We start from the raw sequence: 52,082 nt of genomic DNA, 5'->3' as shown, positions 1-52,082 counted from the left end.
GATGGTACTGCAGGGGGGACCCTGTGGGAGAGTAGGACACCGCCGAACAAATCTTGAGAAAGGCCCACGCCATCCGGCGTGGGCCTTTCTGCGTTTAAGCTCGACTGCATGCGCTATGACCTGGTCATCTTCGACAACGACGGGGTGCTCGTCGACAGTGAGCCCATTTCCAATCGGCTACTGGCCGCCCACCTGACCGAGTTGGGGCACCCCACCTCGTACGAGGACTCCATCCGGGACTACATGGGATCGGCCATGCACCGGATCCATGAACTGGTGCTGGAGCGGACCGGGCAGCGGCTGCCGGACGACTTCGACGACGTCTTCCACGCGCGGGTGTTCGCCGCGTTCGAGCGGGAGTTGGAGCCTGTGGCCGGCGTCGAGGGCGTACTGGAGAAGCTGGCCGCGGACGGGGTGCCGTACTGCGTGGCCTCCTCCGGGAGTCATGCGCGGATCCGCGTCGGGCATCGGACGACCGGGCTCGACCGGTGGTTCGCGCAGGGCCGCATCTTCAGCTCCGAGGACGTGGGACGGGGGAAGCCGGCGCCCGATCTGTTCCTGTACGCGGCGGAGCGGATGGGCGTGGCTCCGGAACGGTGCCTGGTCATAGAGGACTCTCCGCTGGGCGTGCAGGCGGCCGTGGCGGCCGGGATGGACGTCTTCGGGTTCACCGCGATGACGCCCGCGGCGAGGCTGGCCGGGGCCGATCAACTTTTCTCGTCCATGGGAGAATTGGCTGACCTGCTGGTCTGACCTGAGCCATCGGGCCGGACCTGACAATTGTCATGCGGACGTCCGGACGATCGTTTCTACTGGCGGACCCCTGCGGGGGCGAAGCTAAGAGCATGACGAAGAACACGGGGGCCCAGGGCCGGACCGAGCAGCACAAGCAGAACCCGAGCGTGCTGGACAACTTCATTCCGCTGGTCGTGGACGTGGCGGTGCCGCTCGGCTCGTACTACCTGTTCAAGGACGCCTTCGGGATGAGCACCTTCGCCGCGCTCGCCTGGAGCAGCGTGGTGCCGGCGGCGCGGACCGTGTGGAGCCTGGTGAAGGAGCGGAAGGCGAACGGACTCGCCGGGCTGATCCTGGCCGTCAACGTCGTCTCCCTGCTGCTGACCTTCGTCTCCGGTGACCCGCGGCTGATGCTCGCCAAGGACGGAGCGGTCAGCAGCACCGTCGCGTTCGGGATCCTGCTCTCGGTGCGGCTGGGCAGGCCGATGATGACCGCGGGTCTGAAGCCCTTCCTCGTCAAGGGGGACGCGGCCAAGGAGGCCGCCTGGGCCCGGCTGACGTCCGGGGTGGCGGCCCGGTCCGCGGAGTTCCTGCGCAAGGAGCGGGCCTACTCCGTCGTCTGGGGCCTGGCGCTGCTCGCCGAGTGTGTCGCGCGGGTCGTGGGTGCCTACACCGTTCCCGTGGACACCATGGTCTGGCTGGGCACCGTCTTCCTGGTCGGCGCGATCGGGATCGGCGTGGTCGTCGGCGGTGGACTGGCCATCGAGCCGATGGAGAAGATGCTGAAGGCCGAGACGGAGTCCGGAGCCGAGGCCGGCGAGGCCGCGGCCACCGCGCCCGCCGCCGCCTGAGCCGCTCGACCCACCAGGTAAAGCTGAAGGAAATTCATCTTTGGCTGGATCTACCCACAGGTAGTCCGGGGCCCTACGCTCGCCGCCATGACTGATGTGCTGCGGCGCGGTAGGGCCTCGCTGGCGTTCAGCTTCTTCGCCCAAGGCGCGACCTTCGCCCTGCTGGTGACGCGCATCCCGGCCGTCCAGGACCGGTACGGCATCTCGGACGCGTTGCTGCCGGCCTTCCTGGCCGCGGTGCCGGTCCTCGCCGGTGTCGGCAGCGTGACCACCGAGCAACTGGTGAAGCGGATACGGCCCAGCCGGCTGCTGCGCTGGTCCCAGCCGCTGGTGCTGCTGGCGCTGCTGGGTGCCGGGGCGGGTGGGCGGATCGTGGACCTGGCGGTGGCGCTGGGCGCGTTCGGGCTGGCGGTGGGGGCGTTGGACGCCTCCATGAACATGCTCGGGGTGAGCCTGCAGCGGTCGTACGGGCGCAGCATCATGCTCAGCTTCCATGCCGCGTACAGCCTGGGCGGGATCCTCGGCGCCTCGCTGGCGTGGGTCGGGGCGCACTGGCATCTCGCGCTGTGGGTGTCGTACCTGCCGGTGGTGGCCGTGCTGCTGCCGGCGACGCTCCTGGGGAGCCGGTGGTACGTCGACGGGGACGCGACGCCTTCGGCGGAACACGGCGCCCAGGGCGGGGGTGTCGTCTTCAAGCTGCTGCTGCCGTTGTGCCTGGTGATGACCTTCGCCTACATCGGGGACTCGACCGTCTCCAACTGGAGCGCGAAGTATCTGAAGGACGTGCTGGGGAGTTCGGAGCAGCTGGCGACCGTGCCGTACAACGTGTACATGGTGACCACCCTCCTGGGGCGGGCCATCGGGGACTTCGGGGTGCGGCGGTTCGGGGCGGTGGCGGTCGTACGGCTCGGGACGCTGGTGGCGGCCGGCGGGTTCGCGGTGGTGGCGTCGGCGCCAGGGGCGTGGGCCGGGATGCTCGGGTTCACGCTGCTGGGTCTGGGACTGTGCGTGCTGGTGCCGCAGACGTTCGCGGCGGCCGGGCGGCTCGCTTTTGAGAATCACGGCTCAGGGTCTTCGGATGCGGCCATCGCGCGGCTGAATATTTTCAATTACGTGGGCTTTCTGGTCGGTTCGCCGTTGGTGGGGGCGCTGGGCGAGGCGTGGAGCTATCGCGGCGCCATGCTCGTGCCGATGGTGTTGGTGCTGGTGACGCTGGTGTACGCCAGGTCGTTCGCCGCTCAACCGGACCGATACGGTGGCGGGCATGAGCGGCCGCGCACAGCTGATGTGGGACGAGGCAGTAACGGGCTATGACTTCGGATCGGACCATCCGATGGATCCGGCCCGGCTGGCACTGACCCGGAAACTGGTGGGTGCCTTCGGGCTGGACCGGGAGATGGAGGTCGTCGCGGCCAAGCCCGCCGGGGAGTCGACGTTGCGGTTGGTGCACCGGCAGGACTACATCGACGCCGTGAAGGCCGCGTCGGCCGATCCGGCGGGGGCCGACGCGTCGTACGGGCTCGGAACTCTTGATGATCCTGCGTTCGCGGGGATGCACGAGGTGTCGGCGTTGATCGCCGGGCAGTCGGTCGGGGCGGCGGAGGCGGTGTGGCGGGGGGACGCGGAGCACGCCGTGAACTTCGCGGGCGGGCTGCACCATGCGATGCCCGGGGGTGCGTCGGGGTTCTGCGTGTACAACGACGCGTCGCTGGCCATCGCGCGTTTGCTGGAGCTGGGGGCCGAGCGGGTCGCGTACGTGGACGTCGACGTGCATCACGGGGACGGGGTGCAGGCGGCGTTCTGGGAGGATCCGCGGGTTCTGACGATCTCGTTGCACGAGCATCCTCGTACGTTGTTCCCGGGGACCGGATGGCCGCAGGAGACCGGGGCCGGGGCGGGGGAGGGGGCCGCGGTGAACGTGGCGCTGCCGGCGGGGACCGGGGACGCGGGATGGGTGCGGGCGTTCCACGCGGTGGTGCCGGAGCTGCTCGCGGAGTTCCGTCCGCAGGTGCTGGTGTCGCAGCACGGGGCCGATACGCACTTCGAGGACCCGCTGGCGCATCTCGCCGTGTCGCTGGACGCGCAGCGGGCCGTGCAGGTGGCGTGCCATGAGCTGGCGCACGAGTACGCCGGGGGGAAGTGGGTCGCTCTGGGGGGCGGCGGGTATGCGGTGGTGGATGTCGTGCCGCGGTCGTGGACGCACCTGGTCGCGATCGCTGCGGGGAGGCCGGTGGCGCCGGAGACGGTGATTCCCGAGGAGTGGCGGCGGGAGGTGTTCGCCCGGACCCGGCAGTTGGGGCCGCAGCGGATGACCGATGGGCGGTGGCCGGTGAGTTGGGCGTCGTGGGAGTCGGGTTACGACCCTGCGGATCGGGTTGATCAGGCGGTACGGGCCACTCGTCGGGCGGTGTTTCCCCTGCGGGGGCTTCTTCCCTGAACCGGCCGGGGGCTCCGTCTCCTGGCCCGTCGTTACGCCAACCGTGCGCACTTCCCCCGTTCCGGTCCCGGTTGCGCTGCCCATGCGTCACCATCGCAACCGTGTTGACCAGCGGAGCTCTGCGTGCGCATCTGCTGGCTGTTCGGCTTGCCGGGGAGGTCGGGACGTCCCGGGAGGACAGTCTGCGGAGTTATCGGCTGTTCGCCGCCCGGGACCCGCGGGTGCTGATCGGGATCGATCCCGAAGGGGCCTGGGGGCAGCGGGACGTGCTGGAGCTCATGGCGGAGAGGTGCGGGGTTTCGGCCGATCCCCGGCACACTTCCGGCCGGGATGTGATCGATCCCGAGCGGACGCTGGCCGCGCTGGACGCTTTCGCGGGGCGGATCGGGGAGGCTGCCCGGCGGGGTGCGCCCGTGCTGTTCGGGACCGGGCATCCGCACCGGCTGCTCGGGTTCTACGCCGGCCTGGCGGACGCGCTCTCGGCGGCGGGGTGTGACGTGCTCACCCCTGCGCAGGGTCGCTGTGTCGACATATTGACCCGGTTCGGCCTACGTACGTGTGCGGTCGACTACGCGCGAGGTGTCGGGTTGGTGCGGGAAACCGTCGGTGGGCGCCCCGGTTGTGAGCCGGGCGTGCACTGTCATTCGCCGCTGCCGGTTCGGGTCGTGCTGGAGGCCGCGGCGGAAGGTGGTGGGCCGTTGCCCGAGTTGGTCGTCGGGGATCACGGATGGGTCTGCGGTGCAGGTCAGCTGGGGTTCGAGGCCATCGGTCTGGCCGACACCGACGATCCGGCACTGTTCGTGGGGGAGGCGGAGGGGCGCGTGTCCGTCGTCGTTCCGGTTGATGACGCGGTGCCGTCTGATCACTACCGGCCGCTCACCCGCTACGTACTCAAACGAGCGTGTCTGTCACAGTAGGCCTGCGATGGGTGCACCTCTTCCCCACTTGCATCACCCGCCCCTACATTGGGGAGTGAGCACGCAACGACGAAGAGTCACCGGAAGGGGAAGCCGGTGGCCGTCGAGTGCGGAAGGTTCAGGTGTGTCATGGCTGCAGCTGGCGAGAGGCCTCTGAACGAGGTTCAGTTCCTTACCGTGGCGGAGGTCGCCTCGGTGATGCGAGTGTCGAAGATGACCGTGTACCGCCTGGTGCACAGCGGTCATCTGCCCGCGATCCGGGTGGGGAGGTCCTTCCGCGTCCCGGAACAAGCGGTACACGAGTACCTCCGTGACAGCTATGTGGGGGTGGAGACTGCCTGACGGCTACCCCGGGCAACCCGGGGACACCCCCTCGATTACGACCTGGGCGCTCGGTTGGGTAGGCTAGCCCCTCGTAGGTCGTGTGGGCCCATGGCGCCCAAACAACCGAGTGATGAGAAGTGAGCGAGGGTAGTCGTGGGCTCTGTTATCAAGAAGCGGCGCAAGCGGATGGCCAAGAAGAAGCACCGCAAGCTGCTCAAGCGCACGCGCGTTCAGCGTCGCAACAAGAAGTAAGCGACGCGCGAGAGCGTGTCAGCGTGTACCTGTGGCCTCCCGCCAGCACTGGTGGGGGGCCACAGGCATATCCGGGGAACCCGGAAGTTCCGATGAGTGAATTTCCGTCACTTCCTGCATCGGGCGGTCATCACAGCGCAACATCGACCCGCTAGGTTGGCCGTACGCATCACGTACGAAGGAAGGCGCTGATCTTGGGGAAGGTCGTGCTCGTCACCGGAGTGGCCCGGCAACTGGGCGGCCGCTTCGTACGGCGGATCCAGCGGGATCCCGATGTCGACCGGGTGATCGCCGTGGACGCGGTGCCGCCGGCGCACCATCTGGGCGGGGCGGACTTCATCCAGGCCGACATCCGGCAGCCGACGATCGCCCGGGTGCTCGCCGAGACGGGCGCCGACACGGTCGTCCACATGGATGTGACGGGCACGGCGCTGGGCAGCGGCAGCCGGGCCACCGTCAAGGAGACCAACGTCATCGGCACCATGCAGCTGCTCGGTGCCTGCCAGAAGTCGCCGACGGTGAAGCGGCTGGTGGTGAAGTCCAGCACGAACGTGTACGGATCGGCGCCGCGTGATCCGGCCGTGTTCACCGAGACGACTCCGCCGAAGTCGCTGCCCAGCGGTGGCTTCGCGAAGGACACGGTCGAGGTCGAGGGGTACGTGCGCGGGTTCGCCCGGCGGCGGCCGGACGTCGCCGTGTGCGTGCTGCGGTTCGCCAACATCCTCGGGCCGGCCGCGGACACCCCGCTCGCCTCCTACTTCGCACTGCCCGTCCTGCCGACCGTGTTCGGCTACGACCCGCGACTGCAGTTCGTGCACGAGGACGACGTCGTCGAGGTGCTCAGGATCGCGTCGCACGACCCGCGCCGGGGCACCCTCAACAGCGGCACCTTCAACATCGCCGGGGACGGCGTGCTGCTGCTGTCGCAGTGCTCCCGGCGGCTCGGGCGGCCGACCGTGCCACTGCTGCTGCCGGCGGTCACCTGGGCGGGTTCGCTGGTGCGTACGCTGGGGATGACGGACTTCTCGCCGGAGCAGATCCGGCTGCTCACGCACGGGCGGGTGGTGGACACGGTCCAGATGCGCGACACCCTGGGCTTCACCCCCAGGTACACGACGGCGGAGACGTTCGCGGACTTCGCACGCGGCCAGGGCCCCGGGCTGGTGCCGCCGGAGGCCCTCGCGGGGGCCGTCGACCGGATCGCCGGGCTGGCCGCGCGGGCCGGCGGCCGGCCTACCACGCACAGCGCCAACTGAGGAGAGCGGCAACGATGGCGGACGCCAAGGTCATTCCGTTCGACGACGACCGGTCCCGTGGGAGCGCGGCGCAGCGCCCGGCGCGGCGCCGGGGCACGGGCAGCCGGCGCGGCGCCCTCGGTGAGATGGGTGAGGTCCAGTCTCTGCCGGGCCGGGCAGGGGCCCGGGAAGATGGGCGTGTGAGCCGTGAGCAGGAGCCGGTGGAGCGATCGGGTGCCGACGGGCCCGGCGGCGGCCTGGAGCGGCGTGTGGCGGCCGGACTGGCCTTTCTGCGGCGCCGGCTGACCGGGGACTACGACGTCGACGACTTCGGTTACGACGAGGAGCTGACCGACCAGGTCCTGATGTCGCTGCTGCGGCCGGTGTACGAGAAGTACTTCCGGGTCGAGGTGAAGGGCATCGAGAACGTCCCGGCGAAGGGCGGGGCGCTGATCGTCGCCAACCACTCCGGGACGCTGCCGCTGGACGGGCTGATGATGCAGGTCGCCGTGCACGACCACCATCCGGCCGACCGTCACCTGCGGCTGCTGGCGGCGGACTTGGTGTTCGTGCTGCCGGTGGTCAACGAGCTGGCCCGCAAGCTGGGGCACACCCTGGCGTGCGCGGAGGACGCCGAGCGGCTGCTGGCGCAGGGCGAGCTGGTCGGGGTGATGCCGGAGGGCTTCAAGGGCATCGGGAAACCTTTCAGCGAGCGGTACAAGCTCCAGCGCTTCGGCCGCGGCGGTTTCGTGTCGACCGCGCTGCGGCAGGGCGCACCGATCATTCCCTGCTCGATCGTCGGGGCGGAGGAGATCTACCCGATGATCGGCAACGCGAAGACGCTGGCGCGGCTGCTGGGCTTCCCGTACTTCCCGCTGACCCCGACCTTCCCCTGGCTCGGCCCGCTGGGCGCGATCCCGTTGCCGACGAAGTGGACCATCCAGTTCGGTGAGCCGATCCCGACGGACGGGTATCCGCCGGAGGCGGCCGAGGACCCGATGCTGATGTTCAACCTGACCGACCAGGTGCGGGAGCAGATCCAGCACACGCTGTACAAGCTCTTGGTGCAGCGGCGGTCGGTGTTCTTCTGACGCCGGTGTTCTGCTGACACCGGCCCGGTACGACGACGGGGGCGCCCTGCTCGGACAGGGCGCCCCCGCCGTCGTAGCCGTAACCGGGGCTAGTGCGTTTCCTCGCCCTCGATGCCCAGGCCGGGCAGGAGGCCCGGGAGGAGCGGGGGAAGGGTGACGTCCGGTGCGCTCGTCGGGGGCTTGCTGGTGGACGGCGCGCTGCTGCCGGGGCCGAGCTTCGGCGGCTCCAGCAGGCCGCCCGTGTTTCCGCCGATGAGGCCCTCGCCGCCGTTGCCGGTCGCCGAGCCGCTCGGGTCCTTGGTGCTCCCGCGCTTGCCGGAGGACGGGGTGTGGCCGGAGGAGCTCGGCGCGGTCGGCCGGTGGCCGCCGGAGGAACCGGTGGGTGCCGAGCCGGAGCCCTGCCGCTTCTCGCTGCTGCTCGGGGAGGGCGACTGCGGGAGCAGGGACTGCAGCGGGGCGACCTCTTGGTCTATGGCGTCGAACACCGACGACACCTGCTCTTTGACGTCCCCGAGCTGCACGGGCAGCCTGTCCCTGAGCGCGCTCCAGGCCTCGCGGTGCGACCGGGAGAACGCGGACAGGGCCTGGATCGGGCCGAGGGAGCCGGGGTCGGCCTCATAGGCCTCGTGGAGCAGGCGGTGGCCCTCGGTGACGTCATGCTGCATGCCGGAGAGGGTGCGTCGGATCTCGCCGATGGACTCGTGGTCGAGCTGGCCGCCGCGACCGCGCTCCATCAGCCGACGGGCCTCGCTGAGCCGCGTGGAGGCCTGGTCGAGGTAGGTCTGGCCGCGCTGGTCGTCGCCGTCGGTCAGGTAGTTGAGCTTGAAGTCCTCCATGCCGCGTTTCAGGCCGTACAGCGAGTCGCCGGGCAGGGCGTCGGAGCTCGCGGCGGCGACCCCGCCGAAGGCCCCGGCGGCCACGCCGACGCTGAGCCCGCCCGCGGCGAGCCCCTTGGTCAGCCGCGAACGCGGGCGGAGTTTGCCCAGGGGGCTCGCCCGGTGCGCGCCTTTCTGTCTGGGTACCGACGCGTCCGCCGCCCCGGCGCCCTCCTGGAGCATGGCCTCCATCGCGGCCACCAGCTGGGCGCGCTGCACGACCTTGACCTCGGGGTCGAGCTGCGGCCTGGGCAGCGCGCCGAGGTCCGCAGCGAGGGCCAGCAGCTCGCCCCGCTCGGATTGTTCCTCCGCGGTCGGCGGGCATCCCGCCGGGCTTACGGACTGCTCGGCCGCCGTGTCCCGGTCGGACTGCTCCTCCAGGGCCTGGGCGAAGGCGCTCGCCCGCCGGTGGGCCGATACGTTCGCGATCACTGGCGGCACCTCCTCTCGTCATGACGGTCGACTCCCCAGGGGGTCCTGAGGGTTGCACGCCGCGACCACTTCCACACGATCGAGTGATCAGGGTCGGCCAAGACGTGACCGCAGGGAGCCTGTATCCCGCACAACGACTGGCGCGGCACTTGGGTTACGGACGGCGGATGACCGGATCGGAAAGGCAACCGGCCTTCACGGAGCGTGAGTTGAGTGTCGCGGTGGGTGTCGGGTGCGGGCTGCGGCTCAGCGCGCGTCGTCCGGCAGAAGCCGGGCCAGGGTGCGTACGGCGCGGTACTGGAGGGTCTTGATGGCGCCCTCGTTCTTGCCCATGACGCGGGCGGTCTCGGCGACCGAGAGCCCCTGGAGGAAGCGGAGCGTGACGCACTCCTGCTGCTGTGGGTTGAGCCGGCGTACGGCGTCCAGCAGCGCGGCGTTCGACAGGGACTCCAGGACGGAGTCCTCCGGGGAGCGTTCGACCTCGTTGGCGTCGAGCATCTCGCCGGTGGTGACCTCCAGCCGGAAGCGGCTCGACTTGAAGTGGTCGGCGACGAGGTTACGGGCGATCGTCACCAGCCAGGCGCCGAAGTCCCGGCCCTGCCAGGTGAAGGTGCCGATCCTCCTGAGCGCTCGCAGAAAGGTCTCGCTGGTGAGGTCCTCGGCGGTGGCCCGGCCGCCGACGCGGTAGTAGATGTACCGGTACACCGTGTCGCTGTACTGGTCGTACAGCCGGCCGAAGGCCTCGGCCTCACCCGCCTGGGCGCGCTCGACCAGGTCCATCATCCGGGCGCTGTCGCTGTCGGCGGCCGGGCGGCGGGCGGTGGTGGCGGAGCCGGCGGAGCGCCCTCGTCTGCCGACCGCGGCGCCGCCGTCGGCCAGTGCGTAGCACGGGCCGACGGGCGCGGCGGCGGCGAAGGCGGGGACGGCGTACGCGGTGGGGACGAGGCCGCGCAGCGTCTCTTTGATCGTTGCGCGCAGCGTAGCCAGGCCCGAGGCGTCAACCCCGACGTGTGGGTACACGGGACTCCCAGAGGCAGAGCTTCCATCACGTGCAGTGCGGGACCGTTCACCCGTCGTAGCGACGGAGGGGTACCGGTTTGCGTCTGAGGAGAATAACGCTTCGTGCAGGCACTGCTACACCGAGTTGCTCAAATCATCGATTGCGTCGCTTCTCTTACCGATTGACGCCGCATCAAGTGCCGTAGATTGACCGCTTGTTGATCGAAAAGCGCCCGGTTTCGGCAAGGTACGGGGCGTGTTGAAATGGCCGCGGCATAATCCGTGCGGCGTGGGGCGTGCCGGAGACAGGGGGGCACTGCAGCTCCCCGGGGGCGCGGGGAACTGCGCGAGCAACCACGAGGACCCGCAGCGGCGGCGACACGCAGTCCTGCGGCGATGTTCCGCGTCGACCCCGGGCTATCGGCGCCGGCGGCTCAGGGCGATCGCCGCCGCAGTGCCACCGGCAACCGCGCCGACGCCGGCCGCCGCCGGGATGCCCACCTTCGCGGCCTTCCGCCCCGTGCGGTAGTCCCGCAGGCGCCAGTCCTTGTCGCGGGCGTGTCTGCGCAGCTTGGCGTCGGGGTTGATGGCGTAGGGGTGGCCGACCAGGGACAGCATCGGGATGTCGTTGTGGCTGTCGCTGTAGGCCGCGCAGCGGGAGAGGTCCAGGCCCTCCGCCGCGGCCAGGGCGCGGACCGCCTCCGCCTTCGCGGGGCCGTGGAGGGGCTCGCCGACCAGCTTGCCGGTGTAGACGCCGCCCACCGACTCGGCCACCGTGCCGAGGGCGCCCGTGAGGCCCAGGCGGCGGGCGATCACCTGGGCGATCTCCACCGGCGCCGCCGTGACGAGCCACACCTTCTGGCCGGCGTCCAGGTGGGCCTGGGCCAGGGCGCGGGTGCCGGGCCAGATGCGGTCGGCCATGTACTCGTCGTAGATCTCCTCGCCGATCGATGCGAGCTCGGCGACGCGGTGGCCCTTGACGATCGACAGCGCCGAGTCCCGGGCGTCCTGCATGTGCTCGGGGTCCTCCACGCCGGCCAGCCGGAACCACGCCTGCTGCCAGGCGAACCTGGCCAGGTCACGGGTCTCGAAGAACTTCCGCTTGTACAGACCCCGGCCGAAGTGGAACAGCGCGGCGCCCTGCATCACGGTGTTGTCGAGGTCGAAGAAGGCAGCCGCCTTGTCGTCGCCGATCACCGGGAACTCCGGTTCCTCCTCGGCGACCTGCGGGGCTTCCTGCGCTTCCTGGGAGGACTTGCGGGCAGCCTCCGCCGAGGCCTCGCCTGCCAACACGCTGCGCGCCGTGGCGGAGCGCCTACGAGGAGTGAGCCATCCGAGAGCGGCCATGTCGTGAGCATAGCCAGTTTGTTCGGTGCTTCCGTCAGGCGAGAGGTTGGAAGCGCGTGAACTCTCCGCGACCGGTCCGTTAAACGCCACGGGGCCGCTGGGCGGGCGCGCGCCCAGCGGCCCCCCGCGCGCGGGGGAGGCGGTCGGCGGGCGGCGCGGGAGAATGGCCGGTATGAGTCCCCTTTTCCGGCGCAAGGCCGATCCCCGCGAGCGGCTCGTCACGCTGATCCGCAAGCCCGGCTGTCATCTGTGCGACGACGCCGAGCTCGTCGTCGACAAGGTCTGCGGCGAACTCGGCGTGTCCTGGGAGCAGAAGGACATCACCGAGGACCCCGCGCTGCACGACCGGTACTGGGAGCAGATCCCGGTCGTGCTGATCGACGGTGAACAGCACACCTTCTGGCGCGTGAACGAGGAGCGACTGCGCCGGGCACTGACCGACTAGTACAAACTGGTCCGGAAAGTCGCTTAGGATCAACGGCGGTTTGATCTCGGGGGCGGGATTCGTGAGGAGAGTGTGCGGTTTTGCCCCCAGTAACGAAGGAACGTCGGTGCGTATGTGCCGGTTCCCGGCGAGGGCGCACCGGTTGCGTGACCCCGGTCACTTCTGCCGGGCAAATCGGACACCATCTTTGTGCACGCGTTCACAAAGACATAGCCTGCTGTCGACGGGGCGGTCTGGGGACGTATGACCGCCCGCAGCCCCGCTCTACCCGCAGGAGCACCGTGGCAACTGGCCGATCACACCGACCGGCGACCCGTAGCCGAGGGATCCCCGAGGCCACCGTCGCCAGGCTTCCGCTGTACCTCCGAGCCCTGACCGCGCTGTCGGAGCGCTCGGTACCCACGGTCTCCTCCGAGGAGCTGGCCGCGGCGGCGGGGGTCAACTCCGCCAAGCTGCGCAAGGACTTCTCGTACCTGGGCTCCTACGGAACGCGCGGTGTCGGCTACGACGTGGAGTATCTCGTCTACCAGATCTCCCGTGAACTCGGCCTGACCCAGGACTGGCCGGTTGTCATCGTCGGTATCGGTAACCTCGGCGCCGCCCTGGCCAACTACGGCGGGTTCGCCTCCCGTGGTTTCCGGGTCGCGGCCCTCATCGACGCCGATCCCGCAATGGCCGGAAAGCCTGTCGCCGGCATCCCGGTCCAGCACACGGACGACCTCGAGAAGATCATCAAGGACAACGGGGTCTCCATCGGCGTCATCGCCACCCCCGCCGGTGCCGCCCAGCAGGTCTGCGACCGGCTCGTGGCCGCCGGGGTCACCTCCATCCTGAACTTCGCGCCGACCGTGCTGTCCGTCCCGGACGGCGTCGACGTGCGCAAGGTCGACCTCTCGATCGAACTCCAGATCCTCGCCTTCCACGAGCAGCGCAAGGCCGGCGAGGAGACCGCCGCGGGCGACGGCGCGCTGCCCGCCACCGCTCCTCGCGGCGTGTCCGCCGACGCTTCCGCCGACCAGGGGCCCGACGGGGACGTACCCGCCGTGATGCCGGCATGAGTCTCCTCGTCGTCGGGCTGAGCCACCGCAGCGCGCCGGTCAGTGTGCTGGAGCGGGCCGCGCTGAGCGCGGACGCCCAGACCAAGCTGCTGCAGGACACGGTCGCCGCCGAGCCGGCCACCGAGGCCGCGGTGCTCGCCACCTGCAACCGCATCGAGCTGTACGCCGACGTGGACAAGTTCCACGCCGGTGTCGCCGAGCTGTCCACGCTGCTCGCCCAGCACAGCGGTGTCGGCCTGGAGGAACTGACCCCCTATCTCTACGTCCACTACGAGGACCGGGCCGTCCACCACCTGTTCTCGGTGGCCTGCGGCCTGGACTCCATGGTCGTCGGCGAGGGGCAGATCCTCGGGCAGATCAAGGACGCGCTGGCCAGGGCGCAGGAGCTGCACACCGCCGGACGGCTGCTGAACGACCTGTTCCAGCAGGCCCTGCGGGTGGGCAAGCGCGCCCACTCCGAGACCGGCATCGACCGCGCCGGCCAGTCCCTGGTCACCTTCGGTCTGGAGCAGCTGGCCGTCGGTGCCGCGGTGCCCGCGTGGGCCGAGGGCAAGAAGGCGCTGGTCATCGGCGCCGGGTCGATGTCCTCGCTGGCCGCGGCCACGCTCGCGCGGGCCGGGATCGCCGAGGTCGTCGTCGCCAACCGCACCTTCGAGCGCGCCGAGCGGCTCGCGCAGATCCTCACGGAGGCCGAGGACAGCACGGCGACCGCCCGCGCGGTGCCGATGGATGCCATACCGGGCGAGCTGACACGTGCCGACGTCATCGTCTCCTGTACCGGGGCGACGGGCCTGGTGCTCACGGCGGAGGCGGTCGCCCAGGCGGTCGAGGGCCGCACCGGGGCCCCCGTCGCCGAGATCGCCGGCAGCGGTCGTACGGCCCAGGACGGCAGCGCTCGTACGGCCCCCAAGGCCACCGTCACCCCGCTGCCGCCCACCAGCGTCGGCACCGACGAGAACTGCCCGCTGGACCTGGCCGCCGTACAGCCCGGTTTCTCCGTCATGGGGGAGGCCGCCGTCGCCGGCATGGACGCGGCCACCCTGGAGCAGCACGCGGCCTGGGCGGCGGGCGGCACGGTGGACCGCCGGGACCGGCGTACACCCGAGGCGGACGCCGAGCTGATCACCGCGCTCGCCGCCACCGTCGCGACCGTGGGCCGGATCCCCGAGCGGCGCAAGCCCGAGCCGGTCGCCGAGCGTCCGGCGCCCTCCCTCTTCCTCCTCGACCTGGCGATGCCCCGCGACATCGACGCGGCCGTGCACCGGCTGGCCGGGGTACGGCTGATCGACATCGAGTCGCTGGCGGAAGCTTCCGCCGACGCGCCGATGGCGGCCGACGTGGACCTGGTCCGGCGTATCGTCTCCGACGAGGTCGCGGCCTTCGGCGCGGCACAGCGGGCGGCGCACATCACGCCGACCGTGGTCGCGCTGCGCAGCATGGCCGCCGACGTCGTCGCCGGTGAGATCGCGCGGCTCGACGGCCGCCTGCCCGACCTGGACGAACGCCAGCGCGGCGAGATCCGCCAGGCCGTGCACCGGGTCGTCGACAAGCTGCTGCACGCGCCGACCGTACGGGTCAAGCAGCTCGCGGCCGAGCCCGGCGGCGCCGGGTACGCGGACGCGCTGCGCACCCTGTTCGACCTCGACCCCGAGACGGTCGCCTCCGTCTCCCGGGCCGGGGACAGCACAGACGAGAAGGACCGACCGGCATGAGTGACAAGGCTTTGAGACTGGGGACCAGGCGGAGCAAGCTCGCCATGGCCCAGTCCGGGCAGGTGGCAGAGGCCGTCCGCCAGGTGACCGGGCGGCCCGTCGAGCTGGTCGAGATCACCACGTACGGCGACATCTCCCGGGAGCACCTGGCGCAGATCGGCGGCACCGGCGTGTTCGTCACGGCGCTGCGCGACGCGCTGCTCAAGGGCGAGGTCGACTTCGCGGTTCATTCGCTCAAGGACCTGCCCACCGCGCAGCCCGAGGAGCTGGTCCTGGCCGCCATCCCGGTGCGCGAGGACCCGCGCGACGTGATCGTCGCCCGGGACGCGCTGAAGTTCACGGACCTGCCGCGCGGGGCGCGCATCGGCACCGGCGCGCCGCGCCGCATGGCGCAGCTGAACGCGTACGCCCGCGCCCACGGCCTGGACATAGAGACGGTCCCGATACGCGGCAACGTCGACACCCGCATCCGGTACGTCCAGGACGGCGAACTCGACGCGGTCGTCCTGGCCGCCGCCGGACTGAACCGGATCGGCCGGATCGACGAGGTGACCGACTTCCTGTCGGTCGACACGGTTTTGCCCGCCCCCGGCCAGGGGGCCCTGGCGATCGAGTGTGCCGCGGACCGCGCGGACCTGATCGCGGCGCTCGGTGAGCTCGACGACCCGTTCACGCGGGCCGCCGTGACCGCCGAACGATCACTGCTCGCCGCCCTGGAGGCCGGCTGCAGCGCCCCTGTGGGCGCGCTGGCCGACCTTCCCCCACTCTCGGCTCCGCTCGAGCGGGGGGACCCCCAGGCCGACGGGCAGATTGTCAAGGAAATGCGCCTGCGCGGCGTCGTCGGCACGACCGACGGCACCCGCATGGTGCAGCTGTCCACCACCGGTCCCGTGCCCGAGACGCACGACCAAGCGCTGGCGCTCGGTCGCGAACTCGCCACCGAGATGCTTGCGCAGGGCGCGGCCGGTCTGATGGGGGAGCGAGCACATTGAGCCCCACCGCCCTTCCTGCCGCCGGTCCTGAACACGGGCACGTCACCTTCCTCGGTGCCGGACCCGGAGATCCGGGACTGCTGACTCTGCGCGCCGTGGAGGCGCTGTCGAACGCGGACGTCCTGGTCGCCGAGCACGAGGTGCTCGACGTGATCCGGACGCACGCCCGACAGGGCGTCTCCGTGATCCAGACGGACGCAGACCCTTCTTCGGTCTCGCCGCCGGGCACGGGCACACCCCAGCTGACGGTCGTTGACGGCACGTCAACAGCCGCCGCTGTCCCGGCTGCTGCCCGGGATGCCGCTCATCTTGTCATGGAGGCCGCGCGGGGCGGCAGGCGGGTCGTCCGTGCGGTGTCCGGGGACCCGGGACTTGATACGTACGCGGCCGAGGAAATGCTCGCCTGCGCCGCCGCCGGAGTGCCCTTCGAGGTCGTACCGGGCGTGGCGGCGGCGGTCGGTGTGCCCGCGTACGCCGGTGTGCCGCTGCGGGACGCCGGGGGTGCGGACGTCCGGTTCGTGGACGCCCGTACGGCGTCGGAGCGCTGCTGGACCGAGGTCGGCGCGTCGGACGGCACGGTCGTCGTCTCCACGACCCTGGACTCGGTGGCCGCCGCGGCGGGTGAGCTGGTGACGGCGGGCCGCAAGCCGGACACCCCGCTGACGGTGACGATCGCCGGTACGACGACGCGGCAGCGCACCTGGACGGCGACGCTCGGCACGATCGCGCAGACCCTGAAGCAGGCGAAGGCGCTGCCGTCCCCCGACGGCGGCCGGCCGGTCATAGCCGTGGTCGGCGAGCGTTCCGCCGCCGCCCGGCGCGACCAGCTGTCGTGGTTCGAGTCCAAGCCGCTGTTCGGCTGGAAGGTGCTCGTGCCGCGCACGAAGGAGCAGGCGGCGTCGCTCTCCGACCAGCTGCGGTCCTACGGCGCGGTGCCGCACGAGGTCCCGACGATCGCGGTCGAGCCGCCGCGCACGCCCCAGCAGATGGAACGTGCCGTCAAGGGCCTGGTGACCGGCCGCTACGAGTGGATCGCCTTCACGTCGGTCAACGCGGTGAAGGCGGTACGGGAGAAGTTCGAGGAGTACGGCCTCGACGCCCGCGCGTTCGCGGGTATCAAGGTGGCCGCGGTGGGCGAGCAGACCGCGAAGGCGCTGGTGGCCTTCGGTGTGAAGCCGGACCTGGTGCCGAGCGGGGAGCAGTCGGCCGCCGGTCTGCTGGAGGACTGGCCGCCGTACGACCCGGTCTTCGACCCGATCGACCGCGTGTTCCTGCCCCGGGCCGACATCGCCACGGAGACGCTGGTCGCCGGGCTGATCGAGCTGGGCTGGGAGGTCGACGACGTCACGGCCTACCGGACCGTGCGGGCCTCGCCGCCCCCGGCGGAGACCCGGGAGGCGATCAAGGGCGGCGGCTTCGACGCGGTCCTGTTCACCTCGTCCTCGACGGTCCGGAACCTGGTGGGCATCGCGGGCAAGCCGCACAACGTGACGGTGATCGCGTGCATCGGCCCGGCCACGGCGAAGACGGCCGAGGAGCACGGGCTGCGGGTCGACGTCATGGCTCCGGAGCCGTCGGTGCACAAGCTGGCGGAGGCGCTGGCCGACTTCGGGATGAAGCGGCGGGCTGCCGCGCTGGAGGCGGGGGACCCGGTGACGCGGCCGAGCGAGCGGCGGCCGGGGGCGCGCCGGCGTCGTACGACCACCTGACGGCACACCTGCGGCCCGCACCCGACTCACGGGTGCGGGCCGCAGGCATGCGTCAGTGCCCGGAGGCGTACGCGGACGAAGGACTCCGCCCGCTGCTCGGGAGCTCGCGCGCGGTGAGCGCGACGGTCGCCGCCGTGGGCACGGCGAGGGCCGCCAGGCGCAGGTGAAGCTGCCGGTGGTGTCGAGGGGGAGACCGAGGGCGGGTCGTTGACGTCCGTGGTGTCCTCCAGCTCGTCCATCGTCATGTCGGGCGTGCTGGTGGCGGAGTTGACGAGGTCGTGGATCGCGGGCCGGCTGCCGGTCTGGGAGAAGGCGAACGCCCGTGGAACGCCGGGGAGGCGGGCGGGTCCCGGGATCGCCGGGGGAGCGCAAAAGCTTCGTACGACGCCGTCGCTGTGCCCGCTAACGCGGTGTCTGCGGGCCGCCTGTGAGCGATGCACCGGGCCGACACGGTGTTGGCAAAGGCGCGGGCCGGGCGGGCGTAGCGTAGACGGCATGACGAAGTACGGATCGTTTCCCGGTACGCGTCCCCGGCGGCTGCGGACCTCGCCCGTCATGCGCCGTATGGTCGCCGAGACGCGGCTGCACCCGGCCGACTTCATCCTCCCGGCGTTCGTCCGGGAGGGCGTGAGCGAGCCCGTGCCGATCGCCGCCATGCCCGGTGTCGTCCAGCACACCCGCGACAGCCTGAAGAAGGCGGCGGCGGAGGCCGTGGCGGCCGGGATCTCCGGGATCATGCTGTTCGGCGTGCCGGAGGAGGCCAAGAAGGACGCCCTGGGCACGGTCGGCACGGACCCGGACGGGATTCTGCAGGTCGCCCTTCGTGACGTCCGCTCCGAGGTCGGCGACGACCTGCTCGTCATGTCCGACCTGTGCCTGGACGAGTTCACCGACCACGGGCACTGCGGGGTCCTGGACGCCGAGGGCCGCGTCGACAACGACGCGACCCTGGAGCGGTACGCCGAGATGGCCCAGGTGCAGGCCGACGCCGGTGCGCACATCGTCGGGCCGAGCGGGATGATGGACGGTCAGATCGGCGTCGTCCGTGACGCGCTCGACCAGATCGGGCGCGAGGACGTGGCGATCCTCGCCTACACCGCCAAGTACTCCTCCGCCTTCTACGGCCCCTTCCGTGAGGCCGTGGCGTCGTCGCTGCAGGGCGACCGGAAGACGTACCAGCAGGACCCCGCCAACTGGCGCGAGTCCCTGCGGGAGCTGGAGCTGGACCTCGCCGAGGGCGCGGACATGGTGATGGTCAAGCCGGCCGGCCCCTACCTCGACATCCTCGCCCGGGTCGCGGACACGGTGGACGTGCCCGTCGCCGCCTACCAGATCTCCGGCGAGTACGCGATGGTCGAGGCCGCCGCGGAGAAGGGCTGGGTCGACCGCGACCGGGCCGTCCTCGAGACGCTGACCGGCATCAAGCGTGCCGGGGCGCGGAACATCCTCACCTACTGGGCGACCGAGGCGGCGCAGAAGCTGCGGCGGTTCGAGGGCGTCACCAGCTGAGCGCGTCCGACCTGTCCCGCTGCCAGTACGTCATGGCCAGCGTGGTGTCGTAGTACACGCCGTTCGCGGGCAGCGAGGGGTGCGCGGACGGCCCGCCGTCGGTGTCCGGCGTGCGGCCCAGGAAGAGCACCTCCAGCTTGTGGGCGGTGGTGCCGTTGTGACCGCTGCCGTCGGCCGCCGACAGCCGCACGCCCGCGTACCCCGACTCGCCCGGCGCCAAGGACACCACGGCCTGCGGCTCGCTGTCCTTCATCACCTTTGGCGCCCACTGCGCCTCGTCGAAGCGCGGGGTCGGCCAGTACAACAGGTCGCAGCGCCTGCCGCTGGTGTTCGTCGCGGTGAGCAGCAGGTGGTTGAGCGGGCGGGACACCGGGGTGGCGGTCACCTTGGTGTTCGAGCCGTTGCAGGGGTGGAGCGCGGCGGTGCGCGTGCCCGGCTTCGCCGCGGAGGTGCGGGCGGACAGGGCGGTGGCGTGCGACGCGGTGGCGGTGCCGGCGCCGGGCGTGGTGGTCCTGGCCGCCGCCGTGGGGGCCGTCGTCGGCTTCGGCCGGACAGCGCCCTCGTCCTTCGTGCCGGTTCCGCCGGCTCCGCACGCCGTGAGGGCGAGAGCGGTCAGGGCGGTACCGGTCGCGGCGTACAGACGGATATGGCGCATTCGCATGGCAAGTCCTCTTTCGGGCCGGGCCCGTTGGCGTGTTTGGATGACACACAGCCTGTGCGGCGTTTCGTCCCGGTGGCCAGGAGCTACGGAAGATCCGGGACGCTGGAACGGCTGCATCGGGGATGACCTGCGGAAACAATCCCTCCCTGGAACGCCGGGATGGGACATGGGGGTGGAGGAACGGTGGCGGACGGCATCACGGAGACCGGTTTCGCGGAATTACTGCGGGAGTTGAAGCACCGCTCCGGGCACAGCTACGGCACGCTCGCCAAGCGGCTCCACATGAGTACGTCGACGCTGCACTACGCCCCCGTGGAGCGTCTGGCCCGCCTGTGCAGGGCCACCCCCGGGGAACTCGTGGAGCTGCACCGCAGGTGGGTGCTGGCGGATGCGGTGCGGGGGCGGAAGCAACCGGTGCGGGAGGAGCCGGTCCCTGACGTCCCGGTGCCTGACGTCCCGGTGCGGGAGGAGCCGGCACCTGGTGAGGCGTCTGCCCAGGAGAGGGTGCCGGACGGTCGGACCCGCCGGCGTCCCCGGACCGTCCTCCTCGCCGCCCTCACCGTCACCGCCCTGTTCGGCACCGTGGCGCTCGCCCTCAGTCTCACCACCTCCTCCGGCGGCGCCGGGCACGACGGCAGGATCGCCGGATCCGCCGCGGGCATCCCCTCCGCAGGGCACCCGCCGCCGACGGCCGGTGCCGCGCACGGAACGGCATCCGCCCGCTCGGCCACCCCTTCCCCCGCCTCGTCCCCGGCCGCCGGCACGCCGTCCGGGGCCAGGCCCGGCACCGCGCACACCGGTCGTACGCCGGAGCGCGGTACGGCCGCCGCCCCGCCCCTCGCGGTCACCGCCCACCCCTACGCCTGGACGGACCCCTGCTCCCAGCACTACCTGGTCGACCGGGCCCCGGCCGACGTCTCCCCGCCCCCGCTGGAACAGGACGCGCCCGCCTGGGTGGCCGTGCACAAGGCGGTCCCGGCGAGGGAGCAGTACGTCACGTTCACCGTGCAGGGCACCGGCTCGGACACCGTCGTCCTGGACGGGCTTTCGGTGCGCATGGCGGGCCGGCGGGCGCCGCTCGCCTGGAACGACTACGCCATGGGCTACCCGGGCGTGGGCTGCGGCGGTGGCGTGCCGACCCGTTCCTTCACGATCGCCCTGGACGCCCTGCGCCCCGGGGTCGTACCGGAGTCCGGACACCGCGGCTTCCCGTTCAAGGTGAGCCGGTCGGACCCCGAGGTCTTCCACATCACGGCCGACGCCTCCGCGTACGACGTCAGCTGGTACCTGGAGCTGTCCTGGTCCAGCGGGACACGTCACGGCACGCTGCGGATCGACGACGGTGGCCGGCCGTTCCGCACCAGCGGAAACAACGGACGGCCCGCGTACGCCTTCCCGCTGGGCGGCGAGAAGTGGAAGCCGGCGGCGGACGCGGACGCGGGCTGAGCCCGACCCGGGCGACGACCGCCGGCGAGTCCGCCTCAGCCCGCGCGCCCGCCCGCTCGCACCCGAGCCGGCCCGGCTGCCGCCGTCAGTCCCACCAGAAGGTCCAGACGGGCTGTCCGACCAGTTCCTTCGCGTACGCGCGGAGGGTGTCCCGCTCGCCCTGGAGGACATTGTCCGGGCAGAACGCGAAGTGCTCCGCCGCCACCGCCTCGGCCTCCTCCTGCGTGGCCGGCGGGGCCGCGACGGACACGACGAGGGTGTCCAGACCGAGCGCCACGACCCGTATGCCGAAGCGGTCCTCCCAGGAGCGCAGCACCGCGCACATCCGGGCCACGTCGGCCTCGTAGTTCACCGGGCCGGTCCAGCCGATCGCCGCCGGGATGTCGGCGGACCGGCGGGCCGGGACCAGGGCGAGGTGCGCCTCCTCGACGCCCGGCTCCGGACGCCCGCCCAGCGCGTCGGCGACCTGCGCGGCGCGGGTGTCCGGGTCGGCGGAGAGAGCGGCGGCGGGCGCGAGCCCGGGCCACTCGTCCCCGAACGGCTCGATCTCCTCGGCTGTCTCGCCGTCCTCCGTCTCCTCCCACCAGTACTCCGCGAGGACGTCCTCGGCGTCGTGATCGCCCGGGTACGACGTCTCGCCGGGCAGCAGCACCCAGCCCTCCACGCCGTCCCCGGAGCCGCCGGCGTCCACGAGCACCGGCAGCAGACCGGCGCGGGCGGCCGGTGCCCCCAGCGCCTTCCAGGTGCCCGGCGCGGCCGGTTTCTCCGCGTACCACAGCAGAGGTTCGTGCCAGGAGCCGTCGTACGACATGCCGACGAGCCTGCCGGGCGGCAGTTGAAGCCCGAGGGAACGCCCGCTGGGGTCGGTGGCCAGTTCGGGCAGCGGATTGGGAAGAGTCGCCATGCCCGTGACTGTAAAGCCCGCCACTGACAACGCCGTTGACCGGCCTTACCGATGAACCGGCGCCCGCCGAAGTCTCTCTTACCAGGTGGTGCTGGGACGGGGACGGGTGACGGATTGACGGGTTGACGGGCGAGGGAAGGACGGAACGTGCGGATCGGGCGTTACCCGGTGCGGTGGCACATCGTGCTGCTCACCCTGTGGACGGCCGCCTGGTTCGTCGTGGCCGAACGCCACGCCGCCATCTCCTGGCACTACCTGACCGACGGCCGGCAACTCCTCTTCGGCCAGCGGCCGGGCGGCGGCCTCGCCCTCTACGCCAACCACCCCGAGCTGCAGATCGGCCCCGTCAGCTTCCTGACCGCCGGACTCTTCGCACCCTTCCCGGCCGACGTCGGCGAGAAACTGGCCGACGCGTTCATGTCGGGCCTCGGCCTGTACATGCTCGTCCTGGTCGGCCGCGCCGCCGCCGACCACAACCTCGGCACCGGCCTCAACCACAAACGCCTCCAGCAACGCGTCCTGATCGCCGGCGCGGCCTTCATCCCCATGTGGGTCGAGGTCTCGGTCCGCTTCGCCCACCTCGACGACGTCCTGGCCCTGTTCTTCACCACCCTCGCCGTCCGCGCCCTGGTCCGCGGCAACGCGCCGGCGGTGGGCGTGCTCCTGGCGCTGGCGGTCGACTCCAAACCCTGGGCGGTCGGTTTCCTGCCCTTGCTCCTGGCCCTGCCCCGCCCGTCCCGCCTGCGCGCGGCGGCCTGGACCTTCGGCCTGGTGGCGGTGGCCTGGCTCCCCTTCTACCTGACCCACCTGGACACCCTGCACGCGGCCCGTTTCACCATCCCCAACCAACCGGCGTCCTCACTGCGCTGGTTCGGCGCGCACGACCCGGTGACCCCGTGGTGGGACCGCCCCACCCAGATGGCCCTGGGCATGGTGCTGGGCGCACTCGCGGTACGCCGGAACCGCTGGCCGGCGGTCGTGTTCCTGGCCGCCGACGCGCGCATCCTCCTGGACCCGAGCGTGTACACGTACTACAACGCCTCGGTCCTCCTCGGCACCCTCATCTGGGACTCGATAGGCCAACGCCGGCTGGTCCCGTGGGTGAGCTGGATCGCGTTGATCTCCCTCTACGGCAGCGCCCTGCTGATCCCGTCGGACGCCGCCCAGGGGTTCATCCGCCTCGCCTTCGGGATCGGCTCGGCGGCGTACGTACTGTTCTGGCCCCAACGGGCGCCACGCGGGGGACGGGGCCGACGATCACGCCGTGACCCCGTCCAGGGAACCCTCATCAGCAACTGACTACACCAGCGTCGTGATGCAGAACGGGTGCCCGGCAGGGTCCAGCAGCACCCGCCACCGCTCCCCGCCAGGCTGGAACCCGGGCTTGCCGGCACCCAGTCCGAGCAGCCGCTTCTCCGCGATGTCCAGGTCGTCGACGCCCAGCTCGATGTGCGCCTGCTTCTCCTGCGCGGGGTCCGGCCAGGTGGGCGGGCGGTAGTCGGCGAGGCGGTTGAAGCCGAGGCCGGTCGCGCCCTCCTTGCCGAGCAGGACGAAGTCGTCGCTGGAGTAGAGGACGGACATGCCGAGCAACTCGCCGTAGAAGCGGGCCATTTCGGCGGGATCGGCGCAGTCGAAGGTGACGGCGGCGTAGCGGAAGGCGGGTGCGGAGGAGGTCTCTGTGGTCATGGAAGCGACGTTAGGGCATGACCAGGACAGTTCCGGTCCTGGTCACCTGGGAAAGGTGCCAGACTTGCCGCCGTGCTCAGCTCCTCCGCCCGCCTCCTACGGCTGCTGTCCCTGCTGTCCTCCCGCCCGTCCTGGACCTGCACCGAGCTGGCCGAGCGCATGGAGGTCACGGACCGTACGGTCCGCCGGGACGTGGCACGACTCCGGGACCTCGGCTACTCCGTCGACTCGGAGGCCGGCCCCTGGGGCGGATACCGCCTGCGTGCCGGGTCCCGGGTGCCGCCGCTGATCCTCGACGACGAGGAGGCGCTGGCGGTGGCGGTCGGCCTGCGCGAGGCGGCCCTGAGCGACGCGCTCGGCGGTGACCAGGCGGCCCTGTCGGCACTGCTGAAGCTGCGGCAGGTCCTGCCCCGGCGCGTGGCGGACCGCCTCGGCGAGCTGGACGACGCCTTCGTACGGCTCCCCGGAGCCGACGGCCCTCAGATCAGGCCGGGCCTGCTGCTGGAGCTGGCGGTCGCCTGCCGCCAAGGCGAACGTGCCCGGCTGTCGTACACCGACGGGGAGGGGCGGCCCACGGTCCGGGACGTGGACCCCTACCGCCTCGTCCACACCGGCCGCCGCTGGTACTTCGTAGCGCGGGACGTGACCCGAGGCCAGTGGCGCACCTTCCGCGCCGACCGGGTCGACCGCCTGCAGCCCACCGGCCGCCCCGCGGACCTCACGGACCCACCCGACCCGGCGCACCTGGTCTCCCGCAACATCGCGAACGGCCCCTACCCCCTGTCCGCGACCGTCCGCCTCCCCGTCCCCCTGGACCAGGCCCTGCGCCTCGTCCCGCCCACGGTCGGCACCCACCGCCCCGACGGTCCCGACGCCACCCTGGTCGACATCGGCGGCCCCGACGCGGACGGCCTCGCCCGCTACCTCCTCAGCCTGGGGACACCGCTGCGGGTCCTCGCCCCGGACGCCGTACGCCACGCCCTGGCACGCCGCGCCCTGGAACTTGCCGAGGAGAACGCGGGGGCTGCGGACGCGCCGTCCGGCTGACCGACCGCTGAACCGTGGACCCCGCCGGTCTCCGGGTGGACAGCCACGTGCGTGGGACGTGGAACGCCGGGACGCCGGAGCTGACGATGTCGTCCTCGCCCAGCCCCGGGAACACCGCCTGCACCGCGCCGTCCGGACGTACGCACAGGTGGGGCCGTCGGTGACTCGAAGGCCTGGGCGTCAGAGCTTTTCCGGTGTCCGGATGCCCAGCAGCGCCATGCCCTGGTGCAGGGTGCGGGCCGTGATGTCGCAGAGGAACAGGCGGTTTTCCACCTGCGCCGGCGTCTCGGCCTTCAGGACCGGGCACTTGTCGTAGAAGGACGTGTAGAGGGAGGCCAGCTGGTAGAGGTACGCGGCCAGCTTGTGCGGGGCGTACTCCGCCGCCGCCTCCGCCACCGTCTGCGCGAACGCGTCCACGTGCAGGCCCAGGGCGCGCTCGGCGTCGGCCAGTCCCAGCTCCGGGTGCGCGGCCGGGCGGGTCTCGCCGGCCTTGCGGAGGATGGACCGGATACGGGCGTACGCGTACTGCAGGTAGACGGACGTGTCGCCGTTCAGGGAGACCATCTGGTCCAGGTCGAACTTGTAGTCCCGGTTCGCCGACGTCGACAGGTCCGCGTACTTCACCGCGCCGATGCCCACCTGGGTGCCCCGCTCGGCGATCTCCTCCTCGGAGAGGTCCTGGGCCTTCTCGCGTACGACGGCCGAGGCGCGGTCGATCGCCTCGTCGAGGAGGTCGACCAGGCGGACCGTCTCGCCCTCGCGGGTCTTGAACGGCTTGCCGTCCTTGCCGAGGACCGTGCCGAAGGCCAGCTGGTGCGCCTTCACGTCGTCGTTGAGCCAGCCGGCCCTGCGCGCCGTCTCGAAGACCATCCTGAAGTGCAGGGCCTGGCGGGCGTCCACCACGTAGAGGAGGGTGTTCGCCTTGAGGTTGAAGACGCGGTCACGGATCGCGGAGAGGTCGGTGGCCGCGTAGCCGTAGCCGCCGTCGGACTTCTGGACGATCAGCGGCACCGGGTTGCCGTCCGGGCCCTTGATGTCCTCGAAGAAGACGCAGAGGGCGCCCTCGCTGCGGACCGCCACTCCCGACTCCTCCAGGAGGCGGCAGGTCTCGGCCAGCATGTCGTTGTAGCCCGACTCGCCGACGATGTCGGGGTCCCGGACCTCCATGTCCAGCTTCTCGAAGACGGAGAAGAAGTAGATCTTCGACTCGTCGACGAACCTCTGCCACACGGCGAGGGTGTGCGGGTCGCCTGCCTGGAGGTCGACCACCCGGCGGCGGGCGCGCGTCTTGAACTCCTCGTCGGAGTCGAACTTCTTCCGCGCGGCCTTGTAGAGGCGGTCCAGGTTCGACATCGCCTCCTCACCCGAAGCCGCCGTGTCCTCGGCGGACGCCCTGTGGTCCAGCTCGTGCGGGTGCTCGTCCAGGTACTGGATGAGCATGCCGAACTGGGTGCCCCAGTCGCCGATGTGGTGGCGGCGGACCACGTTCTCGCCGGTGAACTCGAGGAGCTGGACCGCCGCGTCGCCGATGACGGCGGAGCGCAGGTGGCCTACGTGCATCTCCTTCGCGACGTTCGGCTGCGCGTAGTCGATCACCGTCGTACCGGGGTGCTCGGCGTACGGCACGCCGAGGCGGCCCGTCTCGTCCGTGTACCGCGCGGCGAGGTTCCCGGTGATCGCCCTGTCCGCGATCGTGATGTTGAGGAAGCCGGGGCCCGAGACCTCGACGTCCTGGATCAGCTCGTCGCCGGTGACGACCTGGGAGACGACCTGCGTCGCCAGCTCCCGCGGGTTCACCTTCGCCTTCTTCGCGAGCGCCAGGATGCCGTTGGCCTGGAAGTCGGCCCGGTCGCTTCGTCGCAGCAGCGGGTCCGCGCCGGCGGCCTCGGGCAGGGTGGCCGAGAGGGCGGACGCGAGGTGCTGCTGGACGGAATCGCTGAGGGACGTGACCGAGGCCATAGGAATGGGTGCCGTTCTCCTCGTGGGGATGGATAGTCCCAGCCAGTATCCCACGGCGGGTAAAGCCGTTTTCGCGGGCGCGAGTCGGTCTGTGAGAATGGAGTGTCACCCCGATCAGATGGAGTGCCACCCCGTTCAGAAAGAAGGACGTGCCGATCGTGGCTCAGAGCACCGAGACCACCGACTGGGTCTCCCGTTTCGCGGATGAGGTCATCGAGGAGTCGGAGCGCCGGGCCCCGGGTAAACCCGTAGTCGTCGCGTCCGGCCTCTCCCCCTCCGGCCCGATCCACCTGGGCAACCTCCGCGAGGTCATGACCCCGCACCTGGTCGCCGACGAGATCCGCCGCCGCGGGTACCAGGTCCGGCACCTGATCTCCTGGGACGACTACGACCGCTACCGCAAGGTCCCGGCGGGTGTCGCGGGCATCGACGAGTCCTGGGCCGAGCACATCGGCAAGCCGCTGACCTCCGTCCCGGCGCCGCGCGGGTCTGAGTACCCGAACTGGGCCGAGCACTTCAAGGCCGCGATGATCGCCTCGCTGGCAGAGCTGGGCGTGGAGTTCGACGGGATCAGCCAGACGGCGCAGTACACCTCCGGCGTCTACCGCGAGCAGATCCTGCACGCCATGAAGCACCGCGGCGACATCGACGCGATCCTCGCCCAGTACCGCACGAAGAAGGCTCCGAAGAAGCAGCAGCAGAAGGCCGTCGACGAGGCCGAGCTGGAGGCCGAGGAGGGCTCGGGCGCGGCCGGCGAGGACGACGGCTCGTCCGGCTCCGCCGGGTACTTCCCGTACAAGCCGTACTGCGGCAGCTGCGACAAGGACCTGACCACGGTCACCTCCTACGACGACGACAGCACCGAGCTGGCGTACACGTGCACCGCGTGCGGCTTCGCCGAGACCGTCCGGCTGAGCGAGTTCAACCGCGGCAAGCTGGTCTGGAAGGTCGACTGGCCGATGCGCTGGGCGTACGAGGGCGTGATCTTCGAGCCGAGCGGTGTGGACCACTCCTCGCCCGGGTCGAGCTTCCAGGTCGGCGGTCAGATCGTCGGCATCTTCGGCGGGAAGCAGCCCATCGGGCCCATGTACGCGTTCGTCGGCATCTCCGGCATGGCGAAGATGTCCTCGTCGCGCGGCGGGGTCCCGACGCCTGCCGACGCGCTGAAGATCATGGAGCCGCAGATCCTGCGCTGGCTCTACGCCCGCCGCAGGCCCAACCAGTCCTTCAAGATCGCCTTCGACCAGGAGATCCAGCGGCTGTACGACGAGTGGGACAAGCTGGCGGGCAAGGTCGCGGACGGTTCGGCTCTGCCGGCCGATGTGGCCGCGTACACGCGCGCGGTGGGTACGGCCGCCGGTGAGCTGCCGAAGACGCCGCGTCCGCTGCCGTACCGCACGCTCGCGTCCGTCGCCGACATCACCGCCGGCCACGAGGACCAGGCCCTGCGCATTCTCTCCGAGCTGGACCCGGAGCAGCCGCTGGCCTCCCTGGACGAGGCGCGCCCGCGGTACGACCGGGCGGAGGCCTGGATCAACACGCACGTGCCCGCCGACCAGCGGACCATCGTGCGCGACGAGCCCGACGCCGAGCTGCTGAAGTCCCTCGACGAGGCGTCCGAGCAGTCGGTGCGGCTGCTGCTCGACGGGCTCGCCGAGCACTGGTCGCTCGACGGGCTGACCCATCTCGTGTACGGCGTGCCGAAGGTGCAGGCCGGGTTCTCGGCCGACGCCACGCCCAAGGAGCTGCCGCCGGAGATCAAGACGGCTCAGCGGTCGTTCTTCGCGCTGCTGTACCACCTGCTGGTCGGGCGCGACACGGGGCCGCGGCTGCCCACGCTGCTGCTGGCGGTGGGGCAGGAGCGGGTGCGGAGCCTGCTCGGCGCGTAAGCGGTGACGGAAAAGGGGCCCTCGGACAGAGGGCCCCTTTTCCTTGTGCCGTTCAGGCGATGTGCTCGTCCGCCAGTTCGGCGTTGAGGCGGTTGGAGAACCGGTTCAGCATGCGCTTGGACTCGGCCTCGGGGAGCTTGATGCCGTACGTCGCCTCGACGTCGGCGATGAAACCGCGGGAGGTGGGCGCTCCGTTCCCGCTCTTGATCGACTCACGGAAGACCTGGTAGTACGCGTCCTCGTCCGGCTCCGGGGGACCGCCGCCCTCGCCCAGTTCGCGGGTGCGGTTGGGGCCCACCGGGATGGGGAAGCTGCCGGTCTCCTCCGGGGAGGGCTGCTGGAACTGCTCCGGGGGCTGGTCCTCGTACCACTCCCCGTACTGCTCCTCGGGGGCGTACTGGGGCTCCTGCATCATCGGGTCGTAGGTCGGGTCGTAGCCGCCGTGGTACTCGATCTGGCGCTGGGCCTGGAACCAGGGGCTCTCTTCGTCGACCGGGGCGTTCTCCGGGCGCCCGGCGCCCTGGCCGGGCAGCTGGGGGCGCTGCTCGCTGTGCGGTGCCGTTGCGCCCTTCCGCGCCGCCCCAGCGGCACGACTGCCCGCACCTGCCGGGACGAGGGTCGGCTCGATGCCCGCCGCCGCCAGGCCCGCTGGTGCCGTTTCCGCCAGGGGGACGCCGTAGCGGGCCAGGCGGAGGGGCATCAGGGACTCCACCGGGGCCTTCCTGCGCCAGGCCCGGCCGAAGCGGGAGCGGAGGCGGGCCTGGTAGACGAGGCGCTCCTGCTCCAGCTTGATCACCTGGTCGTAGGAGCGCAGCTCCCACAGCTTCATCCGGCGCCAGAGCAGGAACGTGGGGACCGGGGAGAGGAGCCAGCGGGTGAGACGGACGCCCTCCATGTGCTTGTCGGCCGTGATGTCGGCTATGCGGCCGATCGCGTGCCGGGCCGCCTCGACGGCGACCACGAACAGCACCGGGATCACCGCGTGCATGCCGACACCCAGCGGGTCCGGCCAGGCGGCGGCGCCGTTGAACGCGATCGTCGCCGTCGTCAGCAGCCACGCCGTCTGACGCAGCAGCGGGAAGGGGATGCGGATCCAGGTCAGCAGCAGGTCCAGGGACAGCAGGACACAGATGCCCGCATCGATGCCGACCGGGAAGACGTAGGAGAAGTTCCCGAAGCCCTTCTTGATGGCCAGCGCTCGGACGGCCGCGTAGGAACCGGCGAAGCCGATACCGGCGATGATCAGGGCGCCGGTCACGACTATGCCGATGAGAACGCGGTGCATCCGAGTCAGCTGCAGTGGCGCGGCCACTCGTACTCCCCTCCCCTTGCCTGTTGTTGCGCGCAACAGGGTGGCACACGCGTACGGCGAACGTCGTACCGGTCGGGGCTTCGGGTCCTTCGGTCAGTCCTTCTTCGCGGCCGACTTGGACGGAGAAGCGCTGGAAGAGGGTGACTTGGACGGCGCCTTGGAGGCGGATTCCGACGACGACCCGGAGGGGGAGGCCGACGACTTCGAGGCCGTACCGGTCGAGGCGGAGCCGCCATTGGCGGACGTCACCGCACGGACCACCTCCTTGACGGCCGCCTGCGCGGCCTTCGTCAGGTCGTCGGCGTCCGGGGTCTTCTCGCCCGCGAGACCGGCGCCGTTGTAGTCGAGCGTGACGACCACGTTCTCGACCCGCGCGACCACCGTCTGCTGCTTGAAGAGCCCCTCCTTCTTCTTCAGGTCGTAGCGCACGGCCGTCGCCTCTGCGCCCGTGCCGGACAGCGGGACCTCCTTGGTGTTCTTCGCGCCGTCCACCGCCTCGGCGTCCTTGACCTGCTGGCCGAAGTACGTGTGGGCCTGCGCGTCACCGGCGCCGCGCGCGGTGTCCGAGTCGAAGCGGAGCAGGGAGACGTTCAGCCAGCGGAACTGCGAGCCCTTCACGCCGTTGTTGTCCAGGCTGCTCCAGGAGCAGGAGGCACGCGACGACGGATCGTCCGAACTGCCCTTCTTGCCGGACGAGGCACCCTTCGGCGTCAGATCCGTGAGGGTCTTCTTCGACAGCACCGCGCACGCGTCGGGCAGCTTCTTGTACGCCGCCGCCTGCACGGTCGGGGACGCGCTCGCCGACGGCGTCGCGCTGCCGCCCGCGGACTGCCGGGCGCTGCCGCCCGTGCCCTTGTCCTTGGAGTCACCCGAGTCCGACGAACAAGCGGAGGTGATCAGCACCGCCGGAACGGCTGCCGCGCAGACAAGAACACGGCTCAGGCGCTTGCCACGCATCTGTCTCCCCCACTTCGTGGGAGGTACCGCCAGGGCACGGTCGTCTCGCTGGGCTGCTCGCTGCATGGTTCCTTCACTCATGACGCTCGGTGGTCGTGCGGGTTCCTGCGGGGCCACGGTACGCGGTGAAGGAGCTGTGCGGTTTCCGTTCGGGTGCTTTGCGGGCGCCGGTACGAGCGGCCCCGGGGGCCGTCAACCGCCCAGCGTGTCGGCCAGTTGAGAGGCCAGATTACGGGCCCTGTCCTGCATTTCCTTGCTGTCGGGGACCGTTCCGGTGGCCGTCGGCTGCTCCTCGTACTGAAGGGTGACGACGACGTTGGACGTGCGGAACACCACAGTCACCGTCCGCTGCGCGGCGGTCGAACCGGACGCGTCGAGCTGGTCGTCCAGATACGCCTCGTCACCGAGATCGGACAGCACCCGAGGCTGCAGATCCGCCGCGGAGGCGGAGTCGGAGGGGGAGGCGTCGCCGCTTGCGGAGGACGAGGGGGAGGACGGGGCGGAAGAGGAGGGGGAGGACGTGGGAGCGCCACCGGTCCTGGACGTGGACGGCGAGGCCGTGGACGAGGCCGTGGACGTGGGCGTCCCGCTCGTCGCCGGGGTGCTGCCCGGCTCGGGGAGGTCGGCGGCCGTCTCCTTGTCCTCGAACAGCTGCTGCGCCTGGTCGTCGTCGCTGACCGCGTTGTCGTACGACACCACGCGCTCGAAGTCGACCGAGAGGCGGTCGGTGGCGTTCGCCGACTCCACCTTCCAGTGGCAGCCGACCTTGCGGTCGGTGTCGTAGGTGAGCTCGGCCTCGCCCTGGTAGGCCTTGTCCCGCTGGGCGGGGTCGGTGATCTGCTTGATGCCGGGGAGCAGCGAGTCGAGGTCGTCGTGGCCGGCCGCGCCGCAGGGTTCGGGGAGCGTGCGGTACTTGCCGGGCTGGGCGGCCGCCGTCGCGGTGCCGGTGTCGCCCGGATTGGCGTTGTCCGTGGGGCTGTCACCGCCCGTGCCGCTCGTGCAGCCGGCCAGCAGCGCCACGAGGAGGGCGGCGGTGCCGGATACGTACGCCTTCCGCTGCACGGTCGGGCTCCTCTCGGGTGTGCGCTCGCTCGGTGCTCCAGTGTCCCCGCTGGTTAATCGCTTGCCGCAGCGGGGCGCTCCCTGGAGACAATGTGTATCGCACGCACTGCCGTGGCCGCCGGTCCCTTGTCCTTTTTCACCGGCCTTGGCGCCGCTTTTGCGTTTTGCTACCTATAAGCCTTGAGTAAGCATTTGTTGTCATTTTCGGGGGAACGAGGAACGTATGTCGTACGTGGAGATACCGGGCGCGAAGGTCCCGATCCGGATGTGGACGGACCCCGCGACGGTCGAGGACGTGGCCCTGCACCAGCTCCAGAACGTGGCGACCCTGCCGTGGATCAGGGGCCTGGCCGTGATGCCGGACGTGCACTACGGCAAGGGCGCGACGGTCGGCTCGGTCATCGCCATGCAGGGCGCGGTGTGCCCGGCGGCGGTGGGGGTGGACATCGGGTGCGGTATGTCCGCCGTGAAGACGTCGCTGACGGCCAACGACCTGCCGGGGGATCTGTCGCGGCTGCGGTCGAAGATCGAGCAGGCCATTCCGGTGGGCCGGGGGATGCACGAGGACCCCGTCGGGCCGGGCGACTTCCACGGGCTGGCGACCGCTGGGTGGGACGACTTCTGGGGGCGGTTCGACGGAGTGGCCGAATCGGTCAAATTCCGTCAGGAGCGCGCCTCGAAGCAGATGGGAACGCTCGGAAGTGGAAACCACTTCATTGAGATCTGCACGGACACGACCGGAGCCGTGTGGCTGATGCTCCACTCCGGTTCCCGGAACATCGGCAAGGAACTGGCCGAGCACCACATCGGCGTGGCCCACAAGCTCCCGCACAACCAGGGCCTGGTCGACCGCGACCTGGCGGTCTTCGTCTCGGACACCCCGCAGATGGCGGCCTACCGCAACGACCTGTACTGGGCGCAGGAGTACGCCAAGTACAACCGCACGCTGATGATGGCCCTCCTGAAGGACGTCGTGCGCAAGGAGTTCAAGAAGGCCAAGCCGGCCTTCGAGCCGGAGATCTCCTGCCACCACAACTACGTCTCGCAGGAGCGGTACGACGGCATGGACCTGCTCGTGACCCGCAAGGGCGCGATCCGGGCCGGCTCGGGCGAGTACGGGATCATCCCGGGCTCCATGGGCACGGGGTCGTACATCGTGAAGGGTCTCGGAAACGAGCTGGCCTACAACTCGGCCTCGCACGGCGCCGGCCGGCGGATGAGCCGTAACGCCGCCAAGAGGCGCTTCTCGACGAGGGACCTGGAGGAGCAGACCCGGGGCGTGGAGTGCCGCAAGGACTCCGGCGTCGTGGACGAGATCCCGGGCGCCTACAAGTCGATCGACCAGGTCATCGACCAGCAGCGGGATCTCGTCGAGGTCGTCGCGAAGCTGAGGCAGGTCGTGTGCGTGAAGGGCTGACGCGCCGTCAGTGCCCGTGGCGCACGGCATAGATCATGACGAACGCCACGATGTGGATACCGAAGAGGAAGTAGCCCAGGAAGTACCAGACCTTGCGTTCGTCCTTGGTCTCCTGGGCCAGCCGGCGTTTCTCCAGGGACTCGACGGAGTTGTCCTCGGACATCAGGGCTCCCGGTGGACCTTGGTGTTGGACGCCTGGGCGCGGGGGCGGAGGACCAGGAGGTCCACGTTGACGTGGCTGGGGCGGGTGACCGCCCAGGTGATGGTCTCGGCCACGTCGTCCGCCGTCAGGGGCTCGGCGACGCCCTGGTAGACCTTCTCCGCCCGCTCCTTGTCGCCGGCGAACCGGGTCAGGGCGAACTCCTCCGTCTTGACCATGCCGGGCGCGATCTCGATGACGCGCACCGGCTGGCCGACGATCTCCAGGCGGAGGGTCTCGGCGAGGACGTGGGCGCCGTGCTTGGCGGCGACGTAGCCCCCGCCGCCCTCGTACGTGCCGTGGCCGGCGGTGGAGGACACGACGACGATCACACCGTCGCCGCCCGCCACCAGCTTCGGCAGCAGGGCCTGGGTGAGGTTCAGGGTGCCGATGACGTTCGTCTCGTACATCGTGCGCCAGTCCGCCGGGTCGCCGGTGGCCACCGGGTCCGCGCCGAGGGCACCGCCCGCGTTGTTGACCAGGACGCCGATCGTCTGGAACGCGGAGGCGAACTCGTCCACCGCCGCGCGGTCGGTCACGTCCAGCTGGTAGGCCACGGCCGAGTGGCCCGCCTGGGTCAGCTCCTCCGCCAGCGCCTCGATGCGGTCCTTGCGGCGGGCGGTGAGCACGACGCGGTGGCCGGCCTCCGCGAGCTGCCGGGCCGTGGCGGCGCCGATGCCGCTGCTCGCCCCGGTGACGACGGCGATGCGGGAGGCGGGGGTCATGGGCAGCTCCTGTGATCGGGGGGCGCGAACGGCTCTGTCCAGCGTAAGTGAGGCTCAACCGCCGTTCCTCGGCGCCCACATGATCACGGCCATGCCGGCGAGGCAGATCAGTGCGCCGGTGATGTCGTAGCGGTCGGGGCGGTAGCCGTCGGCAACCACGCCCCACAGCAGCGAGCCCGCCACGAAGATCCCGCCGTACGCCGCCAGGACGCGGCCGAAGTGGGCGTCCGGCTGGAAGGTGGCGACGAAGCCGTACGCGCCGAGTGCCAGGACGCCGCCGGTCATCCACAGCCAGCCCCGGTGCTCGCGCACGCCCTGCCAGACCAGCCAGGCGCCGCCGATCTCCAAGAGGGCGGCGACGACGAACAGGGCGGCGGAGCGGAGGATCGACATGGGCAGCAGCTTGGCATGCGGGACGGGTGGGGCCCTGGTGCCGAGCGCCGCCCCGGCGGACGCGACGGCGCGGTCCTGGGCGCCGGGCACGCGTACGCGGTCGGAGCCGCCGGCGGCCCATCGGGCTCAGGCGGCGCCCTCGGAGTCCTCGGCGTCGTAGCGCTCGCGGGCCGCTCGGACCTGCTCGAAGTGGGTCTCCGCCCAGTCCTTCACCGCGGTCAGCAGGCCGGCGAGGCTGGCGCCGAGCGGGGTGAGTTCGTAGTCGACGCGGACCGGGACGGACGGGGTGACCGTACGGCTGACGATGCCGTCGCGTTCCAGGGCGCGCAGGGTCTGCGTGAGCATCTTGGGGCTGACGCCCGCGATCCTGCGGCCGAGGTCGCTGTAGCGCTGGGGGCCGGCGGAGAGGGCGGCGACGACGAGGCTGACCCACTTGTCGCTGAGCCGTCCGAGGAGCTGGTTGGTGGGGCACTCACGCAGGAAGGCGTCGTAGTCGGCGCGGGCCTGTTCGCGTCGCTGGGCTGCCGTCATGGTCGCCATCGGTCGTCTCCTCGGGGTCGGTTACGCACTCTGAGGTAACTACTTACCGATGGATAGTAGCTCTCCTAGGGTTGGTGCTGCGAGCGGGAAAGCGTCTCGCGAGACATCAAGTCCCTTAGTTTTCAGGAGAGTTGCCATGCGTGCTGTGGTCGTGAAGTCGTTCGGTGGTCCGGAGGTCGTGGAGATCGCGGACGTGCCGCTGCCGGAGCCGGCGGCCCGGCAGGTGCGGATCAAGGTGGCCGCGGGTGCGCTGAACCCGGTGGACGCGGCCTCCCGCACCGGTCTCTTCGGTGGGGCCGGCAAGACGATCGGGCTCGGCTGGGACGTGGCCGGCACGGTGGACGCGGTGGGGGTGGCCGCCGCCTGGCAGGTCGGCGACCCGGTGGTGGCGATGGTGCCCGGGGTGGCCGACCCGCTGGGGGCGCACGCCGAGTACGTCGTCGTGGCCGCGGATGCCGTGGCCAAGGCGCCGGACTCGGTGGACGCGGTGCACGCGGGCACTCTGCCGCTGAACGGGCTGACCGCGCTGCAGGCCCTGGACCTGCTGGATCTCGCGCCGGGTGCGTCCCTGCTGGTGACCGGCGCGGCGGGCGCGGTCGGCGGGTTCGCCGTGCAACTGGCCGCCCGCCGGGGGATCGAGGTCACCGGGCAGGCCCGCGCGGGTGACGAGGAGCTGGTGCGCTCCCTGGGTGCCGCGCGCTTCACCGCCGACGGGGTGGAGCCGGGCGGTGTGGACGCGGTGCTGGACGCGGCGGTGCTCGGTGAGCCGGCCCTGGAGTGGGTGCGGGACGGGGGCGTGTACGTCGGTGTCCAGCCCGGTGCGCACCCCGCCCCGGTGCGCGGGGTGCGCACCGGGGCGGTGGCGGTCCGCCCGGACGGGGCGCAGCTGGCGGAGCTGGGCCGGCTGGTGGACGAGGGGGCCCTGACCCTGCGGGTGGCGGAGACCTACGCCCTCGGGGAGGCGGCCGAGGCGCATGCCCGGCTGGCCGAGGGCGGGGTGCGCGGGCGGCTGGTGCTGGTGCCCTGAGGGGCGCGGGGTGGGCGGAATATCCCGGGCAGGGGGACCGTTCGACAGTACAGTTGAATGGTCAACAACCTGGAGGGTGAGCGGCCATGCAGTTCGGGATCTTCACGGTCGGCGACGTCACGCCGGACCCCACCACGGGGCGTACGCCGACCGAGGCGGAGCGCATCAAGGCCATGGTCGCCATCGCCCTGAAGGCCGAGGAGGTCGGCCTGGACGTCTTCGCCACCGGCGAGCACCACAACCCGCCGTTCGTGCCGTCCTCCCCGACCACCCTGCTCGGCTACATAGCCGCGCGGACCGAGAGGCTGATCCTCTCCACCTCCACCACCCTGATCACCACCAACGACCCGGTGAAGATCGCGGAGGACTTCGCGATGCTCCAGCACCTGGCCGACGGGCGCGTCGACCTGATGACGGGCCGCGGCAACACCGGGCCGGTCTACCCCTGGTTCGGCCAGGACATCCGGCAGGGCATCAACCTCGCCATCGAGAACTACGCCCTGCTGCGCCGGCTGTGGCGCGAGGACGTCGTGGACTGGGAGGGGAAGTTCCGCACGCCACTGCAGGGCTTCACCGCCACCCCACGCCCGCTGGACGGGGTCCCGCCCTTCGTGTGGCACGGGTCGATCCGCTCGCCCGAGATCGCCGAGCAGGCGGCCTACTACGGCGACGGCTTCTTCCACAACAACATCTTCTGGCCGGCCGACCACACCAAGCGGATGGTCGAGCTGTACCGGACCCGGTACGCCCACTACGGGCACGGCACGCCCGAGCAGGCGATCGTCGGACTGGGCGGCCAGGTGTTCATGCGCAAGAACGCGCAGGACGCGGTGCGCGAGTTCCGGCCGTACTTCGACAACGCGCCGGTCTACGGCCACGGGCCCTCGCTGGAGGAGTTCACCGAGCAGACCCCGCTGACCGTCGGCTCCCCGCAGCAGGTCATCGACAAGACGCTGGCCTTTCGCGAGTACGCCGGTGACTACCAGCGCCAGCTGTTCCTGATGGACCACGCGGGGCTGCCGCTGAAGACCGTGCTGGAGCAGCTCGACCTGCTCGGCGAGGAGGTCGTACCGGTGCTGCGCAGGGAGTTCGCGAACGGCCGTCCGGCGGGTGTGCCCGAGGCACCCACCCACGCTTCCCTGAAGGCGTCCCGGGAGGTGACCGCCGCATGAAGCTCGTCGTCGTGTCCGCGGGGCTGGGCGTGCCCTCCTCCACCCGGCTGCTGGCCGACCGGCTGGCCGCCGCGGTGGACCGGCGGACGCCGGCCGGTGTCGAGGTGATCGAGCTGCGGGACCTCGCGGTGCAGATCGCGCACGCCTTCACCAACGGGTTCCCGGCCGGGGCGCTCGCCGCCGCCCAGGACGCGGTGGCCCGGGCCGACGGGCTGATCGTGGTCACTCCGGTGTTCTCCGCCTCGTACAGCGGGCTGTTCAAGTCGTTCTTCGACGTCCTCGACAAGGACGCGCTGGTGGGCAAGCCGGTGCTGATCGCGGCCACCGGGGGTACGGCCCGCCACTCGCTGGTGCTGGAGCACGCCCTGCGCCCGCTGTTCGCCCACCTGCGGGCCGTCGTGGTGCCGACCGGTGTCTATGCCGCGTCGGAGGACTGGGGCGAGGAAGGGCTCGCGGGACGGATCGAGCGGGCTGCGGGGGAGCTGGCCGCCCTGATGACCGGGCTGTCGGCGGCCGGGGCGGTCACCGCGGGCGGGTTCGAGGTCGTGCCCTTCGACGAGCAGCTGGCGAAGCTCAGCGTGTCCGTGGACGGTGGGAAGACGGTGGAACCCGGGGCCGGGTTGCCTCTGTGACGGTGAGAGGCCGGTAAAAAGGGTGATCGTAGGTCCGCTCGCCCCGGCCGAACCGCCGGATGCCTTGGCAGACTGGGACCGTGCCCCAGACTGTGCTGCTCGCTGAAGACGACCGTGCCATCCGCCATGCCCTGGAGCGTGCCCTGACCCTGGAAGGGTACGAGGTGACGGCGGTGGCCGACGGCGTCGAAGCGCTGGCACAGGCCCACAAGACCCCGCCGGACGTCCTCGTCCTCGACGTGATGATGCCGGGCATCGACGGGCTCCAGGTGTGCCGGGTGCTGCGCGCCGAGGGCGACCGCACGCCGATCCTCATGCTCACCGCCCTCGTCGAGACCGCCGACCGCATCGCGGGCCTGGACGCCGGCGCCGACGACTACGTGGTCAAGCCGTTCGACGTCGAGGAGGTCTTCGCCCGGCTGCGCGCCCTGCTGCGCCGGACCAGCCCGGTGCCCGCCGCCGGCGGCGGCAACGGCGGCGCGGGCGGCGTCGAGACCGGCGGCCGGGACGCCCAGCTGCCCGACCGGCAGCTGGAGGCCGCCGGCATCCGCATGGACCTCCAGGCCCGCCGGGCCTGGCGCGGCAAGCGCGAGCTGGAGCTGACCCGCACGGAGTTCGAACTGCTGGAACTGCTCGTACGCAACGCCGGCATCGTGCTCGACCACTCGACGATCTACGACCGGATCTGGGGCTACGACTTCGGGCCCGGCTCCAAGAACCTCGCCGTGTACGTCGGCTACCTGCGCCGCAAGCTGGATGAGCCCGGCGCCCCGCAGCTGATCCACACCGTGCGGGGCGTGGGTTACGTGCTCCGGGAGGACTAGGTGGGCCGGCTGCGGCGGCGGCTGGCCCGGCGCCGGCCCAAGCTGGTCTCCCTGCGCACCACCTTCGCCGTCTCCTTCGCGGCCGTCACCGCCGTCGTCACGATCCTCGTCGGCATCCTGTCGTACGGCTCCGCCGCGCGGCTGGTCCGGGTCGACCAGCAGTCGGTGTTCAGCCAGGTCGTGCAGGACGTGCGGGACGAGGTACGGCAGCACGAGATGGTCCCCGAGGACTTCTCCTCCTCCCGTCCCGGGCACGACCTGGTCCGGCCCGCCCGCACCGACGTACAGGTGCTCGGCGCACAGGGCCAGATCGTCGACCACGGCAACCCCAGCCTGCCCGTCACCTCCCGTGACAAGGCCATGGCGCTCGCGGTGACGGCCGGGAAGGTGGTCGAGCACAAGGACGTACGGGTGGACGAGGACCTGTTCCGCATCGCCACCGTCTCCCTCGGCGACGGGCGGGGCGCGGTGCAGGTCGCGCAGGAGTTCAGCGACACCGAGGACCTGCTGCGGGCGCTGCAGCAGCGCACGCTGATCCTGATGGCGGCGGTCGTGGTGGCGGCCGGCCTGTTCGGGTGGTGGCTGGCCCGCCGGATCACCCGGCGCCTGGTGATCCTCACCTCCGCGGCCGAGGACGTGGCCCGCACCCGCCAGCTGGGTATCGAGGTGCCGGTCGCGGGCCTGGACGAGGTGGGCCGGCTCGGGCGTGCCTTCGACCGGATGCTGGGCCGGCTCGCACAGTCCGAGGAGGACCAGCGGCGGCTGGTGCAGGACGCGGGGCACGAGCTGCGCACCCCGCTGACGTCGTTGCGTACGAACATCTCGCTGCTCCGCCGGATCGACGAGCTGCCCCCCGCCACCCGGGAGGAACTGGTCGCCGACCTCGGCCAGGAGGCCCGGGAACTGACCGACCTGGTCAACGAGCTGGTCGACCTCGCCGCCGGGCAGTCCGACACCGAGCCGCCGCAGCGGGTGGACCTCGCCGACATCGCCGAGGACGTCGTGGGGCTGGCCAAACGCCGTACCGGACGGGAGATCGTGCTGCGCACGAGCGGCGACACGACGACGGACGGACGCCCCGGGATGCTGCAGCGGGCCATGTCCAACCTGGTGGAGAACGCGGCCAAGTTCGACCGGGACGGGACGGCGCCCATCGAGGTCGGTATCACCGGGGCCCGGCCGGGGAGCGTGCGGGTGGAGGTGCTGGACCGGGGGCCCGGGATCGCCGAGGGCGACCTGATCCGCATCTTCGACCGCTTCTACCGCGCCGCCGACGCGAGGTCCCTGCCGGGGTCGGGGCTGGGCCTGTCCATCGTGCGGGAGGTCGCCATGGCGCATGGCGGAGCGCCGTTCGCCTCCCGGCGGGAGGGGGGCGGCGCGGTGATCGGGTTCACGGTGGGCGGGTGAGCGCCGTCAGGAACCGCAGCCGCCGCACCGCCACCGCACCGTAGCCCGCGGGTACCCCTTCCTACGGCCGGCGTCCGCCCAGCCCCGGCAGCTCCAGGAAGCCCTCCGCCCGGGCGCTCGCCAGGCCGATTCTCGGGATGTCGCTGCTCTTGGCGAACAGCAGGAAGCGGGGTTCCCAGACCGGGCGGTACTTGGCGTTGGCCCGGTAGAGGGACTCGATCTGCCACCAGCGGGAGAAGAACGTGAGGGTGGAGCGCCACAGACGGAGGACCGGGCCCGCGCCGAGGCGGGCGCCGCGTTCGAAGACCGAGCGGAACATCGCGAAGTTCAGCGACACCCGCTTGATGTCCAACTCCTTTGCGCGCAGCAGGAGTTCCACGACCATGTACTCCATCAGGCCGTTCTCGCAGTCGCGGTCGCGGCGCATCAGGTCCAGGGACAGCCCGTGCTCGCCCCAGGGCACGAAGCTGAGCAGGGCACGCGGCTCGTCGTTCGCGTCGCGGCACTCCAGCATCACGCACCGGCCGTCCGCCGGGTCGCCGAGCCGGCCCAGGGCCATGGAGAAGCCGCGTTCGGTGGCGCCGTCGCGCCAGTGGTCGGCGCGGTCGATCAGGAGGGCCAGCTCGTCGGCGGGGATGTCCTCGTGGCGGCGGATGCGGACCGTGTACCCGGCCCGCTTGACCCGGTTGTGGGCCTGGCGGACCACGCGCATGGCGCGGCCGTCGAGGGTGAAGTCGGCGATGTCCACGATCGCTTCGTCGCCGAGCTCCAGCGCGTCCAGGCCGTGCCGGGCGTAGATCGTGCCGGCCTCCTCGCTCGCGCCCATGACGGCCGGGGTCCAGGCGTGCCTGCGGGCCTCGCTGAGCCAGGCGTCGATGGCCCCGGGCCAGGCCTCGGGGTCGCCGATCGGATCCCCGGAGGCCAGGGATACCGCGCCGACGACACGGTAGGTCACGGCGGCCTTGCCGGTGGGGGAGAAGATGGCGGCCTTGTCGCGGCGCAGCGCGAAGTAGCCGAGGGAGTCGCGGGCGCCGTGCTTGTCGAGCAGCGCGCGCAGTTTCTCCTCGTCGTCGGCGGTGAGGAGCCGGCGACCGCGCGGGGAGCGGAAGCAGGCGTACAGGACCAGGCAGAAGGCCGCGGCGAGCAGGATGTTGATGATGATGTCGGCCCAGCGGGGCGCGTGCACGGAGTCGACCCGGTCGGCGAGCGGGCCGACGCTGATGCCGCGCAGCAGGGTGTAGGCCAGCTCGTCGAACAGGGTGGCGCCGGTCAGGTTGTTGGTGGCGTGCACGAGCAGGGTGCCGAGTCCGCCGGTCACCAGGACGCCGCCGGCGCCGACGGCCAGTGCGAGCTTCGGGTTGGACGGGTCGCCGACGGCGTTGAACTCCCGGCGGCCGATCAGCAGCGCGGCCACGAAGAGACCGGTGAGGGCGGTGGAGACCCAGTTGAAGGCGTGGTCGCGGAACGGGTGCTGGGTGAGGGCGAGGACGTAGAGCACGAAAAGGGGGCCGGCGAGCAGTATGTTGACCACCCACCCGGCCCGTTTCCCGCGCCGCATCACCAGCGCCAGGAAGATCGCCGCCGCGGCCGAGGCCAGGCCGGCGGTGGCCAGGTACGGGGTGAAGAACTGGCCCGCGTGGTGCGTGTGCGCGTGCACATGGCGGGCGGTGAAGAGCTTGCCGTCGTTGTGTTCTTCCACCTCTTTGCGGAACGGCAGCGACATCACCGCGATGATGTTGAAGACGGCGACCAGCCGCAGGTACCACACGGTGGCCGTGGCCGCCCCCGCGCGCAGCCTTGGGCTGGGCGCGGGCATCCGGAACTCGCGGCGTGTACCGCGCTGACCGGGGATCGTCGCGGTGGTCAGGGTCGACTGCTCAGCGGGCATGGTGACTGGTCACCTTGGGTGGGAAGGGACGGGGCAGACGCTCACCCTACAGTTTGTAGGGCAGTGTTCCTGTGTACCGGGAGCGTACCGGCATCGGCGCTCGCCCAGGTCCCTCACGGGCCCTGCCTCTTACCCAACCCCTTCCCGGTCCTTTCCCTGTCGCGCCGGGCCGTCACCAGGTGCCAGGCCAGGTTGCCCACCGCCGCGCCGGCCGCGACCGCGGCGACGATCACCCCGCCGGTCGCGAGGCCGTCGCTGAACAGGTGCGGGCGCCGGTCGAGGCTGTGCAGGCCGAAGCCGCACAGCTCGTACACGCCGACGGCGGCTACGAGGAGGCTGACCGCCAGCAGGGTCAGGGTCGGCGCGAGACTGCGCGCGCAGACCTCCCCACCGGCTTCCGTTTCCGTGTCCTGCAAGGGGGCCCCCGATGAACAGACAGGTGAACAGACGCGTGGCCGCTCACGGTTGGGAACCTACAATACGTAGGGTCGGCTAGGGTCGACGCCGTGCGTATCTACATCAGCGTGGACATGGAGGGCGTCACCGGGCTCGTGGACGCCGACGACGTGCAGCCGGGTGGCCGGGACTACGAGCGCGGTCGTTCCATGATGGCCGAGGACGTGAACGCGGCCGTGCGGGGCGCGCTGGAGGCGGGTGCCGGCGACATCCTCGTCAACGACGCCCACGGGCCGATGCGCAACCTGCTGCCCGAGGCGCTGCACCCAACCAGGCGCCGTACTGCTAGGCGCTCCGCCGGAACCGCCGTGACGGGCCGGTGCTGCCGGACCGCGGCGGACTTCGCCGGCCCCTCTCGTCCGCTGGGCTCTTCGGCCGGGTTCGTTCAGTCCCCCTCGGCTCGTCCCGTGCGGCGGGCGTAGGCGCGGGCCGCGCGGGCGCGGTCGCCGCAGCGGGTGGAGCACCAGTGGCGGCGGCCGTGGCGGAGCAGGTAGCGGTTGCAGGGGGCGGAGCCGCAGGCGGTGAGGCGGTCGGCGTCGGGGCCGGTGAGCAGGCCTGCGGCGTCGGCGGCGAGGGCGGCCAGGGCGTGCTCGACGATCTGGGTGACGGGGTGGGCGGCGCGGCGGTGCAGGCCCCGCTCCGCGGACCAGTGCAGCAGGGAGGCGGCCGGGGCGAGGGTGAGTGCCTCGTTGACGGCGTCGAGCGCCTCGGCGGGGGCGGGGCGGCCCTCGACGTGGGCGGCGAACAGGGCGCGGATCTGTTCGCGCAGGGAGCGCAGCCGGCTCGCGCAGGTCTCGCGCAGGTCGGCGTCGGCGGGAGCGAGGCCGTGGTGTGCGAGCCAGTCCTGTGCCGCGGCGGGCGTGCCGAGCAGGTCGACGCGCTGTCCGCCGGGCAGGGTGACGGCGCTGTCGGCGAGGTCGAGGGCGGGGTACTGCTCCGCGCCCGGCGCCGGGGGGTACGGGGCGGGTCGGTCGGTCACACGCTCGGTCTCTGCCACACATCTCATGGTACGCCTTGCGTCCATCCGTGAGAGACGCGTACTGTCTCTCACGGATGAAATCCTTCTTTCCGTGAGGGTGAGTCGACATGGCCGCAACACCCTCCGCATCCCCCGCCGCCGAAGAGCGGATACCGGTCCGCGTTCTCGGCGGCCCCACCGTCCTCATCGAGTACGGCGGAATCCGCTTCCTCACCGACCCCACCTTCGACGACCCCGGCGACTACCCGTCGCCCAGCGGCCGGACCCTGACCAAGACCGCACCGCCGCGCATGAGCGCCGCCGCGCTCGGGCCCGTGGACGTCGTCCTGCTCTCGCACGACCAGCACGCCGACAACCTCGACCACTCCGGGCGGGCCCTGCTCGCCGGCACCCCGCGCACTTTCACCACCCCCGCCGCGGCCGGCCGGCTCGGCGGCACCACCGAGCCCCTCACTCCGTGGCAGTCCGTCGACCTGCCCCGCCCCGACGGCGGCACCGTCACCGTGACGGCCGCCCCGGCCCTGCACGGACCCAAGGGCTCCGAGCCGCTCGTCGGCGACGTCACCGGGTTCCTGCTGACCTCCGCCGACCTGCCCAGCGTCTACGTCAGCGGCGACAACGCCTCCCTGGAACTCGTCCAGGAGATCGCCGACCGGTACGCCCCGGTCGACACCGCCGTCCTCTTCGCCGGCGCACCCCGGATGCCCGTCCTCGACGACGCCCTCCTCGTCCTCGACGGCGCGGGTACGGCCGCCGCCGCCCGGCTGCTCGCCGCCCGCCGGGTGGTGCCGGCCCACTGCGACAGCTGGGCCCACTTCACCGAGAGCCGCGACGACGTGGTGACGGCGTTCGAGGAGGCGGGGCTCGCGGACCGGCTCCAGCTGGACTGACGCCACAGCGCAGGGGCCCGGCCGCGAGCCCGCCGACGCGTCAGGACCGTACGGGCGGCGGTCTGACCCCGAGGACGTCGAGCATCGCCCGGGTGGCCGGGCTCGGGTTGAACCGGCTCCACGCCAGATACTCCAGGCGCCGCGGCCCGTCGGCCACCTGGACCAGGGACAGGCGGGGGTCGTCGGCGGCGAGCGGGCGGATGAACGCCGACGGCAGCAGCGCGACCCCGAGCCCGCGCGCGATCAGCCGGGTGATCAGCTCCACGACACCGGCCTCGTAGGCGACGTCGCGGGCCAGACCCGCCGCGGCGAACGCCTGGTCGGACTGCGCGCGGGCGGGGGTGCCGGCCACGAAGTCCACGAACGTCTCCCCGGCGATCTCCGCCAGCGTGACCCGGGTGGCGTCCGCCAGCCGGTGCCCGGCCGGCACCACCAGGACATGCCGGTCGTGATCGAGCACGACGGTCTCCACACCGGCCGGCCGCTCGCCCTCCGGCAGGCCGAGGAAGGCGATGTCCAGCTCCCCGTCACGGACCGCCGCCGCCAGCTCGTCGCTGCGTCCGGACCGCAGGACGACGCGGACGTCGGGGTGCCGGGCGCGGTACCGCTGCAGCAGCTCGGGTACGTCGACGGCGGCCGTGGTCACGATCACGCCGACGGCGAGCCGCCCGCGCACCACGCCGGTCGCGGCGGCGGCGTCGGCCACCGCACGGTCGGCGGCGGCCAGACACTCCCGCGCCCCGACGAGGAACGCCGCGCCCGCGCCGGTCAGTTCGACCCGGCGGCTGGACCGGGCGAACAGCCGGACCCCCACCTCCCGCTCCAGCGCGGCGATCCGATGGCTCAGCGACGACTGCACCACCTGGCACCGCTCCGCGGCCCGGGTGAAGTTGAGGGTGTCGGCGACGGCGACGACGTAGCGCAGCTGCTGAAGGTCCACAGATCAATCGTCATTGTTCATGGCTGCGATGGCAACCATGCTTTGGAGGCATGGCCGTCCGCCGCCCAGACTTCCCCCATGCACCGGAACAAGGCCCAGGCGGCGACCGTCCTGCTGACCGCGCTCGCCCCCGCGTCCTGGGGCACCACCTATGTGGTCACCACCCGGCTGCTCCCGCCCGGGCATCCGCTGTTCGCGGGCCTGATGCGGGCCCTGCCCGCCGGGCTGCTCGCGCTGGCGATCACCCGGGTGCTGCCGCGCGGGCAGTGGTGGTGGAGGACCGCGGTCCTCGGCGTCCTCAACATCGGCGCCATGCCCCTGCTGTTCGTGGCCGCCGAACGCCTGCCCGGCGGTGTGGCCGCCACCCTCGGTGCCGCCCAGCCGCTGCTGGTCGCCGGGCTGGGCCTCGCGGTGCTCCACGACCGGCCCACGGCCTGGCGGCTGGCCTGGGGCGTGCTCGGTGTGCTCGGCGTCGGCCTCGTCGTACTCGGGCCGCGGGCCCGGCTGGACGCCGCCGGCGTGCTCGCCGGCCTGGGGCATACGGCGATGATGGCCGCCGGGGTCGTCCTCACCAAGCGCTGGGGCCGGCCGGCGGGCGTCGGCCCGCTCACCCTGGCCGGGTGGCAACTGACCGTCGGCGGCCTGCTGTTGGTCCCGCTCACGCTGGCGGCCGAGGGGGTGCCGCAGCGGATCGACGCGGGCGCCGCCGGCGGCTATCTGTGGCTCGGCGGCATGGGCGGACTGATCGCGTACACGCTGTGGTTCCGCGGGATCGGCAGTCTGCCGGTCGCCGCGTCCGCACCGCTGGTGCTGCTGTCCCCGCTGGTCGCGACCGTCATCGGGGTCGCTCAGGGCGAGTCGCTGAGCCTGCCCCAGACCCTGGGCTTCACCCTGGCGCTGGCCGCGCTGGTGGCCGCTCAACTGGACCCCAGGGGCCGTAGGAAGACCCCAACACAGGAGGAGTTTCCCGATGTCGATGACCATGACGATCGCCGTGCTCGGGGCCAGCGGGATGGTGGGTGGCCGGGTGGTCGGCGAGGCGAGGGCGCGCGGACACCGGGTGCTGGCGCTGTCCCGGAAGCCGGCGAGTGAGGACCCGGACGTGACGCCGGTCGCGGTGGACATCGCCGACCCGGACGCGGTGGGCGAGGCCCTGGCCGGCTCCGGAGCCGACGCCGTCGTACTGACCGTACGGACGTTCCCGGCCGACCGGGAGTTCCTGGCCGGCGCCACCCGTACCGTGCTGGACGCCGCCGCACGGCTCGGCGTCCGCGTCCTGGTGGTCGGCGGCGCCGGCGCCCTGCGCAGCCCCGGCGACCGGGAGCTGCCGGTCGCCGAGAACCCCGCGTACGTGCCGGACGAGTACCGCGCCGTGGCGCTCGCCGGCCTGGCCCAACTGCGCACCTGCCAGGCCCACCCGGGCGCCGACTGGGTCTATCTGAGCCCGCCGGCCGTACTCGAACCGGGCACGCGGACGGGTCGTTACCGGCGCGGCACCGACACCCTGCTCCTCGGCGCCGACGACCGGTCCTGGATCAGCGTCGAGGACTTGGCGGTGGCGGTGCTGGACGAGCTGGAGCGCCCCGGACCGGACCGCCACATGACGGTCGTCCAGGACAGCGCCCCCGAAGGGCCGCGGGGAACGGCGCACCCGGCCACAACGCAGCCGCGGACAGAGGCGGCCCCGCACCGGCTCAACCGGCGAAGCGCCTAGTCGAGGCCCACCGGACCGTCGTCGTCCGCCGCCCCCTCCTTGCCCGAGCGCAGCTGGAGCACGCTGTTGAGGTCCCCCTTGTTGCCCGGGTTGTCCTTGTTGTCCTGGCCGCCGTTCAGGTTCTGCCGGACGGAGTCGAGGATCGTCAGACCCTGGGACACCAGGCCCGCGGCGATCTCGCCGAGCCCGTCCGCGCCGTTCAGGACATTGACGTTGGCGCCGGCCAGGCCACCCGCGGCCTCCTTCACGATCTGCGGGAGCTGGTCGATGAGCATCCGGTCCAGGGCGACCCGGTCGTAGGAGGCGGCGGCCTCGGCCTGGATCTTCATGCGCTGGGCCTCGGCGGCGGCGAGGATCCTGACCCGCTCGGCCTCGGCCTCGGCGGGCCTGACGACCTCGGCGACCAGCTGCTGCTGGCGCAGACGGGCCTGGCGCTCGGCCAGTTCCGTCTGGGCGGCCAGCACCTCCTGCTGGGCGTGGGCCTGCGCCAGCGGTCCGGCCTGACCGGCCTGGGCCTGGGCGCGGTCCACCTCGGCCGAGTACTCGGCCTTGACGATGGCGGTCTGCCGGGCGTACTCGGCCTGCTTGCGGGCCGCCGCCTGCTCCGCCTCGACCGCGGCCTGGGTGGCCTGGGCCTGGGCGATCTGGGCCTGCCGCTGGATCGCCGCCTTGTGCGGGGCGGACATCGCGTCGATGTAGCCGGTGTCGCCGTCGTCGATCGACTGGATCTGCAGCGAGTCGACGATCAGGCCGATCTTCGCCATCTCCGTCTTCGAGGTGTCCAGGACCTCGGCGGCGAGCTTCTGCCGCTCGGTGACGATCTCCTCGACCGTCATCGAGCCGATGATGGCCCGCAGGTGGCCGGCGAAGATCCGGCCGGTGAGCACCGACATCTGCTCCTGGTCGGACAGGAAGCGCTGACCGGCGTTGATGATGCTCTCGTGGTCGTTGCCGACCTTGAAGGCGATGACCGCGCGGACGTGCAGCGAGATGCCCTGCTTGGTCACACAGGTCTCGGTGACCTCGGACTCGCACATCGACAGCGTGAGGAACCGGACCTTGCGGAAGACCGGGAGCACGAACTTGCCGTGGCCCGTCACCACGCGGAACGGCGCGCCCCCCAGTCCGCGCCGGCCTCCCGAGATCAACATCGCCTCGTCGGGAGCGGGAACGCGGTATCCGAACATGCTTGTACTCCTCAGCCTGCGCCGACGGTGTCGCCGCCGAGCGCGTCCAATGGATCCACCCACTCGATGACGCCGACCTCGCGGCATCCCCGTGATTCGATCACGAGGACCGTGGCGCCCGCGGGCAGGGGATCCTCGGACCACGCCAGGAAGGTCTCGGAGCCGCCCCTGACCCGCACCAGGACCTCGCCGGGGCCCGCGGATCCCCGCGTCCCGATGAGCACCTTGCCCATACAGCCGATCACGGCCTCGTCCTGCGGCATCACCGGCCGCCCTCCTCGTCCTGGCCTCCAGAATTCAGACGATAGACCCAGCGGGGCCGGGACCCAACGGGAGGTGGGACCGCACGGAGAACGGGCGGGGTCGCAACCCCGCCGGACACACCGGAAACGGCTCAGGGCCACACCAGGCAGTAAGGCTGATGCCCCGCCTCATGCAACCGATGCGAGAAGTCCTGCCACTCGTGCAGCAACTGGTACACGTTGAACGCGTCCCGCGGCCCGCCCCGGTCCGGGACCGTCGACCAGATGAAGGCCGCCGCGCCGACCGCCTCCTCGCCGATGCCGCGCAGGGGGTCGACGACGGTCATGGGGAGCTTGACGACCGCGTAGTCGGGGTGCAGGACGACCAGTTCCAGGGGTGGGACCTTGTGCAGGGGGACGCCCTCGATGCCGGTCAGGACCATCGCGGCCATCGTCTCCGGCTTGATCTTGGTGAACATGCCGTTCATGCCCAGCTCGTCGCCGCCGAGTTCCTCGGGACGCATCGAGATGGGGACACGGGCCGCCGTCGCGCCGTCCGGCGCTCCGAAGTATTTGTACGTCACCCCCACCCGACCACCATTCCTGCTCCCCGCCCTCAGGCGGTCGGCCCGGTGGTCGACCCGGCCGTCGATCGGTCGCTCCAGCCGGCTCTCCAGCTGCCGATCACCCTGCCGGTCGTGCCGCTCGGGCTCGCTCGGTACACCCTGTGTCTGACGTGCGTCGCTCTGCCGTGCTTCGGTCGGTTCCTCCGCGTCGCGCCGGTGCCTTCCCCGCCGGGCACGTCGAGGACCCAGGTCATCAGTCCCCTCGCCCAGTCCGCCACCGCGATGCATATCTCCACCCGACTGCTTTTCTAGGACGCGTGGCCCCCGCCGCGCAACCCGATCATCGTGTCAGTGACCTCCCCCACGGCCGCACGCCGAAACGTACGGTGAAACAACAGTCCACGGGTTCTTGTCCGGCCCCTGATCATTACGTGCGTAAGAGCTGTGTGTATCAGGTGTCAGTCTCGCAGATGGCGGATGGCGGCGCTTGGATCTTGAGGCGGGCCACGCGCCCGCCGGGTCGCGGCCTACCCTGAGGAGGTCACCCCAGCAGCCGGAGTCCGAGAAGCCGGAGAAGCAGCACGTCATGAGTGCCCTGAGCGAAACGCCCTATCCCTACGACGCGCCCGCCTCCCAGGCGCTCTTCGACCGAGCCTCCGCCGTCACGCCCGGCGGTGTGAACTCGCCGGTGCGCGCCTTCCGTGCCGTCGGCGGCACGCCCCGCTTCATGGCGTCCGGCCGCGGCCCGTACCTCACCGACGCCGACGGCCGCGAGTACGTCGACCTCGTCTGCTCCTGGGGGCCGATGATCCTCGGGCACGCGCACCCCGAGGTCATCGCCGCCGTCCAGGAGGCCGTCGCCCGCGGTACGTCCTTCGGCACGCCCGGTGAGGGCGAGGTCGCGCTCGCCGAGGAGATCGTCGCCCGGGTCGAGCCCGTGGAGCAGGTGCGGCTGGTCAGCAGCGGCACCGAGGCGACCATGTCCGCGATCCGGCTCGCCCGTGGGTTCACCGGCCGGTCCAAGGTGATCAAGTTCGCCGGGTGCTACCACGGGCACGTGGACGCGCTGCTCGCCGCCGCCGGGTCCGGGGTCGCCACGTTCGCGCTGCCCGACACCCCGGGAGTCACCGGCGCCCAGGCCGGCGACACGATCGTGCTGCCGTACAACGACCTGGAGGCCGTGCAGGAGGCCTTCCACCGGTACCCGGGTGAGATCGCGTGCGTGATCACCGAGGCCTCGCCCGGGAACATGGGCGTCGTGCCGCCGGGCCCCGGGTTCAACCAGGGGCTCAAGGACGCCTGCCAGAAGAACGGCGCGCTCTACATCTCCGACGAGGTCATGACCGGGTTCCGTACCAGCCGCGCCGGCTGGTACGGCATCGACGGGGTCAGGCCGGACCTGATGACCTTCGGGAAGGTCATGGGGGGCGGTTTCCCCGCCGCCGCCTTCGGCGGGCGCGCCGATGTCATGGCCCATCTCGCTCCCGCCGGGCCCGTCTACCAGGCCGGCACCCTCTCCGGGAACCCCGTCGCCACCGCCGCGGGCCTCGCCCAGCTGCGGCTGCTGGACGACGCGGCGTACGAGACGGTGAACTCCGTGTCCGCGCAGATCCAGTCGCTGGTCACCGAGGCGCTGAGCAAGGAGGGTGTCGCGCACCGGGTGCAGACCGCCTCCAACATGTTCTCGGTGTTCTTCACCGACCGGCAGGTGCGCACCTACGAGGACGCCAAGCGGCAGGAGTCGTACCGCTTCACCGCGTTCTTCCACTCGCTGCTGTCGAACGGCGTCTACCTGCCGCCGTCGTCCTTCGAGTCCTGGTTCGTGTCCACGGCCCACGACGAGCGGGCCATCCAGAAGATCGCCGACGCCCTTCCGGCGGCGGCCCGGGCGGCTGCGGAGGCCACCGCGTGAGCATCAGCAACGGCAGCAGGGACAAGGACGTCACCGTCGTCCATCTCATGCGGCACGGTGAGGTCGACAACCCGGGCGGGGTTCTGTACGGGCGGCTGCCCGGCTACCACCTGTCCGAGCTGGGGCGGCAGATGGCCGACCGGGTCGCCGAGCACCTCGCCCCGCGGGACGTGACGTACGTCTGTGCCTCGCCGCTGGAGCGGGCGCAGGAGACGGCCGCCCCGGTCGCCAAGGCGCACGGCCTCGACCTGGACACCGACGAGCGGCTCATCGAGGCGGACAACGTCTTCCAGGGCAAGACCTTCGGGGTGGGGGACGGCGCGCTGCGCAAGCCCGAGAACTGGAAGCACCTGGTCAACCCGTTCAAGCCGTCCTGGGGTGAGCCGTACGTCGACATCGTCGTGCGGATGATGGGCGCGCTGAACGCGGCCAAGGACCAGGCGCGGGGGCACGAGGCGGTGCTGGTCAGCCATCAGCTGCCGGTCTGGATCGTGCGGTCCTACGTCGAGCGGCGGCGGCTGTGGCACGATCCGCGCAAGCGGCAGTGCACGCTCGCCTCCCTGACGACTTTCACATATCTGGGCGACAGGATCGTGTCGGTCGGCTACAGCGAGCCCGCCATCGATCTCGTCCCGGCCCATCTGCGGGCCGGTGCCAAGCCGCAGAAGGGCGCGGGCACCGCCCAGGGGAAGGCCTTCGGCGCCTGACCCAGCGGTTTCTGACGGTCCGTTTGGCACGGCTTAGCGTACTTTTTCGGTACCCGTTACGAAAACCATACAAATTAACGGAACCTCCCCGATCGTCGCGCCCTCTGACTGGGTGACCATCAGCAGGCGCAACGAATCGGGGAACTCCATGCGCACCGTCTCCCGGACCCTCTCCCGCAGGGGAATGCTCGGACTCGGCGCGGGCGTGGCGGCCGCCGCCACCCTGGCCGGCTGCGGGAGTCACACGTCATCGGACGGCGCCGGGCACCCGGACGGTTCCGGCCAGGGGAAGAACGCCGAGGGCGGGACCGGCTCGCGTCCCGGCAAGCCGATCGGGGACGGCTCCACGTCGTTCACGGGCAAGCAGCCGCACCAGCCGGCCAAGCCGGAGCCGCTTCAGCCGGGGCAGACCCCGCCGCAGT

The 52,082-nt window shown here is 71.5% G+C and carries 51 protein-coding genes and 2 pseudogenes; 32 read left to right on the top strand and 21 right to left on the bottom strand.

Features of this window, described 5'->3' with window-relative positions; all coding sequences use genetic code 11:
* Positions 1–108 precede the first annotated feature (108 nt).
* From ACZ7GZ_RS35710 to ACZ7GZ_RS35670, 9 genes are all read left to right on the top strand, one after another.
* On the top strand, positions 109–753 hold the full coding sequence (locus tag ACZ7GZ_RS35710) for an HAD family hydrolase (protein ID WP_471030835.1): 645 nt from the start codon (positions 109–111) through the stop codon (positions 751–753).
* A gap of 92 nt (positions 754–845) precedes the next feature.
* Entirely contained in the window at positions 846–1,586 is a 741-nt protein-coding gene (locus tag ACZ7GZ_RS35705; protein ID WP_471030834.1) for a VC0807 family protein, read from the top strand.
* 87 nt (positions 1,587–1,673) lie between these two features.
* Positions 1,674–2,900 (top strand): MFS transporter, encoded by a 1,227-nt coding sequence (locus ACZ7GZ_RS35700; RefSeq protein WP_471030831.1) that lies wholly within the window; start codon positions 1,674–1,676, stop codon positions 2,898–2,900.
* Entirely contained in the window at positions 2,851–4,023 is a 1,173-nt protein-coding gene (locus tag ACZ7GZ_RS35695) for an acetoin utilization protein AcuC (protein ID WP_471030830.1), read from the top strand. Before ACZ7GZ_RS35700 ends, ACZ7GZ_RS35695 begins: the two co-directional genes overlap by 50 nt.
* A 101-nt stretch (positions 4,024–4,124) precedes the next feature.
* A complete protein-coding gene (locus ACZ7GZ_RS35690) occupies positions 4,125–4,940 on the top strand; it encodes a phosphatase (protein WP_471030828.1) in 816 nt (271 codons plus the stop codon).
* A gap of 129 nt (positions 4,941–5,069) precedes the next feature.
* Complete coding sequence (locus tag ACZ7GZ_RS35685; RefSeq protein WP_121791081.1) at positions 5,070–5,282, top strand: helix-turn-helix domain-containing protein; 213 nt, start codon at positions 5,070–5,072, stop codon at positions 5,280–5,282.
* A gap of 135 nt (positions 5,283–5,417) precedes the next feature.
* Entirely contained in the window at positions 5,418–5,516 is a 99-nt protein-coding gene (locus ACZ7GZ_RS35680; RefSeq protein WP_003948845.1) for a 30S ribosomal protein bS22, read from the top strand.
* A 194-nt stretch (positions 5,517–5,710) separates the two neighbouring features.
* Positions 5,711–6,772, top strand: coding sequence for an NAD-dependent epimerase/dehydratase family protein (locus ACZ7GZ_RS35675; protein ID WP_471030827.1), 1,062 nt, complete (start codon positions 5,711–5,713; stop codon positions 6,770–6,772).
* A gap of 14 nt (positions 6,773–6,786) precedes the next feature.
* Positions 6,787–7,842, top strand: a complete 1,056-nt coding sequence (locus ACZ7GZ_RS35670) for a lysophospholipid acyltransferase family protein (protein WP_471030824.1) — start codon at positions 6,787–6,789, stop codon at positions 7,840–7,842.
* 89 nt (positions 7,843–7,931) lie between these two features.
* On the opposite strand, the gene ACZ7GZ_RS35665 is transcribed toward ACZ7GZ_RS35670, so the two are convergent.
* From ACZ7GZ_RS35665 to ACZ7GZ_RS35655, 3 genes are all read right to left on the bottom strand, one after another.
* On the bottom strand, positions 7,932–9,149 hold the full coding sequence (locus ACZ7GZ_RS35665) for a DUF5667 domain-containing protein (protein ID WP_471030821.1): 1,218 nt from the start codon (positions 9,147–9,149) through the stop codon (positions 7,932–7,934).
* A gap of 246 nt (positions 9,150–9,395) precedes the next feature.
* Positions 9,396–10,169, bottom strand: coding sequence for an ECF subfamily RNA polymerase sigma factor, BldN family (locus ACZ7GZ_RS35660; protein ID WP_471030819.1), 774 nt, complete (start codon positions 10,167–10,169; stop codon positions 9,396–9,398).
* Positions 10,170–10,565: 396 nt separating this feature from the next.
* On the bottom strand, positions 10,566–11,495 hold the full coding sequence (locus ACZ7GZ_RS35655) for an HAD family hydrolase (protein WP_471030816.1): 930 nt from the start codon (positions 11,493–11,495) through the stop codon (positions 10,566–10,568).
* Positions 11,496–11,658: 163 nt separating this feature from the next.
* Between ACZ7GZ_RS35655 and ACZ7GZ_RS35650 the strand changes: the two genes are divergently transcribed.
* The 6 genes from ACZ7GZ_RS35650 to hemB all read left to right on the top strand — a co-directional run bounded on the left by ACZ7GZ_RS35650 (position 11,659) and on the right by hemB (position 18,920).
* Positions 11,659–11,940 carry a glutaredoxin family protein gene (locus ACZ7GZ_RS35650; protein WP_471030814.1) on the top strand — a complete coding sequence of 94 codons (282 nt, stop codon included), beginning with the start codon at positions 11,659–11,661 and terminating at the stop codon, positions 11,938–11,940.
* Positions 11,941–12,221: 281 nt separating this feature from the next.
* Positions 12,222–12,998, top strand: coding sequence for a redox-sensing transcriptional repressor Rex (locus ACZ7GZ_RS35645; RefSeq protein ID WP_471030811.1), 777 nt, complete (start codon positions 12,222–12,224; stop codon positions 12,996–12,998).
* Positions 12,995–14,710: a glutamyl-tRNA reductase gene (locus tag ACZ7GZ_RS35640; protein WP_471030808.1), complete on the top strand. Its 1,716-nt coding sequence runs from the start codon at positions 12,995–12,997 to the stop codon at positions 14,708–14,710. The genes ACZ7GZ_RS35645 and ACZ7GZ_RS35640 overlap by 4 nt, the downstream gene beginning before the upstream one ends.
* Positions 14,707–15,702 (top strand): hydroxymethylbilane synthase, encoded by a 996-nt coding sequence (hemC, locus tag ACZ7GZ_RS35635; RefSeq protein WP_471030806.1) that lies wholly within the window; start codon positions 14,707–14,709, stop codon positions 15,700–15,702. Before ACZ7GZ_RS35640 ends, hemC begins: the two co-directional genes overlap by 4 nt.
* Complete coding sequence (locus ACZ7GZ_RS35630; protein ID WP_471030803.1) at positions 15,699–17,411, top strand: bifunctional uroporphyrinogen-III C-methyltransferase/uroporphyrinogen-III synthase; 1,713 nt, start codon at positions 15,699–15,701, stop codon at positions 17,409–17,411. Before hemC ends, ACZ7GZ_RS35630 begins: the two co-directional genes overlap by 4 nt.
* A gap of 495 nt (positions 17,412–17,906) precedes the next feature.
* Positions 17,907–18,920: a porphobilinogen synthase gene (hemB, locus tag ACZ7GZ_RS35625; RefSeq protein ID WP_471030800.1), complete on the top strand. Its 1,014-nt coding sequence runs from the start codon at positions 17,907–17,909 to the stop codon at positions 18,918–18,920.
* Here hemB and ACZ7GZ_RS35620 read toward each other — a convergent pair.
* Positions 18,910–19,581 carry a DUF4232 domain-containing protein gene (locus ACZ7GZ_RS35620; RefSeq protein ID WP_471030797.1) on the bottom strand — a complete coding sequence of 224 codons (672 nt, stop codon included), beginning with the start codon at positions 19,579–19,581 and terminating at the stop codon, positions 18,910–18,912. The genes hemB and ACZ7GZ_RS35620 overlap by 11 nt on opposite strands.
* A 159-nt stretch (positions 19,582–19,740) precedes the next feature.
* Here ACZ7GZ_RS35620 and ACZ7GZ_RS35615 point away from each other — a divergent pair, with 159 nt between their 5' ends.
* Positions 19,741–21,027 carry a helix-turn-helix domain-containing protein gene (locus tag ACZ7GZ_RS35615; RefSeq protein ID WP_471030795.1) on the top strand — a complete coding sequence of 429 codons (1,287 nt, stop codon included), beginning with the start codon at positions 19,741–19,743 and terminating at the stop codon, positions 21,025–21,027.
* Between the two features lie 85 nt (positions 21,028–21,112).
* Here the strand turns inward: ACZ7GZ_RS35615 and ACZ7GZ_RS35610 are convergent, their stop codons facing one another.
* On the bottom strand, positions 21,113–21,931 hold the full coding sequence (locus ACZ7GZ_RS35610; protein WP_471030793.1) for a DUF4253 domain-containing protein: 819 nt from the start codon (positions 21,929–21,931) through the stop codon (positions 21,113–21,115).
* A gap of 147 nt (positions 21,932–22,078) precedes the next feature.
* Here ACZ7GZ_RS35610 and ACZ7GZ_RS35605 point away from each other — a divergent pair, with 147 nt between their 5' ends.
* Positions 22,079–23,230, top strand: coding sequence for a hypothetical protein (locus tag ACZ7GZ_RS35605; protein ID WP_471030790.1), 1,152 nt, complete (start codon positions 22,079–22,081; stop codon positions 23,228–23,230).
* Here ACZ7GZ_RS35605 and ACZ7GZ_RS35600 read toward each other — a convergent pair whose 3' ends face one another.
* The gene (locus ACZ7GZ_RS35600) at positions 23,231–23,617 is read right to left on the bottom strand and encodes a VOC family protein (protein ID WP_471030788.1); all 387 of its coding nucleotides are present in this window, start codon (positions 23,615–23,617) and stop codon (positions 23,231–23,233) included.
* Positions 23,618–23,689: 72 nt separating this feature from the next.
* Between ACZ7GZ_RS35600 and ACZ7GZ_RS35595 the strand changes: the two genes are divergently transcribed.
* The gene (locus tag ACZ7GZ_RS35595) at positions 23,690–24,664 is read left to right on the top strand and encodes a helix-turn-helix transcriptional regulator (RefSeq protein ID WP_471030786.1); all 975 of its coding nucleotides are present in this window, start codon (positions 23,690–23,692) and stop codon (positions 24,662–24,664) included.
* A gap of 180 nt (positions 24,665–24,844) precedes the next feature.
* On the opposite strand, the gene argS is transcribed toward ACZ7GZ_RS35595, so the two are convergent.
* Positions 24,845–26,623, bottom strand: coding sequence for an arginine--tRNA ligase (argS, locus tag ACZ7GZ_RS35590; protein WP_471030783.1), 1,779 nt, complete (start codon positions 26,621–26,623; stop codon positions 24,845–24,847).
* A gap of 149 nt (positions 26,624–26,772) precedes the next feature.
* Here argS and lysS point away from each other — a divergent pair, with 149 nt between their 5' ends.
* Entirely contained in the window at positions 26,773–28,512 is a 1,740-nt protein-coding gene (gene lysS, locus ACZ7GZ_RS35585) for a lysine--tRNA ligase (RefSeq protein ID WP_471030781.1), read from the top strand.
* A gap of 52 nt (positions 28,513–28,564) precedes the next feature.
* Here lysS and ACZ7GZ_RS35580 read toward each other — a convergent pair whose 3' ends face one another.
* From ACZ7GZ_RS35580 to ACZ7GZ_RS35570, 3 genes are all read right to left on the bottom strand, one after another.
* Entirely contained in the window at positions 28,565–29,824 is a 1,260-nt protein-coding gene (locus tag ACZ7GZ_RS35580) for a DUF2637 domain-containing protein (RefSeq protein WP_471030779.1), read from the bottom strand.
* A 93-nt stretch (positions 29,825–29,917) separates the two neighbouring features.
* A complete protein-coding gene (locus ACZ7GZ_RS35575; protein WP_471030776.1) occupies positions 29,918–30,847 on the bottom strand; it encodes a DUF3558 domain-containing protein in 930 nt (309 codons plus the stop codon).
* 126 nt (positions 30,848–30,973) lie between these two features.
* A complete protein-coding gene (locus ACZ7GZ_RS35570) occupies positions 30,974–31,843 on the bottom strand; it encodes a DUF3558 domain-containing protein (RefSeq protein WP_471030773.1) in 870 nt (289 codons plus the stop codon).
* A gap of 223 nt (positions 31,844–32,066) precedes the next feature.
* Between ACZ7GZ_RS35570 and ACZ7GZ_RS35565 the strand changes: the two genes are divergently transcribed.
* Entirely contained in the window at positions 32,067–33,260 is a 1,194-nt protein-coding gene (locus tag ACZ7GZ_RS35565) for an RtcB family protein (RefSeq protein WP_471030772.1), read from the top strand.
* A gap of 7 nt (positions 33,261–33,267) precedes the next feature.
* Here ACZ7GZ_RS35565 and ACZ7GZ_RS35560 read toward each other — a convergent pair whose 3' ends face one another.
* From ACZ7GZ_RS35560 to ACZ7GZ_RS35545, 4 genes are all read right to left on the bottom strand, one after another.
* Entirely contained in the window at positions 33,268–33,423 is a 156-nt protein-coding gene (locus ACZ7GZ_RS35560; protein ID WP_471030769.1) for a hypothetical protein, read from the bottom strand.
* On the bottom strand, positions 33,423–34,184 hold the full coding sequence (locus ACZ7GZ_RS35555) for an SDR family NAD(P)-dependent oxidoreductase (RefSeq protein WP_471030766.1): 762 nt from the start codon (positions 34,182–34,184) through the stop codon (positions 33,423–33,425). Before ACZ7GZ_RS35555 ends, ACZ7GZ_RS35560 begins: the two co-directional genes overlap by 1 nt.
* Positions 34,185–34,238: 54 nt before the next feature.
* Positions 34,239–34,577, bottom strand: a complete 339-nt coding sequence (locus ACZ7GZ_RS35550) for a YnfA family protein (RefSeq protein WP_471030845.1) — start codon at positions 34,575–34,577, stop codon at positions 34,239–34,241.
* A 126-nt stretch (positions 34,578–34,703) separates the two neighbouring features.
* The gene (locus ACZ7GZ_RS35545; RefSeq protein WP_471030763.1) at positions 34,704–35,117 is read right to left on the bottom strand and encodes a winged helix-turn-helix transcriptional regulator; all 414 of its coding nucleotides are present in this window, start codon (positions 35,115–35,117) and stop codon (positions 34,704–34,706) included.
* 136 nt (positions 35,118–35,253) lie between these two features.
* Between ACZ7GZ_RS35545 and ACZ7GZ_RS35540 the strand changes: the two genes are divergently transcribed.
* The 5 genes from ACZ7GZ_RS35540 to ACZ7GZ_RS35520 all read left to right on the top strand — a co-directional run bounded on the left by ACZ7GZ_RS35540 (position 35,254) and on the right by ACZ7GZ_RS35520 (position 40,179).
* Positions 35,254–36,144: an NADP-dependent oxidoreductase gene (locus ACZ7GZ_RS35540; RefSeq protein ID WP_471030761.1), complete on the top strand. Its 891-nt coding sequence runs from the start codon at positions 35,254–35,256 to the stop codon at positions 36,142–36,144.
* 86 nt (positions 36,145–36,230) lie between these two features.
* Positions 36,231–37,316 (top strand): LLM class flavin-dependent oxidoreductase, encoded by a 1,086-nt coding sequence (locus ACZ7GZ_RS35535; RefSeq protein ID WP_471030759.1) that lies wholly within the window; start codon positions 36,231–36,233, stop codon positions 37,314–37,316.
* Entirely contained in the window at positions 37,313–37,948 is a 636-nt protein-coding gene (locus tag ACZ7GZ_RS35530; protein ID WP_471030757.1) for an FMN reductase, read from the top strand. Before ACZ7GZ_RS35535 ends, ACZ7GZ_RS35530 begins: the two co-directional genes overlap by 4 nt.
* Positions 37,949–38,028: 80 nt before the next feature.
* On the top strand, positions 38,029–38,772 hold the full coding sequence (locus tag ACZ7GZ_RS35525; protein ID WP_471030755.1) for a response regulator transcription factor: 744 nt from the start codon (positions 38,029–38,031) through the stop codon (positions 38,770–38,772).
* Positions 38,773–40,179, top strand: coding sequence for a sensor histidine kinase (locus ACZ7GZ_RS35520; protein WP_471030752.1), 1,407 nt, complete (start codon positions 38,773–38,775; stop codon positions 40,177–40,179).
* A gap of 61 nt (positions 40,180–40,240) precedes the next feature.
* Here the strand turns inward: ACZ7GZ_RS35520 and ACZ7GZ_RS35515 are convergent, their stop codons facing one another.
* Entirely contained in the window at positions 40,241–42,067 is a 1,827-nt protein-coding gene (locus ACZ7GZ_RS35515) for a phosphatidylglycerol lysyltransferase domain-containing protein (RefSeq protein WP_471030749.1), read from the bottom strand.
* Positions 42,068–42,180: 113 nt separating this feature from the next.
* Positions 42,181–42,483, bottom strand: coding sequence for a hypothetical protein (locus ACZ7GZ_RS35510; protein ID WP_471030747.1), 303 nt, complete (start codon positions 42,481–42,483; stop codon positions 42,181–42,183).
* Positions 42,484–42,573: 90 nt separating this feature from the next.
* Here ACZ7GZ_RS35510 and ACZ7GZ_RS35505 point away from each other — a divergent pair.
* A pseudogene (locus ACZ7GZ_RS35505) lies at positions 42,574–42,801 on the top strand (M55 family metallopeptidase); the annotation flags it as partial.
* Positions 42,802–42,908: 107 nt separating this feature from the next.
* Here the strand turns inward: ACZ7GZ_RS35505 and ACZ7GZ_RS35500 are convergent.
* A complete protein-coding gene (locus tag ACZ7GZ_RS35500) occupies positions 42,909–43,529 on the bottom strand; it encodes a CGNR zinc finger domain-containing protein (protein WP_471030744.1) in 621 nt (206 codons plus the stop codon).
* Between the two features lie 80 nt (positions 43,530–43,609).
* Here ACZ7GZ_RS35500 and ACZ7GZ_RS35495 point away from each other — a divergent pair, with 80 nt between their 5' ends.
* Positions 43,610–44,392 carry an MBL fold metallo-hydrolase gene (locus ACZ7GZ_RS35495; RefSeq protein ID WP_471030741.1) on the top strand — a complete coding sequence of 261 codons (783 nt, stop codon included), beginning with the start codon at positions 43,610–43,612 and terminating at the stop codon, positions 44,390–44,392.
* A gap of 40 nt (positions 44,393–44,432) precedes the next feature.
* On the opposite strand, the gene ACZ7GZ_RS35490 is transcribed toward ACZ7GZ_RS35495, so the two are convergent.
* A complete protein-coding gene (locus tag ACZ7GZ_RS35490; RefSeq protein ID WP_471030738.1) occupies positions 44,433–45,332 on the bottom strand; it encodes a LysR family transcriptional regulator in 900 nt (299 codons plus the stop codon).
* A 78-nt stretch (positions 45,333–45,410) separates the two neighbouring features.
* On the opposite strand from ACZ7GZ_RS35490, the gene ACZ7GZ_RS35485 reads away from it, so the two are divergent.
* Entirely contained in the window at positions 45,411–46,424 is a 1,014-nt protein-coding gene (locus ACZ7GZ_RS35485; RefSeq protein WP_471030735.1) for an EamA family transporter, read from the top strand.
* The gene (locus ACZ7GZ_RS35480; protein WP_471030842.1) at positions 46,309–47,046 is read left to right on the top strand and encodes an NAD(P)-dependent oxidoreductase; all 738 of its coding nucleotides are present in this window, start codon (positions 46,309–46,311) and stop codon (positions 47,044–47,046) included. The genes ACZ7GZ_RS35485 and ACZ7GZ_RS35480 overlap by 116 nt, the downstream gene beginning before the upstream one ends.
* Here the strand turns inward: ACZ7GZ_RS35480 and ACZ7GZ_RS35475 are convergent.
* The 3 genes from ACZ7GZ_RS35475 to ACZ7GZ_RS35465 all read right to left on the bottom strand — a co-directional run bounded on the left by ACZ7GZ_RS35475 (position 47,043) and on the right by ACZ7GZ_RS35465 (position 49,065).
* A complete protein-coding gene (locus ACZ7GZ_RS35475) occupies positions 47,043–48,233 on the bottom strand; it encodes a flotillin family protein (RefSeq protein ID WP_471030733.1) in 1,191 nt (396 codons plus the stop codon). The genes ACZ7GZ_RS35480 and ACZ7GZ_RS35475 overlap by 4 nt on opposite strands.
* An 11-nt stretch (positions 48,234–48,244) precedes the next feature.
* A complete protein-coding gene (locus ACZ7GZ_RS35470) occupies positions 48,245–48,496 on the bottom strand; it encodes a hypothetical protein (protein WP_363214272.1) in 252 nt (83 codons plus the stop codon).
* A gap of 131 nt (positions 48,497–48,627) precedes the next feature.
* Positions 48,628–49,065, bottom strand: a complete 438-nt coding sequence (locus ACZ7GZ_RS35465; protein ID WP_003974483.1) for a hypothetical protein — start codon at positions 49,063–49,065, stop codon at positions 48,628–48,630.
* Between the two features lie 571 nt (positions 49,066–49,636).
* On the opposite strand from ACZ7GZ_RS35465, the gene hemL reads away from it, so the two are divergent.
* The 3 genes and pseudogenes from hemL to ACZ7GZ_RS35450 form a co-directional block, all read left to right on the top strand.
* Positions 49,637–50,953, top strand: a complete 1,317-nt coding sequence (gene hemL / locus ACZ7GZ_RS35460) for a glutamate-1-semialdehyde 2,1-aminomutase (RefSeq protein ID WP_471030840.1) — start codon at positions 49,637–49,639, stop codon at positions 50,951–50,953.
* A gap of 47 nt (positions 50,954–51,000) precedes the next feature.
* Entirely contained in the window at positions 51,001–51,660 is a 660-nt protein-coding gene (locus ACZ7GZ_RS35455) for a histidine phosphatase family protein (protein ID WP_471030838.1), read from the top strand.
* A gap of 148 nt (positions 51,661–51,808) precedes the next feature.
* Positions 51,809–52,082 (top strand): annotated as a pseudogene (locus ACZ7GZ_RS35450) (hypothetical protein); the annotation flags it as partial.

The sequence above is a fragment of the Streptomyces sp. NPDC037288 genome (genome assembly GCF_055603265.1).
Note: the sequence above shows the minus strand (reverse complement) of the source record. Positions and strands in the feature narration are given on the sequence as shown.

Bases quoted from the DNA above. Each gene is read 5' to 3' on its own strand.
- ACZ7GZ_RS35560 (WP_471030769.1), bottom strand. From the start codon at position 33,423: ATGTCCGAGGACAACTCCGTCGAGTCCCTGGAGAAACGCCGGCTGGCC.
- argS (WP_471030783.1), bottom strand. From the start codon at position 26,623: ATGGCCTCGGTCACGTCCCTCAGCGATTCCGTCCAGCAGCACCTCGCG.
- ACZ7GZ_RS35615 (WP_471030795.1), top strand. From the start codon at position 19,741: ATGGGACATGGGGGTGGAGGAACGGTGGCGGACGGCATCACGGAGACC.
- ACZ7GZ_RS35485 (WP_471030735.1), top strand. From the start codon at position 45,411: ATGCACCGGAACAAGGCCCAGGCGGCGACCGTCCTGCTGACCGCGCTC.
- ACZ7GZ_RS35495 (WP_471030741.1), top strand. From the start codon at position 43,610: ATGGCCGCAACACCCTCCGCATCCCCCGCCGCCGAAGAGCGGATACCG.
- ACZ7GZ_RS35535 (WP_471030759.1), top strand. From the start codon at position 36,231: ATGCAGTTCGGGATCTTCACGGTCGGCGACGTCACGCCGGACCCCACC.
- ACZ7GZ_RS35705 (WP_471030834.1), top strand. From the start codon at position 846: ATGACGAAGAACACGGGGGCCCAGGGCCGGACCGAGCAGCACAAGCAG.
- ACZ7GZ_RS35515 (WP_471030749.1), bottom strand. From the start codon at position 42,067: ATGCCCGCTGAGCAGTCGACCCTGACCACCGCGACGATCCCCGGTCAG.
- ACZ7GZ_RS35610 (WP_471030793.1), bottom strand. From the start codon at position 21,931: ATGGCGACTCTTCCCAATCCGCTGCCCGAACTGGCCACCGACCCCAGC.
- ACZ7GZ_RS35555 (WP_471030766.1), bottom strand. From the start codon at position 34,184: ATGACCCCCGCCTCCCGCATCGCCGTCGTCACCGGGGCGAGCAGCGGC.
- ACZ7GZ_RS35455 (WP_471030838.1), top strand. From the start codon at position 51,001: ATGCGGCACGGTGAGGTCGACAACCCGGGCGGGGTTCTGTACGGGCGG.
- ACZ7GZ_RS35575 (WP_471030776.1), bottom strand. From the start codon at position 30,847: ATGCAGCGAGCAGCCCAGCGAGACGACCGTGCCCTGGCGGTACCTCCC.
- ACZ7GZ_RS35650 (WP_471030814.1), top strand. From the start codon at position 11,659: ATGGCCGGTATGAGTCCCCTTTTCCGGCGCAAGGCCGATCCCCGCGAG.
- ACZ7GZ_RS35565 (WP_471030772.1), top strand. From the start codon at position 32,067: ATGTCGTACGTGGAGATACCGGGCGCGAAGGTCCCGATCCGGATGTGG.
- ACZ7GZ_RS35475 (WP_471030733.1), bottom strand. From the start codon at position 48,233: ATGTTCGGATACCGCGTTCCCGCTCCCGACGAGGCGATGTTGATCTCG.
- ACZ7GZ_RS35695 (WP_471030830.1), top strand. From the start codon at position 2,851: ATGAGCGGCCGCGCACAGCTGATGTGGGACGAGGCAGTAACGGGCTAT.
- ACZ7GZ_RS35685 (WP_121791081.1), top strand. From the start codon at position 5,070: ATGGCTGCAGCTGGCGAGAGGCCTCTGAACGAGGTTCAGTTCCTTACC.
- ACZ7GZ_RS35700 (WP_471030831.1), top strand. From the start codon at position 1,674: ATGACTGATGTGCTGCGGCGCGGTAGGGCCTCGCTGGCGTTCAGCTTC.
- ACZ7GZ_RS35540 (WP_471030761.1), top strand. From the start codon at position 35,254: ATGCGTGCTGTGGTCGTGAAGTCGTTCGGTGGTCCGGAGGTCGTGGAG.
- ACZ7GZ_RS35530 (WP_471030757.1), top strand. From the start codon at position 37,313: ATGAAGCTCGTCGTCGTGTCCGCGGGGCTGGGCGTGCCCTCCTCCACC.
- ACZ7GZ_RS35655 (WP_471030816.1), bottom strand. From the start codon at position 11,495: ATGGCCGCTCTCGGATGGCTCACTCCTCGTAGGCGCTCCGCCACGGCG.
- ACZ7GZ_RS35600 (WP_471030788.1), bottom strand. From the start codon at position 23,617: ATGACCACAGAGACCTCCTCCGCACCCGCCTTCCGCTACGCCGCCGTC.
- ACZ7GZ_RS35640 (WP_471030808.1), top strand. From the start codon at position 12,995: ATGAGTCTCCTCGTCGTCGGGCTGAGCCACCGCAGCGCGCCGGTCAGT.
- ACZ7GZ_RS35470 (WP_363214272.1), bottom strand. From the start codon at position 48,496: ATGCCGCAGGACGAGGCCGTGATCGGCTGTATGGGCAAGGTGCTCATC.
- ACZ7GZ_RS35500 (WP_471030744.1), bottom strand. From the start codon at position 43,529: ATGAGATGTGTGGCAGAGACCGAGCGTGTGACCGACCGACCCGCCCCG.
- ACZ7GZ_RS35550 (WP_471030845.1), bottom strand. From the start codon at position 34,577: ATGTCGATCCTCCGCTCCGCCGCCCTGTTCGTCGTCGCCGCCCTCTTG.
- hemC (WP_471030806.1), top strand. From the start codon at position 14,707: ATGAGTGACAAGGCTTTGAGACTGGGGACCAGGCGGAGCAAGCTCGCC.
- ACZ7GZ_RS35620 (WP_471030797.1), bottom strand. From the start codon at position 19,581: ATGCGAATGCGCCATATCCGTCTGTACGCCGCGACCGGTACCGCCCTG.
- ACZ7GZ_RS35670 (WP_471030824.1), top strand. From the start codon at position 6,787: ATGGCGGACGCCAAGGTCATTCCGTTCGACGACGACCGGTCCCGTGGG.
- ACZ7GZ_RS35545 (WP_471030763.1), bottom strand. From the start codon at position 35,117: ATGGCGACCATGACGGCAGCCCAGCGACGCGAACAGGCCCGCGCCGAC.
- ACZ7GZ_RS35710 (WP_471030835.1), top strand. From the start codon at position 109: ATGCGCTATGACCTGGTCATCTTCGACAACGACGGGGTGCTCGTCGAC.
- hemB (WP_471030800.1), top strand. From the start codon at position 17,907: ATGACGAAGTACGGATCGTTTCCCGGTACGCGTCCCCGGCGGCTGCGG.
- ACZ7GZ_RS35480 (WP_471030842.1), top strand. From the start codon at position 46,309: ATGACCATGACGATCGCCGTGCTCGGGGCCAGCGGGATGGTGGGTGGC.